Origin of the sequence: Komagataeibacter sp. FNDCR2, assembly GCF_021295395.1 — a bacterium.
GTDB lineage: Bacteria > Pseudomonadota > Alphaproteobacteria > Acetobacterales > Acetobacteraceae > Komagataeibacter.
Genome location: NZ_JAIWOU010000002.1, coordinates 57,672 through 112,647, shown reverse-complemented (window position 1 = coordinate 112,647; position 54,976 = coordinate 57,672). Strand labels below are relative to the sequence as shown.

Sequence of the window (54,976 nt, the reverse complement as noted above, 5' to 3'; positions counted from 1 at the left end):
ACACGGCGGTAATGTTGCCGTGCCGTTCGGGGCTGCACCAGACCTGGCCTTCCGACCAGATCGACAGTTCCCGCAGATCCTGCACTTTCGGATGGGTTGCGGGTACGGAATCCGCTATCGGCAAGCCGGTCGGATCGAACACCCTTGTCTCGGCCCCCAGCACCTTCAGGATGCGTTCCGCCTCAAGCACCAGCAACCGGCTGAAAGATCGGGGGCGTAAAGAGCCATAGAGCAGCAGGATACGCGGCGGATGGTCCACATGCGGTTGCGGTTCGAGCCGCGCGAGATCGACCCGTTCAAGATATTCGGGGTGGAGGGCCGGCAAGTCAGGTTCGGTCATTGTGATAGTGGTCCATTCGTGCATTACGGGTGGCTGATCCAGGGCAGCCACAGGGACAGCGCCGCGAGTGTTGCCAGCAGGACGGGCGGGGTGATCGCCAGTCCAACTTTCATATACTGCCCCCATGTGACCCGATGGTTCTTGGATGCCAGCACATGCAGCCACAGCAGTGTTGCGAGACTACCAATCGGCGTGAATTTTGGCCCGAGGTCGCAACCGATGACGTTGGCATAGATCATCAGGTCGCGTGTCAGCGGCGTGATGTCGTGAGCCTGCTGGATCGCCAGCGCCCCGACCAGCACACTCGGCATATTGTTCATGATGGACGACAGAACCGCCGCCAGAAAGCCGGTGCCGATGGTGGCCGTGAACGTCCCTTGATGACCGAGCCAGACCTGTGCGGTCGCAAGATAGTCAGTCAGCCCGGCATTGCGCAGCCCATAGACCACCAGATACATGCACAGGGAGAAGATCACGATCTGCCACGGGGCGCCCCGCAGCACCTTGCGAACAGGGATCTCCCGGCCATACCCGGCGACGAGCAACAGGGTTCCGGCGGCCAGGCAAGCTACGACACAGACCGGGATATGAAACGGCGCTGTCAGGAAATAGGCCGCCAGAACGAGGGCCAGTAGCGGAAATGCCGCCCGGAATACATGATGGTCACGAATGGCCGTGGCAGGTGCGGGCAGTTCGGCGACGGGATAGGTCGCAGGCACCTGCCGCCGGTACCACAGCCACAAGACGGCCAGCGTTGCACCAAGTGCTACCAGATCGACAGGGACCATGACCGCAGCATAGCGATCGAACGCAATGCCAAAGAAATTGGCGCTGACGATGTTCACCAGGTTGGAGATGACGAGCGGCAGGCTGGTGGTATCCGCGACGAAGCCAGTGGCGATAATAAAGGCCAGCGCCGCAGCAGGACTGAGGCGAAGCTGCGTGAGGATGGCGATGACGATGGGCGTCAGCAGCAGGGCCGCGCCGTCATTGGCGAACACAGCCGCAATGGCCGCTCCCAAGACCACGATCAGCGGGAAGAGCGTCCGGCCTCGCCCTTTGCCCCAGCGCACCACGTGCAGGGCGGCCCAATGGAAGAACCCGGCCTCGTCCAGCAACAGCGAGATGACGATCAGCGCGATAAAGGTGAAGGTCGCGTCCCAGACGATGTGCCAGACGACAGGAATGTCGTGCCAGTGGATCACACCTGCCGCCAGAGCCACGGCGGCACCTGCCATTGCGCTCCAACCGATACCCAGCCCCCGAGGCTGCCAGATGACAAAAACGAGCGTGACAACGAAAATCAGAAGCGCCAGCATCAGGAGATCCGCTTGCCGGATTCATCGACGATCTTCTCGCCGTCCTCTTTGACGAAAGCGCCTCTCTGCGGGTTGGGCAGGATGTCCAGAACCGCCTCGGACGGACGGCAGAGCGCAACACCCAGCGGGGTGACGACGATCGGCCGGTTGATCAGGATCGGGTGTGCGATCATGGCGTCGATCAGCGCATCATCGCTCAGGGCCGGATTATCGAGGCCGAGTTCGTGAAAGGGCGTACCCTTTTCCCGCAGGACCGAGCGCACCGGAACACCCATACGGGCGATCAGATCGACCAGTCCCGCACGGCTGGGAGGCGTTTTCAGATACTCGATAATGCGAGGCTCCTCGCCGCTGTTGCGAATCAGCGCCAGCACATTGCGCGACGTACCGCAGGCCGGGTTGTGGTAGATCGTGATGGTCATGAGTAGGCTTGCGGGGACGGGCAGCACGAGGACAGGGTTGCGATCAGGGGTGCACAGAGTTCGGGACTGCCCGCGCAGCAATCCTTGACGAGGAAAAGCATCAACTCACGCAGGCGAGAAAGACTGGCGCGATAGACGATCAGCCGACTATGGCGTTGCGAGGTCAGCAGGCCGGCACGGGCCAGGGTGGCGAGGTGGGCCGAGATCGTGTTCTGCGGCATAGCGAGATGGCGTGCGACGTCCCCGGCGGGCAGCCCGTCCGGTTCATGGCGCACCAGCAGGCGAAAGATCTCCAGCCGCGTGGACTGCGACAGGGCGCTAAGCGCGGCAAGGGTAGATTCTATATCCATATATCCTTGTTTATGGATATATTGTCGTAAGTCAAGCTATGCTATCTGAGTAAACGGAGATCACGACCGTCGGCTTCCTCAATTTTTCTGCTCAGACCAGACATTCAGTTTCCCGCACAAGGCAGTCATTTTATCCATCCTTGCAATCCAGCCCACGCCTCGCTCAGGATCGCGCCCGTAACGGCACGATCCGAGACCGTCGCGCCCAGATCAGGGTAATCCAGAAGAACACGATAGAGTTCCCGCATGTCGTCCAGACCAGCGCCCGGGGTCTGCTCGACCATCATGCGGGCCTCGCCCAGAACCCAGTCATTCAGGGCTTTCTGGCACTCCCTGAACTGAAGGTAGGCCTCATGGGTTTCTATGGTCTCGGCCTGACGTTCCGCCAGCACCAGAGGTTTTAATACCGCAACAAACCCGGCTATGGCTTCCTGTCCAAAGATCATTTCAACTCCTCGGTGGGTGACGGCCGGAACGGCCCGCATTCTACCGCGACATGCACGATATCATAAACTCAGGGATTACATGCCACGGCTGGCCGCCTGCGTGGGGCGCCGATCGCGCTCACGCACCTGTTCTTCCCTACGCCGTTTTTCCGCCTGGTCCTCCTGGCGGCGCCTTTCCTTGACCACGCGTTCCAGCTTCTCGGCCATATCCTGCGTCTGGTAGGCCATACGCCTCAGCCTTCGGTCGATATCATCCCATTTCTGCTGCGGCACCGATGCGACTTCCTTCGCCGCCATACGGTTTCTGAACCCGGCTCCCGGCGTCTTCCCCTGCTGCCTGGCCGCCTCGTTCTCATGGTTCTGGCGTACCCACCGTGTCGTGTTCTTCTCGTAGCGAAGACGTACCCGCTCAAGGTCGATGCCAAGGGCCTTGTAATCATGTCGCCCCATATCACTGGCAATCCGGTTAAGCAGATCCTCCCGCGTTACCGGTGCCGTATCCCCCAGCGGCCGGGAAAATACTTCCGCTTCCCGTACCGGCGCTTCGGCTACCCGTGTCCAGCAGGTATGGACATGGCGGCTCTCCGCCACGTAGGCGGTAAATCCGGTGACAGATGAACTGCCACGCGGCATGGCATTGATGTGCTCGTCCGACGTGATGCCCTGCGCGGAGTCAATTGTCATCGCATAGCCGGGACCCAGCCTGATCCGGCCGGTGGACCGGTCAGCCAGACGCTCCCACGGCACCATCCCGGTCACACCCCGACTGTTCCTGAGGACAAGACCCTTTTCATCCCAACCCTGTACATCCACAAAATCGCCATTCGACCCGAAGTCCCGCCAGCGCCATCCCCTGCCGTCCGCCCGTGTCACCTGGCACTGTACCCGGGAGAAAAGCCGCAGACGGTCACCCTTCGAGATGGGGAGATCATAGGTCTCTCCACGTTGGTCGACGGCCGCGCGTATGATCTCTTCCATCCCGATTTCGTTGCGGGCACGCAGCCTCTCACGAACGGCCAGGCTTAACGCCATGACATCCTCGTTGGTCGGGGCGGACATGGTTATGCCACGCTTCGATCCACTCGCACGCAGCATGTCACGCCGCCTGAGATAGAAATCAGCCAGCTCGGCCACCACCTGGGCATGGTCGCCACCCACCAGGCTGAAGGTTCCGTCTGAACGCTTCATGTCGATCGCCTCACGCGCGCGTGCCGCATCTTTCTCCTTCTGCTCCGCCTCGCTCAGGTCAAGCTTTCTCCCTGGACTACGGAACAGGCCTGCAATCTCACGAGCGCGGGCCGATTTCTGACGGACGGTACTGAGGAGTTCCGGTCTCGCCTCCGGCGGCAGCACACGTTCAAGGATTGCCAGACTGTCACCCGCCTCGATCGCCTGCGCCTGCTGGCGATCCCCCAGAACACGGATGGAAAAGCCGACCTCCTTTTGCAGACGCAGGATTTCAAGGATCTGCCGGGGCGCAATCTGACTGGCTTCGTCAAGCACCAGAACAGTATTTCGATCAACGTCCAGATTACCCTTCGCAATCCGGTCGAGCAACGGGGTCAGGGCAAGGGTCCGGGTAATGCCGGCATCCTTGAGCGCATCCGCCTGCCGCCATGCCATGGCTGCGCCGATCAGGTTCCGACCATCCTCTTTCCATGCGGAAACCAGCGGCCTGAGCAACGTGGTCTTACCGGAGCCCGCGACCCCTGTCAGAAAACCAAGGCCTCCAGCCTGCCCGAATGCATGAATTGCCGCAATCTGGGCGCGCCCGTGATCAGGTTCGCTCTCAAAATCAAGGCCTGAGCCGGCGATTGCGCGGGAAATGGCGTCGTCAGACAGCGCACCCTCGCGTGTCCGGGCGGCAAGCCCCGCCAGATCGCCCATTTCCGTCTCGATCGCAATCTGTCTGCTGGTCGTGATCCGCACCTTTCGATCCTGCTCACGGACCACAAATCCGACCCGCTCGCCATCAATTTCGATGCCCCGTGCCTCAATCATGTCGGCCACGTGATTGATATCACGCCGACCGTTTATACCGGTCGCAATCAGTGCATGTGCCGCATGCATGCGAAAGACGTCCCGATCCAGAACGGCCGCTGTCCTGAACTCGTCGGCGATCAGCCGGGCAGCGATTTCATACGCCTTCTCGTACCGCTCGGAATCAGGCAGTTCCTGACTGACGTCGCCAGTCAGAACGGTGCTGTGCTTCCATCCCAGTTCCGCCGCCTCTTCACGCCAGATTTCCCGGTCGTTGGTGCCGGTATATTTCTTCGACCGATACGCCAGATTCGCCTGGTGCAGCACCTTGAACTTCTGTTCGGCTGACATGGTGTTCCAGTCGCCACCCTGCCGCTTCACAAATGCCTTGGCCTGTGTTTCGGCCTGACGGCTGCGCTTTGAGAACGCATCACACACGGATCTGGGGATGTTCTCAATGATGATGGCCTTTCCCCGTTCGTCAGGGCGGACCCTGACGCCAAGCCCGCGGAGCTGCTGCGCCAGTTCGGCCTGGAAATAGGCACCAAACAGGTGAGAAGTCGTCTTTGTAATCCGGGCGCTGTCGAGGGAGCCGAGATGCCCGCTTTCCGTCGCCACCGCATTGAACATCATGTTATGGATATGGGCCTGCGGATCGCCGGGCACCGGGAGTTCAACCGATCCCGTCGGTCCATCCGGTCCGTCCTGGATGACCATGGCCGGGCGCGCGGTGTAATGCCGGATCGAAACCCGAGCCACCTCTCCCGGCTCCATGTAGGCCTCGTCGCCAGATCCACGCCGCGCGACACCAACTTCCTCGGCAATCAGTGCCATCGCCCGGTCATTGGCGATATGGATCGCCTGCCATATCAGGGCCTGCTCGGCCTGCGTGGCGGCGAACTCGGCCGCAAGCGTCACGGATTTGTCGGGGGATGCGGTAAAATCGAAACTCGAGATTTCACGCTTGCGGCCGGTATTGGCCCATTCCTCACCGGTGTCCGCACGTTTTGCCTCGAACAGGCGTTCGAGACCCTTGTTTTCCGGTGGCCGGGACAGGTCAATTCCCAGGGCGTCGGCAATCCTTCCGCCCATATCAGTCGCCCATTCCCCTTGACCGTCGCGCCCGATGTAATAGCTGTTCAGGCGCGCCCCGCTCTCCACATCACGGGACCGGTCGCGATCCGAGCGGACATCCGTCTCCGGGTCGAGCTTATGCTCCCGGAGATAGGCGACAATGAGCTTGCCCGCCCCGTTCGCGCTCACCTTCCGATAGGTAATCATCACCCGGCCGTCCGCTCGGCCCCGACCGGGGCCAGAAGCCGCACGCTCTCGGTAAGCTGGTTCAGCGTATCGGTCTGTTCGCTAACGGCCGCGGACAGGCGGTCCAGTGCGTCCGCGACACGATTGCCATCTTCATCTTCGCTGGGGCTGACACACCGCAGGATGTCCTCGATCCCCTGAAGGGCCAGGCCCATCTGCGCGGTCAACTGCAGCAGGGACGCTGCGACACCGGTTCCCTCGCTGTTTGTGCTGTCGGACATATCCTGTTCTCCTGAACTGTCAGGAGGTCAGGATACGTCCGCCTTTTGTGGGTGCCGCCGCATGCGCGGTCGGATCGTTAGCCCGGCAGAATCTGGCGTATGCTATTGCCCAACGGATAGAGAACGCCGTTCATCACCCAGACGGGGCGACTGATCGACGCCAGAACGCCTTCCAGCCCGTCCACCTTCGGCGCTTCGTGGACATAGGCCGCAGCCAGCCCTGCAAAGACCATGAGTCCGATCAGGCTCCGACGGAATGGAACCGCCCGCATGCAGCACAATGACCCATAGTACAGGACCTTCCATGAATGGACGATCATGCCGAGGGTTGAAAACGCCAGCGCAAAGGCGACGGCGATCAGCAGTTCCGTCGCGGGCCGGGCATCATGCTGGAACGCCGTGTTGCCACTGCGCAGGGCCGGTTCATGAAACAGCGAGGAATATGCCTCTACCCGGGCGTCCAGCAGCGGACGCCAGACCCGATCCTCGAACTGGGCGGGTGGCATGTCAGCGGAAAGGACAAGATGTGCCGGGGCTTCAAGGGACTGGCGCCAGAGATCCTGCACCGCTGCCGTGGCGACAAAGGCTGCTTCATCCAGGTCGGGAGAGAGAGCTTCCCCAAAACCGTCTCGCGTGGCCGTCCGGAAATCCTTCAGCGCCAGCTCACGCACATGGGTCGCCACCGCGGCATCAAATGCCTGCCGGTCATCAGGGCGCCAGTTTGGGGCAACCGGAATATCGCGCTGCCGCACACGCCTTGCGACGACCGGCCAGAAAAACCGTGGAACGGATCCGGGCGTATAATGCCTGATCTGCAACTCGACGACATACTCGGACCACGCCTGGTCCTGCTGCGCGGGGATTGTGCGTAGTCCGTCCTGATAACGTGCGACCATCTGCCGGTAGCGATCATAAGCGGATATGACCCGCTCCCGGCTTTGCCAGTAGCCCCCATGATAGAACTGCTCGGGCGAGCCCATCCCACGCGCTAGCGCATTCCGGATGACGCCCCGATCGGGCATGTCCGGGCTGGCGTGGGGAAACCCACCCATCCATGCCACGACCGGGTAGGCGGCAAGCAGTCCGCGTTCAGCGTCCTGACTCCGCCCGGCGCCGAAACGGGCCATGTCATCAGGCAGCGGCGCACCGGCAGGCAGACCATGTGACAGGGTCTCGTATGCAAGGGCGGAGATGCGTTGCGCAGGGGCCGTCGCATCCACACATTTCCGGAACAGGAACGCCTCACCCATGTACACGTTCGCCACCGTCAATACACCGCTCATGGCCAGGATGATGACGGCTTCCCCGATAGAAACCCTCAGATACCGTCCGCAAATATAGAGCCGTGGCAAAAGCACGCTGCCCCACAGCCACAATGCCGCCGCCACTCCCGAGAGGTAGCGTCCCATCCGTTCTACGGAGTGAACCTCGTCAGGAGAAGGCGAGCCCAGCGCGAAGTCAAGCAACCGGGCATTGAACGCGATTTCCACAACCAGATAGATGACCGTCATGGCCAGCATGGCGGGCGCGTATATGACACGCCAGCTTCCGCACTCGTATTTCCGCCGGTTTGCCTCGTCGGAATCACTGAACCAGAGCTGTTTCAGGGCGCCGCGCCACCGCCAGAACATGACTCTCATGGATTAAAATCTCCCATCACGGAACAGAGTATCCGCGCACCTGTTGTGGGCGCGGATATCCCATCCGGAAATCAACCCGCCCCTACCACCAGCGCGATCTGGCGGCGGACCAGGGCAAGCTGTTCAGGGCGGATGCCGCGATCGGTGCGCGTCAGGTGCCGCTTCGGCGTCGTGGCCACCATCGCACTGGCTGCCCAGCAGACCGACGCAAGACCGTTCATGGCGGTCGGTTCGATACGGACCGAGAGGTCCGGCACAACCAGATTTTCGTTATCGGTCAGCGGCACCAGGATCACGTTGGGCCATTCGGGCGGGAACAGGTCATCCTCCACCACGACCGCCGGTTTATCCCCGCCCCGCCCCGCCAGCACGATTTCCCCGGCCCGATAGGGCGCGGAAGCCGATCCCTTACTCCCCATGGCCCTGTCCGCCACTGGCCCCATCGAACAGGGCGCGTGCCTCGGGAGCCGCAGCGGCATAGGCGGCGACACGGGCGCCGTCCGCACGGATACGCTCCCGCCGGGCGAGGCTGACACCTTCTTCCAGAAGTTCGCGGACCAGGCGGCTCAGTGGAACCCCGCGCGCACTTGCTTCCCGCTCCAGGTCATCACGCAGGCGATCGTCAAGACGGATCGACAGAGGGCTCGTCATGCTTCTTCTCCATACAGAGACAGTCCGCATTGTGTAGTACGTTTATGTAATACACTCAAGCCGTGACCCGGCACCGCATGAGAACATGACCCCGATCCCCTGATGACTACAGGCCATCGGCCTGTAGGCGGATGTAATCCGCGCGAAGCGCAAACCGAAAGGTTTGCATTTGTATATGGACTTAAGAATTTTCTGTAGTCGTTCTGTAGTCCTTCTGTAGTCGTGGCGTAGCCGAAACGTGGTCTTGTTGTAATCGTGGTGTGGTCGTGATATGCCTCTGGCAGCGCCATAAGGCGCGCTCCAGTGCGGTCGGGAGGTCAGGATGTCTGCGGCAACCATCGGTGTTGAAGGTGCATTGGCGGTGCTTGAGGAAGCATCCGGGGCGCTATCGCTGCGGACGTGGATGGAGCGTCACCGCGCGGAAATCCTGCGTCATCGTGATGGTCGTCGCATTGACTGGGTGGCCCTGTGCCGCTGGTTTTCGGACGTCGGACTGGTCAATGCGCGGGGGCTCGCACCTACCGTCAGGTGCGCCAAGATGACGTGGTACCGTGTCGGGAAATGGATGGAGGCACGTAAGGAACGGGCCAGTGTCCGTGCCGAGGAAAAGGCGCGGGATGCCATCAGGAAAGAGGCTGAATTGCAGGCGCTCCGGGAAAAGATGGCCGAAGCTGCCGAGGGCGTGGCGGAACGTCAGCTCGAAGCCCGCCGTGCCCGTGCTGCATCGGTGTTGTTCCCCGACGATCCACTACCGTCCCAGCCCGCTCCACCAGGCACGTCTGGAGTGGTTTCCCCGCCCGAAACTCCCGTCAATCAGGATCTGGCGCTCCAGTCGCGGCTCGGGCAGGTAAAGCCGACAGTGACAATGCTCCGGCAGGCTCCCCGATACGGGAAGGATAAGGAAATCCCGCTACCTCCCCCTTACGTTGGTCCACGCCCTCCCGGCATGCCCGACAATCTGCCGCTTGAGGCACTGATGCCCCTTGATGCGTCGGGGTTGCTGCCTAATGGCGGCTTCGATCTGGAACAGCTTCCGGGCCTGCCACGCCGCTCATTTTTTGAGACCGACGAAGCGTGGTACCGCAGTGTCTATCCGATGCTGGACGCTATCCCTCGCCAGAACAGATCGGTTCCGGCCAAGCTGCTTTATACAGTCTGTGCCAGTGTCGGCAGACGCGCCCAATAGACGGCAACTGCTCGCACCCACAAACGCCCGGGGCACATTGGGGATCGGCGCTACTGCCTCCCTCAAATGTACCCGGATAGGTCATGAGCAAAGAGACGACACAAACTATAAAAAAAGCATCGGTTCCCCTGATCGTGAAAGCAGGAAGAGGGAATCTCGGCGGCTCGACATTCCTTACGGCCGTCTGCGAAATCGCTGCCAGCGCATCGCGCAATTTTCTTATGGCAGATGGCGACATGCGGAACCCTGGCATATCTGCGTCGCCGCTTTACGCGCGCTACGGCCTGCCCCGTCCAGCAACAGAAGACGAACACGAAATTTCAGAATGGTTTTCGATGGTCTTCAGTACAGCCACGGAGAAACGGCTTCCTCTGGTACTCGATATCGGCGGCGGGGACAGAACAATGGAGCAGTGGGCTGCCGAGATTGATCTGGTCGCTTTTGCGGAGAGCGCCGGTCTTGAAGTCTGTGGCCTGTTCTTTTGCGGTGGAGACGCAGATGATCTCGCCTACATCACCCGGCTGTGGGAGACAGGAAAGTTCCGCCCGACGAAAGGTGCAGTGGTTTTTAATGCAATGACCGTTCCCTCGGGACATGCTGGTCGGCACATTCTAAAAAGTCGCACCGCAGACCCATCATTGAAGCCCTTGTTCACGGCGGGCATTGAAACGCTGGAATTTCCGAAACTTGGCTGCATGGCCGCAGTCAAGGAAACCGGTCTGAGCTATCACGACGCGGCGGCCGGTAAGATCGGCAGTGGCGGCAAGCCGATAGATCCCGTCAAACGGTTCATGGTGACACGCTGGCTCAGCACCATCCGGCAGAATATTGAGGTGGCGGGCCTGCAGGAAATGTTGCCATGACCAATGATTCGAACGCAGACGCCCTCCATCAAACCCTTGAACGGATGGAAGTCGCGGCGCGCCGCGAAGGCATAGAGCCGGGATCGGCGCTGTGGGAATGGTTTGGTCTCCTGCGTCGCCTCGCGGAACTGCAATGGGCCGGGAATGTCCATGCTTCTGCTTCCATGGAGCGCGCACTGGACAGCGCGCGCCAGCAGCTGGATGAGATACAGACTGCCAGCACCCGGACATTGGCGCGTGTGCAGGAACAGACTGCGACTGAAATAACGAAACTCAATGCCACGACCGAAGCGGCGCATGCCCGCATCGCGCAATACGAAGCCATAGCGCAAAAGCAGCAGACGATCACAATCAGCCGGATGGTTGACGCCATCGTCAAAGACCTGCGAACGCAGGTGTTCCACAGGATACGCGAGCAACTCCCGACACAGGAGGTCAAGTTCTACCGGGAAGCGCGATGGCACGCCTATACGCGGCTTGTCATGGGCGGGGTCATTCTGGTGGTTCTCGGCTCGGCCCTGACGATGGCTGCGACATGGCCGCAGTTCAGGCGGGGCGGATACTGCACCAGCCACACCTACATCGACCCGAATACCAATCGGACATGGTGTGAGCTGAATGTGGATACGCCCCGGTCCTGATGCTACTTCCTCACGGCCCTCCCGCGCCATGCGGGAGGGGCCTTCCTGCCACCTTCGGGCGCGAGTGCGGAGCGGGCTTTTTGTGTCCATTCCGGCACGGGAGGGATGCCGGGCCGAATGGCCGGGCCGGAGAGAGGGTCTGATGCCGTAAAGCGTCCAGGCGGCTCATGCCGCCGGACCATGTTGAGCGGTGTCAGAAGGGCACTTCGTCGTCCAGATTGTCTCCCCCCGCAGGCGCATCCCATCCACCCGCCGCCGCTCCAGCGGTGCGGGCCCCTCCCTGCGACGGCTGGCGGGCTGGCGTATCGTAGCCACCGCCCATATCCTCGCCGCCATGGTTGCTGTCCAGCAGCACCAGCTCGCCACGGAAGCGGTCCACCACCACTTCGGTCGTGTAGCGGTCCTGCCCCCCCTGGTCGGTCCATTTGCGGGTCTGGAGCGCACCTTCCAGATAGACCTTGCGGCCCTTGCGCAGGAAGCGCTCGGCCACGTCACCGATGCGTTCGTTGAAGATAACCACCCGGTGCCATTCGGTCCGCTCGCGGCGTTCGCCCGATGCGCGGTCATTCCATGTGTCGCTGGTCGCCAGCGTGAGCGAGACGATCTTCGCTCCGCTCTGGGTATTGCGGACTTCGGGGTCCTTGCCGAGGTTTCCGACCAGAATGACCTTGTTAACGCTGCCTGCCATGTGTCTGTTCCTTCATGAATATTAAGGAGAGTCTTTGTGATCTCAGGAATTACTCAGGCAGCTTCCAGCCTGACCCGCTCCAACTGAACGTAGTGCTCCGCCCGTTCATTGAGCAGGGAGGCAATATCCGCTGGCGATCCATTCCGGCCGTCCCAGTCCCCGAGCAGTTCCCTGCCGGCATACAAGGCGATATACCGGCGCCTTTCCGGGTCTTCGGAATAATTGGCCAGCAGATACCGCGCGCCATCGGGTATCACCATCCCGTCATGGGCAAGGCCGTCAAACAGACGTTCAACACCGTTTTGTGGCTGCTTCGCATCCCGATAGCGCCACCCATGGCATTTAACCAGGGCGGCAAGCGTCTGATCGGAATAATGTGCGTCTTCCGGTTCCGCCGCCCCGCCTTGCGCGAGGTGAGGAATATTGCCTATCGTCTTTCCCACGTCGGACATGAACTTGACCTTCATTTCTGGCGCAGTCCCGGCGTGGTGTTCGCTGCACCCGCCGGGGCGCTTGAGCCGGAAGGGCCAATCCCTCCCGACAAGAAAAACTTAGTACGGACACCAAAGCAACTCAAGCATAAAACGGCAGAAAACCGCCAATAAAGGCCGTTTTTTATTTGCGTTATTGTATGTTTTTTCGGTTGAAATGAAAGTCAAACTGTCGGTTTTACTAGACCATATCCTGCCGGGGTTCCGGGGCGGCGAGCGCCCGGAGACGGTGACGGGAGTGAAGGGGATGGAGGCGTTTTTCTGAGCCACATCCTGCCCCCGGGCATGACGGTGGCGCGGACAGGGGGTCAGGACCGGAGCGGCCCGAACAAGCCGGTCGGCCTGCGGGTGGCGCGGGGCAACGCCCTGCGACACACGCAGGACGGCCAAGGCGCAGGGAGGGTCGCGGAGCCGCGCAGCGGGGCCGAAGGCCGTCTTGGCGCCCTGGCCGGGACACTGTCACACTGAAGCTGGATGCGCGGCCGTAATCCCCGTAACGGGCCTCCCTGGCGCGCCGCAGGCGTGACAGGGAGGTTGAGGAGCCGTCACGCTCCCCGATCCATTTTTCGACTTCATGCCGATCATGGACAAGGATGTGGGGGAGCATTAGCGCGAACGCGGACAGACCCCGCAGGGGGCTGGACTTCTCCTGGCGGCGCAGCCGTCTGGAGAAGCTTGGCGACCGAACCCGAAGGGCCACCCGCGCCTTCTTTCGTGTCCGGCCATCCGAGGGGATGATGCCCATGGTGCTGCGAACCGGACCCACAACGGCTTTGGCTAGAACGTCCCTGTCAGGGAAATCCTTTCCCAGGATGAAGGCAACGGTCCCCGGCGGACCGACCAGACAGAGACAGGGGAGCCAGCGACAGATGCGGGTGAAGTGGATACAGGAACAGCCGGAACAGATTGGGGACATGCATGACGGGCCGCACCCCGACCCGGCGATGGCGAGCTCTCTGGCGTGGCTGAAGCCAGCGCCAGCGTCAAGCATGGCGACGCAGCGTCTGGCGCTGCGTTTCCGTGAGGAAGTTCCGGTTTCCGGGCGGATCGAGATGACCTGGGCGGGCTGGCGTTATAGTGCGGCGCGCGAAGAATGGAGCGTGGTTGTGACGGCAGAGACCGATCGGCTACGGCATGCGGAATGGGCGCGGTTCAAGGCGGCATGGAATGGACGAGCACCGGACCCGCCAACCCTGCCGGGCAGTCTCCGGGACTGAATGTATCCGTATTTTTCTTCCTGATGCCTTTATGGCGTCGCCCGCGCGGTCAGGTCCGTAGCATCCTGAACAAGCCAGGCCGTCATGCGTATGGGGCGAGGCGATGCCTTGCGCCATACGCATGACGGCCTGAGCGTGGAGAGGGATGCGAAGCCGCGCGAGCGGGGCCGGAGGCCGACTTGACGGCGCGGGCGACGTTTCCGACGCTGGACCATGGCGTACGCGCGGCACAAACAGAAAAGGCGACCTGTGGGCCGCCTCTGGTGTGGTATATAGTATCAAAGGGATTTGCGCAGTCGGGCCAGCCGGTTCGCAATGGGACCAAGTACGGCGGCAAACAGGCAGGTCAGCGCCAGAAACGGCACCACAATGCCAATCATGTTAATGGTGAAATTATCCATTGTTGCCGTTCTCAGCCCCTTCGGAAGATGAAACTTAAACCGGAGACGTCAGAGCGACTGCCGCCATTTTGCAAGCCGGTTTGCAATCGGCCCCAGAGCCAGACCGAAAAGAAGCGTAAAGACGGCGAAAGGCACCACGATGCCGAGGGTGCTGAGCGTGAAATTATCCATTGTTGTCTCCTTTCGACGAGACAGCATCATTCCCGGAATCATATGGGATATACGCCAGAAGAGTCAAAGAAATGCCCTCAAAGATCAGGGACAGGAGACAGGCCGCCAACACATGAGAACGGTTTAACGCGGTGTAATCCGTAATCATGGGCGTGAGGAAACCCACGCCCACCGCCCCGAGGGCCAATGTCTGGAAAGCTCCGGCAAGGGCCTTGAGTCTGTCTTTCCTGTGTTTCGGGGTCTGGGGCGGGGGGAGAAGCGCGCGCAGGATGCGGCGGGCGGTGGCGTGGGTATCTGGCATTTTGTGTCCATTTTGGCACGGAAGGGGTGCCGGGCCATATGGCCCGGCTGGCTGGATCAGAAGCCGAGGGCGTCATTCCTGAGCGCCGCCGCCTGTTCCGACACGCTGCGGCTGTTATTTGCCACGTAGGGCTGCCATGCCTGCCCCATCAGTTCCTCGTATGCGGCACATGCCCCGGCGGCCACGCAGGCGAGAGAGTAGGATTTTGCGGCGTGCTGCGCCGCGATTTCGCGCAGGCCGTCCACCCGGTTCGCGCCGCCGTCAATACCCATGCGGTCTTCGTCGCGGTGTTCGTTAGTAAAGGCGTTCACGGCGTCCCGCGCGATCTGGCGGCGCTTTTCGTAGAACTCCGCCGCGCCATAAGCGGAGCGCACAAGGCCGTCAACCACCCGGTCAAGATGGATTTTAAGCCCCTGATAATTCGGCTCCCCGCGATACATGGTAACAAGAATCGGCTCCAGTGTGGTGTACTGATCGCGGATCATATTGCTACCCAGACCGGTGAGTTCGTCGGCGTCCCCGGCCTCAATGCCGAAAGAGCTGGTGATCTTCGCCATCTGGTCGTCATTGGGCGCAAGGTTCTGTACGTCCGCCAGAGACGGGGCGGCATAGCCCTTTGCGCGGGCGCGGGCTTCGTTCGCACGGCGGGCCTCGGCGGGGGACGCCTTGCCAGCGGAAGCGTTGTGAGCGATGGTGTTTGCAACGTCGGACATGAAATTGACCTTCATTTCTGGCGCAGTCCCGGCGGGTGTTACCGCACCTGCCGGGGCGCTTGGGCCGGGAGGGCCAATCCCTCCCGACAAGAAAAACTTAGTACGGATACCCAAGTAATGCAAGCATAAAACGGCAGAAAACCGCCAATAAGGGCCGCTTTTATTTGCGTTATTGTGTGTTTTTTCGGTTGAAATGAAAGTCAAACTGACGGTTTTACTAGACCATATCCTGCCGGGGTTCCGGGGCGGCGAGCGCCCGGAGACGGTGACGGTAGTGGAGGGGATGGAGGCGTTTTTCTGAGCCACATCCTGCCCCCGGGCAAGACGGTGGCGCGGACAGGGGGTCAGGACCGGAGCGGCCCGAGCAAGCCGGTCGGCCTGCGGGGGGCGCGGGGCAACGCCCTGCGACACACGCAGGACGGCCAAGGCGCAGGGAGGGTCGCGGAGCCGCGCAGCGGGGCCGAAGGCCGTCTTGGCGCCCTGGCCGGGACACTGTCACACTGAAGCTGGATGCGCGGCCGTAATCCCCGTAACGGGCCTCCCTGGCGCGCCGCAGGCGTGACAGGGAGGTTGAGGAGCCGTCCCGCTCCCCGAGCCATTTTTCGACTTCATGCCGATCGTGAACAAGGATGTGGGGGAGCATTAGCGCGAACGCGGACAGACCCCGCAGGGGGCTGGACTTCTCCTGGCGGCGCAGCCGTCTGGAGAAGCTTGGCGACCGAACCCGAAGGGCCACCCGTAATTACTGCTTTCACGATCGGAAAACAGGCAGCCCTTGTGACGCATAGCCAGTCGGACACGGATTATCACCCACGCAGTCCATATGCCGCGCGGTCAACATCATACTGGGCAATCATCAAGCAACTCAGATAGACCGTTGCCAGGGAGGACGCATGGAATCCCCAGCATGAAGCTTCACGTGCGATTTCATAAAACATGGGCGCGGAGCTGGAAACGGTTGGAAACGTGAACACCGCATCTGGCCAGGGAAAAGAGCGGTAGCGAATATTGAGAGAAGCAGCAGGGTAAACGCGATGCCAAGCGATACACTGACGATGCGAAGCATGAGATATTCACCGCGGCTGCACCCACGATATTTCCGGTCGCCCCTAATGAAACACCGGTACTCGACCGGAAGTCGGTCGACTCTCTCTTTAACCATACTCTCAAGCCATGCATTGGTACAGTGCACGATTTTCTCCTTAACGTGTGAGGGAGGGGCGGCATGACCTTCCCTCTGAGCGTCAGGATAAGCGTGCAGGTTGTGGGTGCGGACGAGCGGTCCGCGTCGACGGGTGACGATGCAGCCGCGTGTTTCAACAGGCGGAGCCATGTACTTTTGAGAAAACGGGGCTTAGTATGAGGAACCCCTCCCCCTGTTTTCCGGAGCACGCAATGCCGGTCCCTTCCTCCACCCGTCGCCCTATTTTCCGCGCGCTCTACCATGTTCTTGGGGCGCTATGGCGGGGTGTCGCCGCGTATCTTGCATGCCTGGTGGTGCTGTTCGGACTGTGCGGGGTAGCGGCTGATTTCGTGATACGGGGCGTCGCCCTGCGCGCGGATATTCTGCTACCGATGACCTACTGGCTTCAGAGCCATACGGGCCTTGCGCTTTTCGAGGCGGCCGAGGGCAAGCTGATCCGCCTCGATACGATCATCCATGCGCTGGCGCTGGGCACGGCGTTCGCCGTGGCCACCTACCAGCTTCTTCGGCGCGATCAGGCCGCGACAGGCATATCCGGCTGAACGCAACCAGCGTCCTCGTTTGCCCGTGCCCGGTTGAGCAGGAAGTCAACGGCAGCACTGGCATGGCGCGCTGCGTTGAATATTGCATGCCGGTCTTCGCGAAGAAGCGAAAGCCAGTGCTGGACATATGCGGCGTGGCGCAGGACGGGCGGCACGCCCATGACAGCGGAGAGCTGGGCTGCGGCGATCTCGGCCACCAGTTCCTCCCGCATGTAGGCGGTATCCCCGAAACGTGCGCCGAACTCGCGGTTCAGTCGATGGGCCGCGCCTGCCCAGTGGGCCAGTTCATGCGCCTGGACGGTAAACAGGTCCTGAGCCGAGCCGAACGCCTCTGGCGGGGGCATCTGGATATAATCCCCCGAACGCGAATAGTAGGCTTCACTCCCACCAAAGCGCATATCCGCCCCGGTAGCGGCGACAAAGCGGTCGAGGTCACCGTTCCGCGCGATGCCGGGCGCGTCAGCGACCTGCTCCCCGTGTCGCATACGGTCGGAAAGCCCGTCGATCTGATCGACATTGAATACCACGAAACGCTTCAGGAACGGTATGCTACGCGGCTCCTCTCCGCTTTCATTACTCCTTTCGACTTCATCGCGTGGCGTGTAGGTCGCGGCATACACGACCATGGTGCCCCGCTCGCCGCGCCGCACCTGCCCGCCAACTTCGGCGGCCTGCCGGTAGGTCAGCCAGCGGGATGTGGAGTAGCCATGCCCGGAAGCCGACATCCAGAGCAGAAGCAGGTTGATGCCCGAGTAGCGCCGACCTGATGCGGCGTTGACCGGCAGGCCATCCTGCCCGACACCATCTTTCCATGGACGCACCCAGGGGATCACGCCGCCCTCCACTTCACGGATGATCCGTTCCGTTACTTCGGTGTAGATGTCCTGCCTGTCTTCGCCAGCCTTTCTGGATGTGCGCGCCATTTTCCTTTTTCCTCCTGAAGCGCTGCCGCCACGGGGCGGCCGATGCGCAGATGGAGGGAGGCGATAGAGGCGATCGTTGCATGCGCAGCACCGGAGCAACGCGAAGGACCAGGCGCAGCCTGGTTGCTGCGATCGACGGCGCCTCCAGACAGGCGTGTCGGCTGCTCCGTGACGGCTCCTTTCCGTTCTTTCATGAATTTTCTTCTACGCCTGTGATGTATTCCTGCGCATGACAGGCCCCGCTCTCCGACAGTTTGATGCCGAGACGGAGACGGGATTACGCATCTTCGGAGTGGCGGTTCGTGGTATCGTCGGCGCCTATCTGGCAACCCGGTGGACTGCTGCTTGACCCAACAAGAGGCCCGTCAGTTGTGGCCACTAAAAACCTTGATTTCTCATTGCGCGGCATATACAATTAGGGATATACATGGAGGAGCCAGCCGTGCCAATCCCTGAAATCAATCCGCGCCCACGGGAGGTAAAACTCTTCCGGAATAATCGCAGTCAGGCAGTGCGCATTCCGGTGGAATTTGAGCTACCTGGAGACCGAGTGCTGATCCGTCGCGACGGTGAAAAGCTGGTTCTTGAGCCCGTCAAGGCACCTTCTACACTGAACGAACTCCTTGCTGCTTGGCGCGAAGAGGCGCCGTTAGCTCCTGACGACGATTTTCCCGACATCCATGATGTAGCCGCCAGACCGGAAGATATCCTGTGAGCGCCTACCTTCTTGATACCAACATCATCAGCGATCTGGTCCGCAATCCATCCGGATCTGCGGCACGACGCATCGAACATCTCGATCCGGGTGACCTGTGCACCAGCATTATCGTAGCGGCGGAACTACGATATGGATGCGCAAAAAAAGGCTCTGCAAAACTCTTAGCTCGCGTTGAAAGCGTGCTGGCTTTTGTACCGATATTGCCACTCGATATTCCGGTCGATGGCGAATACGGCGGCATCCGCGCCGAACTCGAAGCAGCAGGGCAAACAATCGGCATGAATGATTTGCTGATCGCGGCCCACGCTTACACTCTCAAAGTCACATTGGTAACGAACAACGTACGCGAATTTAGCCGAATCAGAGGGCTTAAGATCGAAAACTGGCTGGAGGATTTGGTATGACGAAAGGCCAAACTCTTACCTAAGCGTCCGGGAAGATGGCAACTGCCGTCTGTCTACTTAGGTTTTCTCGTCGATAGCAGCCACATCGGCTTCCAACAGGCTGTTTTAGGCAGCTCCATCAAATCATGACATGGGCCACGAGACACCCCAACGCAGCGGTCCCAAAGACCCCAAAGCGCAGGAAATGCCGCGCTGATCCCAGAAGGGGCATATCTGAAGATATGCCCCGCAGTTCCCGTGCAGCCCATCCTCCCGTCGCAAGGGAAATCACGACGGTCAGCAACAGCAGTGGCCATGTCATGGCGACAAACGAAGCATGGACGCTCGGGAGAATGCCCTCTCCCAGCTGATCGACAACGGAAAAGCCATCGAATGCGTCGCTAGCCAGCAGGCAACACAGGGCCGCCACCTGCATGCCGCGCCTGTCCGGCAGTGCCGGACTGACGCGGGAGGCGCTGTCTTCAAAGCGGTGAAACCGGACGGCTATCCGCAGGTGCGTATCGCACTTCATCGCGCATAACGCCTGCTGGTCAGCGAAACCCCGAGGGCCCGGCATAGCCATTTTTTCATCAGAGCCGTTCCTCACATGCCAAGCGCCCGACGGTAAATGTCGAGAAGCGATTCCAGCTCTTCGACCGCTGCTGGATCCTGCCTGCGGATCCGAATGATGTGGCGAATGGTCCTGACGTCGAAGCCAGCGGACTTCGCTTCGGTGAAAATGTCCTTTATGTCGGCAGCCAGAGCCTTGCGCTCTTCCTCCAGGCGTTCCACGCGCTCGATGATACTGCGCAGCCGGTCGGCGGCAATTCCGCCAACGGTTGCGGCTGACGTATCAGTGCCTGCATCACCCTCATCAAACATCGGAAAAACCTCCCATTCGCATTGCACAATTTCGATATTCCGGCCGGGGATAGGTCTCATGCCCGGTTTCAAGCTGTTCAAGCCAGCGCGACGACCGCGGCTCAAGAGCACCACCCCGATCAAGGTGACGCAGGAGCGCGGTGCGGTGTTCTCCCATCCCCTGAGCCAGAAAGCGGAAAGACCAGCCGATAATCGTAATCGCCCGGAAAACTTCATGCCTGCGGTACGGCGGGCGATTGCCCGCCACCACGATCGACCGGGCCAGCGGCGAAGGAAACCGCTTGTGGACGGCACGCAACGCACACAGCCATTCGACGAACTCTGGATTGACGGGTTCGCCCGCCGCAAACTCCCCGACACGGTTCCGGCTGAATCCCGACCGGCGCGCGGCCTGGCGAAGCGGCCAGCCGATATCGTCCAGACATGCGCGGATCAGGGCGCCCGCCCTGATCCGGCCATCCGACCGGATGACCAACCCGGCTCCGGGTGAGGAGACATCCGGCAGGAACGGCCGTATGCAGGCAATACCTGCCCCCTGCATCTCAGGCATGGGACAGCACGTCAGCAAATACGCGCCCTGCGGCGCCACGCCGCACATGGGAGGCCATCCGGCGGCTCACGGGGCGGTACCGGCCCGGTATGCGGCTCTCGTGAATCATCCCCTCGCCTTCCAGGTCCACGAGCGCGCGCTGGACAGTCTTGAGGGGCAGGACCAGATTTTCAGCCAGTTCCTCAGGCAGGCTGCCTTCACGGGCCAGCTCCGACAGGGCGGCGAACACCATGTCCTTGACCGGGGAGGCCACAACCTTCCGCGTGGCGGGCATCCAGGGCACACGGGCATACACGCTGTGTCCCATGGATGCGATTTCCCCGGCCTCCACCATCTCGTCGAGAACGATCGGGAAGGCACCCAGAGCCTCGACCGGCAATCCTTTCCTCAGTTCAAGGACCGCATGGGGTCCCGCGACCAGGGCGTTACGGACATGGGCGAGTATCATCCCTCGCGCCAGCTCCCGGTCTTTCTCGTTCATGCGTGCATAAGGCACCGGCACCGGCCGGCGCAGCGAACGTCGCGCCATTCTTTCCTCCAGATCTGTCTGCCGAAAGTATGACGCGCCCGGTTGTGGGTCCGGACAGCACCCGCCAGAACGGGCGTGCGGTCCCTGCCTTCATGATGAAGCCGGACGCGCCGCCGGATCTATGCGGCTGGTGGGAACGGGGGAATGGCCCGGGGTGCGGCTACCGCGTTCCAGCACCACCAGTGATCCCGCCCATAAACCGCATTGTAATAGCGGGCCTTCTCTTCGCGTCGGGCCGCGTAGGCTTCGTCATCGCGGCCAAAGACTTCCATGGGCGCTCCCCGCCTGTCCGCCGTGTCGGTAAGCACAAAATCGGGATGGACCACATCGCGGTGCGCGTCATAGCGCAGAGGCTTTATGAATGCCCGGCGTCCGCGAACCAGCGCCGTGGCGATGGTCAGTTCAGGATGGCTCGCCACCGGCACAAGCGTGTCCGGTTCGACCTCCATCAGCGCCATGTCATCTGCCCAGGCCGCGATCCTCACGTGTTCACCATCACGCCCGATCCGTACACTCGCCGTGACAAGCCCAACCACCCGGATCGGGCGCTCCCCGCGCGGACAGCTCAGTGCCGCCATGGCCATCGGGAAACGACGCGCCAGGCGCGCGCTCCAGTCGCGAGGCATGGAGACACGCAGGTCGTACCCCGCGGCGCCATCAAAACCGACCGAGACAAAATCGGTATCCTGCCGCCCCCTGCGCAGGCTTACGGAATCAACCACACCCAGCAACAGGATGCGCCATGTATCCGCACATTCTCGTGCTGTCCGGCGCAAAAGCGCCACGCCATCATGGTCTCCGTAGCCAACCATGGCGAGGCGGTCTCCCAGATGCTGGCCGCGCCCGGTGAGGACGCCATTGGCTGCACCAGCCAGCGCCTGTCTTACGCCTGTCCACCATCTGCGACGTCGGCCGATATCCGGACGCCACGTGTTGAGACCCGCCCGTTCCCACAGCAGGTGCAAGAGTCCCAACTCCGTCATGCGTGCCTGTCGTGGTGGGCCACCTGCGCCATGCCGGGGATCCCCGGCCGCCCAAGCCGTTGCCGGGGGCGCAACCGCCCCGTCGCGGATCCGCAGGCCACGGCGCAACGCGACCCGCAGGTCCCCATTTGCCATTTCCCGGACAACACCTTCCTCGTAGCCGCCGCGTCCGTTACGGCGGGCGTCCGTCTCGTGGAACGGGCAGGTGACCTGATGCAGGGCGCCCTGCCCCGGAAAGCGTGCAACATGATAGGCTTCCACCACCCTGTCGCCCTGGAGCCGTTCGCCGCGCCGTACCACGAGTTCAAGGTGGCGACCATCATGGACGCAATCGCAATGCGGCCGTGTATCGGCGCCATGCGCTTCCGCCAGAAGGCGCTGCCAGTGCTGGACCTTTTCCTGATCCGTATCCCAGCTTCGGCGTCCCTTTCGTCCATTTCCAAACGTGATCCAGTCAGACATGGGGCACCTCCATGCCTGGACCGGGAACAGGAACCGGGACAGCGGCCATCATGCCAAGCCATGCTGCAACAATCCTGTCGTAATGGCGGAGCGCCCTGTCGGTCAGGTAGGGATCGAACATCCTGCCGCGCTCGCGCAGGAGGATCGAACGCACGACCTCCATGGGCACGGGAGGCTTGTAGCTGCGCTGTGAGGCCAGCGCGTCGATAAAATCGGCAATGGCGACGATACGCGCCATGACGGGGATGGCCGGGCCGGACAGGCCTCTGGGATAACCGGTACCATCCCACCGCTCATGGTGGAGGAGCACGCAATCGCGGATGATACGGGGAATATATGTGACGTGTTCGCGCATGACCGCGATCCCCAGTTCGGGATGCCGGGTCATGATGGCCCATTCGGCCACCGTCAGCCGCCGTGGCGCATACAGGATGGCCGGCGGTATCAGCCGTTTGCCAATGTCGTGAATCCGTGCGCCGGTCAGGAGCAGATCCCGGAAGCGACCGGGCAACCCGGCCGCATCGAATACGATCGGCGCGATGGCGGCCACCCGATCGCCATGCCCCTCGAGTTCCCGCCCCGCGACCAACGCGAGACCTCGAAGCTTTGCGTAGGCATATGTCGGCGATCCGCCCACATATGCTTCATGCGTATCGTGAGAATATCTTTCCATAGCAGCAGTATCCGCCGCCCGTTTGTGGGTCCGGGCGAGCGGCCGCGATTTCTGCCGTAATCCTGAGGCCGTGTATCATCCGTTCCGGACGCGGCGCTCGCCTTCCTCGCGATGCTGCGAACAGAACCAGTGCAGGACAGCGTGGCGGTCGGTGCAGCCAAAAGGTGCGCCTTCACCACAGGTCTCGCACTGGTGGGCCCAGGCATGTCCGGGCGTACGCAGGACCTTCACGCTGGACTGCGTTTTTCGGGTGTCGGTTGCAGACATGGTCTGATCCTCCTTCATCTTATATACGGCGCCGGATGGCCGGTTCGGGTGGCGGATGATCCTTTCCGGTGTTTCCGAAGCCAGCCGTGACACAGCGCGGCGGGCGGGATTTCGGAGAGGAATACCGATGGGTCCGCACAGCGGCCACCGCGCCATGCACACCAGGTGATCGCCACACGTCGCCGCCCGCGGGTGAGTGCGACATAAGCCAGCCTGCGTTCCTCATCAGCATCCGGGTTGGACGCCGATGGAAACAGCCGGTCTTCCCAACCCATCAGGAACACATGGCCATATTCCAGCCCCTTGGCGGCATGGATCGTCATGAGCCTGACCCGGCCTTCACCGGATGCCGCCCCAGACACAGAGCCAAGGGCGGCATGGTCGAACAGATCCCCGAGCGTGCTGAACTCAGTTGCAAGACCAACCAGTTCCTCAAGGTTTTCCAATGCCGCGCGCCCATCCTCTCCCGCCGCGCGGTACATGTCCGCGTAACCTGTCCTGTCGAGAAGCTCACGGATGCGCTCCGCCAGCGGCGCGTTGTCCACGGCGCTGATCTCGCGGATGGTAGCCACGAACGCCCGCACCCGTCCGGAGGACTTCCCGGTGGCGGATGCAAACATCCGCTCCGCCGCGTCAAACAGGGAAATATACTCCTGTTCTGCCACCGCCTCGATCTTCGCCAGCGTTTTCGCACCAACACCCCGGGCAGGCTGGTTGATCACGCGCCTGAATGCTTCATCACTCTGCAGGTCATCCGGACATGAGGCCAGCCTGAGCAGGGCCAGCGCATCCCTGATGACCCCACGCTGCCAGAAGGCCGTGTCATTGACCAGCTCGTAGGGAATTCTCGCCTTCAGAAGCTGTTCTTCGAGCAGGCGCGACATGAAATTGAACCGGTAGAGGATTGCGATGTCGTCGGGCGCCACGCCTTCGAGCAGGCGACGACCGATTTCAGATGCGATACCCTGCGCCTCCTCAAGGCCCCCACTGAATTCCACGACCTCGATCGGCTCACCTGGACCGCTCGCCGTAAACAGGGTCTTTTCGAGGCGACCGGAATCAAGGGCGATCACGGCATTCGCAGCCGAAAGGATATGTCCCGTGGAACGGAAATTCTGTTCCAGCGCGATCATCGCGCCACCGGGAAAATCGTTCAGGAAATTGCGAATATACGCCACATTGGCCCCACGCCAGCCATAAATCGACTGTGCATCATCGCCTACCGAAAAGATTTCGCCATGATCCTGGCTGAGCAACCTGAGCCACTGATACTGGAGGCGGTTCACGTCCTGGAACTCGTCAGCGAGAATGGCGTCGAAACGGCGTCCCCAGTCCCGCCGATAGGCCTCGTCGCGTTGCATCGTAACCGTCGGCCACAGCAGGAGATCACCGAAATCAGCCATATTCGCTTCGCGCAGGGCTGCCTGATAGGCCGGATAGAGGGCCGCCGCCAGATGCCATGCCATGACGTCCTCAGGCGTATCGCCCGCGTAGCGCCGCACCAGCTACTCAACAACACCAGCCGCCTGTTGCGGCAGGACCAGATCATCCTTGAACAGGGCGATGCGCGTGGTGACGGATTTCACACGCTGCCTGAATATCTCGCCATTTTCCTCCTCGAACGCACCATCCGCCATCGCGGCCTGCAGGAGCCTGCGCACGATACGCCGGCTATCTTCGGCATCCGCTATGCCGAACCCCTCGCGCAGCAGGGCGATATCCGGGTCCGTCCGCAACTGGCGACGCCCGTGGGCATGAAAGGTGCCGATCCATCCGGGAGCCCGGTCCGCGCCAACGGCATCCGCGATGCGGCTACGCATTTCCTCTGCAGCGCGGTTCGTAAAGGTGACGGCAAGGATCCGGGAGGGTGGAATACCCCGCCGCGCGATACGGTCGACAACACCCGCGACCAGCGTGCGTGTCTTGCCGGTTCCCGCGCCCGCAAGCACGACAACCGCACCTTCCTGCCTGGCAGCCTGTCGCTGTGGTGGCGTCAGCCCAGCCAGCATGCCTTCACCGGGAAAGGTCTGCATGCCCGCCATCGACCAGCTCCTCCACCATATCCGCCTGCGCCGCGTCCAGGTCCACCGTGGCGCCACCAGGCAGGAGGAGTGTCACCACCCCGTCATAATCCCAGCGGTCATTGCGATCCCTGTCACCCGCGATGACGAGCCCCCGGTAACAGTCCGGCCCAAAGCGCATTTCGACAAATGTCTGGGGAAAGGAACCGTCTCCCCTGACGCTGGCGCCTGCCGCCCATTCCCGGACAAGCCCGGCCCTGCGCGCCCAATGGAATGTTGCCTCGGCAAGCTCACCCTGAAGCGCGATCAGGTCCGGACGCAGGGGGCCGGCGCCCGGCACGGTCCCCAGACGGCGTATCCGTCCAGCCCATCCGGCTACCTCCAGAAACTCGCCCCTGGCTTCGCCACCACAGGTGAACAGGGTGAAGCCGCCGTCGAGATCCCAGCCCTTCCCGTCCCATGTCCCGGCGACAACCAGCCCGGTCGCGTTTGAAACGTCGCCATCGCAGGCGACAAGCACCCAGGGAATGTCATTGCCGAGGCGCGGGGTCCGCGCAAGATAACGCGGCGCGTCCGGATGTCGGAAGAACGCCTCAAGGAGGGTATCGACTTCTTCACCCAGATTGGTCAGCAGGGAGAGTTCGTAGGCCACACGGTCCTTGTCGGAACTGGTCATGTCTATATCCTTCAGGCCGCCCTTGCGGCCATGTTCTGGAGTGTGCTGTTGAAATCCTTGGAACGGTCGGGCGGCAGGCGGCGGTCAAACGCCACATCAGCGTCTTCCGCCAGTCCGTAGAGTGTATCGGCGAAGTCATCGCCAGCGTCATCATCGTCGGTGCCGACAATCAGGACCGCGTCGGGAACCTGCCGCATGTCGGCCAGATGCGCCCGGAGCGCCGCCACGGTTTCCGGCCCCATGGCGCCCCCGGTGGAGCAGTACATGGTGTCGGGGGTCCGCACCGGGTCAAGGGCCGCAAAGGAGAGCGCATCTATGGCGGCCTCGCAGACCACCAGCCGACGGACCTGCGCCGCGCTGCCGGGCTGGAAACGGAACAGGGTTTTCACTGAGCCGCCCAGACACATATGCGTCTCGGGACCACGCAACTCGACCCCGCAGACATTTCCGTCCGCGTCGGTATGGGCGAACCAGGCGGCATGATAGCCATCACGGATGCAACCCTTCATGGCCGCACGCCGGACAACATCTTCGGGGAGGCAACGCTCGCGGACAAGGTAGTTCCAGACCTTCCCACCGCGACGAAGGAGCTTTTTCTGCGCCCAACGCTCCGCGGGCCGGCGGGTATCCGTGGCGGCGGGGCGGGAGCGGACATAGACGGCCCCTTCCGGCTCCACGCCGATGAGACGCCCCAGTTCAAGACAGACATCGCGCCACGCCATTTCAGGGTGGAGGTGACGCATGAGTGCGAACACGTCGCCTTTCTCATCCCCGTTCGCATGCCACCAGCCCCGGCCCTCATGGTTGACGATGATATTGTTCGCGCCATCGCGATACTTGAGGCATTTACGTGTGCTCTTTGCCTTGTCGAGACGATAGCCGCCGCGTTCGAGAAGGGTCGCACATGAAACACCGGAGATGATCTTGCTACGGTCCTCATCGGAGAGCCGGAAACGCTGGTATTTCATGAGAGCCAATCCTTTTTACCGGAGACAACGGGAGCAGGACACATATCGCATCCCCTTTACATGACTATTACTACATCAATACCTGAACCAGTGCAACAGTAAATGCCCGACAGAGCGAAATAAAGTCAGAATAAATATATGGACACCACGCACAAATACATTGCGTATGCCGCATGAACGTGACGTTTTACTAGACCATATCCTGCCGGGGTTCCGGGGCGGCGAGCGCCCGGAGACGGTGACGGTAGTGGAGGGGATGGAGGCGTTTTTCTGAGCCACATCCTGCCCCCGGGCAAGACGGTGGCGCGGACAGGGGGTCAGGACCGGAGCGGCCCGAGCAAGCCGGTCGGCCTGCGGGGGGCGCGGGGCAACGCCCTGCGACACACGCAGGACGGCCAAGGCGCAGGGAGGGTCGCGGAGCCGCGCAGCGGGGCCGAAGGCCGTCTTGGCGCCCTGGCCGGGACACTGTCACACTGAAGCTGGATGCGCGGCCGTAATCCCCGTAACGGGCCTCCCTGGCGCGCCGCAGGCGTGACAGGGAGGTTGAGGAGCCGTCCCGCTCCCCGAGCCATTTTTCGACTTCATGCCGATCATGAACAAGGATGTGGGGGAGCATTAGCGCGAACGTGGCGGGAAAAGCTGCCAGATTGCCTCATCTTTTACCTGCCCCTTCTGCTTGCACATAACGCCCGAGATTTGCCGGACCGGACCCACAACGGATGGATGCACTCTGTTTTTGCAAGAGCGGGCATCACGCCACGCTCCGGGAGAACAGACATGAAGAAATATGGACATCGGGTCGTGGTGATGGCGGCACTTTTTCTTGGGGCGACCGGCCCGGGCGCCTTTGCGGAATCGACAGGTACGCCAGACGGCGTAGCGCGTGCGGTCACAACATCCGGCCATGCCAGGTCGCAATCACTTGCGGCACAATATCATGAAATCGCGGAAGCCGGGCAGAAGCGGGTTCATTCCGAGAACGATGCGAAAGCGCGTTCTTCTCTTCCCGCCTATCCGGTGATGAAGATAAGTTATTCAGTGTTGGCGACGCGACCGCAGGGCTACCGGTTGCGCTCATTTTCGGTAACGGCGCAGAGCGATGCCGACAATCGACACCAGGGCTTCATTTTAACGGATGACGATGATGCAGGCATAGCCTCACATGACCCCGCGAAACCCGTGTACACGGGCGAGGCGCATATGGGCGATAGCACTGGCCGTCTGGTGATCGAGGCGTTATGGCGCAATGGGAAGCATGGCGAACTCCGCTGCACGATCGTTCAGCATTACACGAACACGATCGGCAGCCATGCCATCACGATGGAACCCGGATGCGGGGAACTGACCAGCACGGTGACGGGTCTATGGGGCCAGGACCGGAATTCGGTTCCGGATGAGAAAACCCCGGACACCAATATTCCCCAGCATGCCTGAAGAATTACGATATGATGTGTGCGACAATCGTCGCACCATCAATATTCATGATATACTGCCTGATCCATGAAGTTTCCGCCCACCAGGAGACAAGTCCTTCCATGGCGTCACCAGTCCAGATGTCGCTGTTCCCGCTCTGCACCTATATGCGGCGCATCCACCCTGAAAAGAACGAATGGCGCTACTATGCGATGACGGTCCAGCCTGATCTTTTTGGGGGAGCGGCCCTGCTACGACGATGGGGGCGTATTGGCTCGGAAGGCACGACCCGGCTCGATCTCTACACCAACGAAGGCGAGGCCGCGAATGCGCTGGCGGCACTTGTCCGCCACCGGAAGAAACGTGGGTATCAGGTCATATCCTGTGGCTGAACTGTCAGTACAGGCATGCCTGACCATGGCCCATGTGACGCCTGGCGCCGTTCCTGCCGACAGTGGCAGTCATGCCGGCATAGAACTGTTCGACGGAATATCCTTCACATCCGCTGAAATCTATCCGTCGATAGCTGGGGCGTTGACCGCCGCCGCCCTCAAACTGCCCGACATGCCTGGACGCCTGAAACGTCTTCACGCCGGACAGCCCGGTTGAGACTGTGCGGCATGCAGGCATTACCGTGCGTCAGCCAAACGGATTCTTCATGGGGTGCGTATTCAGGCCTGTCACGACCTTTTCCGGAAGATGAGGCAGGCTTTCCAGTCCGCGGACAATGGCGTCCAGCAGATCCCTGAGCGCCCGGGCGTTTTCCAGCCCGGCCTGATCCCGGGTAATGGACAGACGGCCATAAACCGCAATCCGGTCACTCCCGTTTTCGACGGTCATCCCGTCAATCGTGCAGCTTTCACCCTGATCGTCAAACGGCTGAAATGACATTAGGCGCTCCTTCCTGTTGCATCGGATCGTCCGGAAACCGTATCCACCCTGCGACAACGGTCAATGTGACCGGGGAGTGTAAGGGCTGGCTTCCGGTTCAGGCAGGGCCATGGCGTTGACCTTCACATCGTCCGGCAGGGCCGGGAACGGGTCCACGCCAACAACCCGGATCAGCGTCGCGACACTCACGAACGCGCAGGTGGGCTGTTCGTTGTTCTTGCAGACATAGACCCCCGCACCATTGGCAACCGGGTCATACACTGCCTTCCATGTGGATGTCGGGACAGATACATCACGTCCGATACCCTGCGTGCTGCCGTGAAAGGCAGGACCGGTGACCACGTAAAGCTCACCTTCACGCATCGCGAGTGTCCTGACCGCCATTTCCACACCTGTCCAGATCCCTTCGTTAAGCTCCGGGGTCTGCGGCACGACATTCGCAAGCGAAAATGTCTGCTCCTGGGCCACCGCGTCCGGCGCTTCACCGGAAGGGGTCATGTGGCCGCGATCGTAACCCGAACGCCGATAGTCGGAAAGCTCCGCCCCGTCCCCCGATGGCAGGCGGGGATCGGCATGAAAACGCTCGGTAATCCGCCCAAGGTCGCGGGCCTGTTCGATGTCCGCCCGTGTCAGGTGCTCGGCGGACCACAAGGGTTCATGCACGAGGCCCGAATTGAGGGAGGCATACACCTCGTTGCACAGGAGCGTCGTGCGGGGCGCGAGCTTCGGATCAACCAGTGCCGGGAGCTGTCCCCCGACGCCAAACTGCGGACAGGAGGCGGGTTCCGCCCGCACGGAAGATGACAGGGGAAGCAGAAGCCCCATCGCCAGCACACAGACAAACGCGATACAACGCAACATACTGTTTTTTATTTTCTTTTTTGGCACCGTGAGGTATGTAACCTGCATTTCCGGGAGACTGTCATGGGCTATACCGAAGATAACGGCACGCTTCGTCGCTTTCCGGTCGAACGGCGCAAAAAACCAACGCTTGCACATATGCAGGCCATCATGCCCGAAGCGGACGTGATGTACAAGCGCCTGCGGGACTGGGACATTCCGGCCCTGCCCGACGCTGACGCGGTGCGCGAAGAAGGGCGCAGGCGGGGACGGCGCATCCTCCTGCGTCACGGCCTGCCGGAGACCCGCGAGGAAGCGGAGATCATCCTGCCACGGCTTTTCCAGCCTGCCATTGGCCGGGCCATCGACAGGCTTGCCACTGCCCGTGAAACCATCTGGCATGCGGAAAACCTCGAAGAAGAAACCGGTGAGGCGGGGCTTCTGGGTGATCCGGCCATCCGTGCAAGGGTGGACGCCGCACTGGAACAGGCATTCATCGCCGAGCGGGACGCATGGCGGCTGGCCCAGCGCACCCTTGGCGCCTGGGCGGCGGTCGAGGATATCCTCGCCGAGCTGTCCGGGCCGCCTCATCGGCCGACATCGAGCAGCAGTGTCCTCGCCTTCCGTCCGGCCTGAGACGCCCGGCGACGCAACCCTGCCTGGATCGCGGCTGGCAACGTGCCTGTCCGCGCTTCCGCCTCCAGACAGGATTTCTCCCGAAACAGCCCGCGCGCGGCACTCATCCGCGCGGCGGTCGCGGCGCGATGGACCACGGGGGCGCTCCACCCGCCTGCGCAGGTCGTCGATACAATATTGAAATTCACGTTCTTTCTCCTGATGCGACGCCGCCCCGGGCGGCGTCCCGGGACGTCACGCCCGCGACGGCGCCGCGTTATGGTGAAGGGACTGCTGCAACCGGGGCGCTGTTGCGGAAGTAGGCGTGAAAGCGGCATACATCGGGCAATGCCGGACGTTTCGTGTCGCCCGCCTCATCATCGAGATGGAGCAGGCGGAGAACGGCGATTTCGCGGCGCGTGCCATCGGCAAGGCGGCGGATGAGCGCCCTGTCGGAACGTCCCGATATCACGCGGTCTTCCCACCGGCCCGTGGCGGGGTTACGCACGGCCGCCGCCATCACGCCATTGAGGAAGGCTTCGACCATCCACCGTTCCATGCGGCTACCGCCGCGGGGTGCCGGGAGCTGATAAATGCTTCCGACTGCAACCGGCCCCACCCGTAACGGGTTGTCGCCGGGCGCGAACCAGCGCCCGGCATGATATTGTCTGAACATGGGATGTTTCTTTCGCGCTGGAGGGTCAGTGCACCGCCACGACATAGTGGTGGGACGCCATGACGGGTCCATCTTCGAGGATTCCGGCAAGGAAATGAGGTCCGGCGCACAGGATCCACATGACGAGCGCAAGGCTCAGGGTGCCAAGCACAAGGCCCACGGCTTCGGCGGTATCCCGCAGGATCTGGCGGTATCGGGTCGGTTTCATGCTCATGCCCCCTGCTTCGCGGTCTGTTTGCGGGGTCGGCCGGGGACGCGCGGCGAGAGCGCATGCGCGTCGTCATCATCGGGCACGGGAACAACCAGTGCGTCCGGAGATATCCGGTAGAGGACGTCATGGCCCGCGATGGAATAGTAGCGACGCGCCTCCTTGCGGTAGGTCTCGCTCGACATCGGCGCATCGAACCGGAAGTGCTCACGAAGGGGAAGTTTACGGAACGGGATGGCGGTATCGTGCGACCGGACACGGGTGTTCGGGGTAATTTTTCCTGCCATTTCTGCCTCCTCAGGTTTTTTCTGACCTGATCGCCGCCTCATGGGGCGGCGGACGTGGCAAGGGCGGCGTCAGCCGGGAGCGCAGCGACGCACCCTTGCTGCGGCCGACGCCCCATGAGAGCGCCCCTTTTCTTTTTCCCCTTCTTTCTTCTTTTCCTTTTTCTATTTTCCTCACCACGTCCGGGCCGCCCGGGCCTGTCGGACGGGGACGTATCAGGCGATTTCGCGCTCCCGCAGTCTGGCGGACAGGTGGCGGCAGACCGCGTGGCACTCGGGATGATCTGTGTCCAAAACGGCACGGAGCGGCATCGCAGGAGGTTGATCAGGCCTCCACAAGTTCGAAAGGCGTCAGTTCGGACGCGCCGGTCCACGGGCTGCGGCGCTGGATCACTTCCACTCCCCGCACTATCCCGTAATAACCGTGATTCCTGTACTGCCGCAGGCGCTCCGGCGTAATGCGCGGTCGTGCAACGCGCGTCCGGAAATCGACCAATGCGGCAACCTCATCTGCGTACGGGCCATGCCATTCGCGTGCATTGACAGGAAAGATGCCAGGTGTGCGGATCAGGACGCCGTCACGGACAGTGGCAATCTCAAGGCGATAACCCGCGATCATTTCAACGCGGCTGGTACCAGACATGGACTTCTCCCAGAAAGGAAACGGCCCCGCCTGGCGGGGCCGGAGCGGCAGATACAGGGCACCGGGCGTATCTGCATTGGGCGGGGATCAGGCGGCGGCGTGGCGTGCGACCTGATCCGCGGCAGCGGCCTCGGCCGCGACATCGAACGGGTGGCGCTGCTGCCCATAGGCGGCGCGCAGCGCCCCCTCGGCGCGTACATCCATGGGATTGCGCGCCTCGCCCACGAGCTGCGCCAGCCGGAACGCCACCGCCCGCAACCATCCGTAAAAGCCGAGAGAACGCTGCGCGGCGCATGCCAGCGCGTCCGGCCCGGCATCGGGCCAGACCGGATCATGGCCATCCAGACAGAACGGTGTGAATCTGCCTCCCCATGAAACCACGCCCGGCCCATCGGCATGGGCAACGGGATGCGCCAGCGTCACATGCAGCCAGGCCTCACAGTTGAGTTCTTCCGCCCGTAATGCCGCATCGAAACCACGCGGTTTGCGCTGTCCCCGTGCGGGGCGGGCGAGAACCATGAAGGAACGCCGGGGACACATCATGGCGACATGCCGGCCGAAGGCGAGAACCCTGGTGGCGACATCCTGCACGGATGTTGCCGTGATCTGCCGGGGCGAGACCATATCGGTCATGATTTCACACGTGGTGGAAGCGCCCCTTTTTCCAATAATGCAGGTAGCGGGCGTTGCACGCAGGATCAGAACGGTCATTGCCTTCTTCTCTCTATTATATTGCTGTTTCGGATGTTCCGCGCGCGGCATGGCGTACCGGCCGGGGCCAGAGCGGCGCCATGCGTCGGCACTGCACCCACGCGCAGCGCAGCGAGCATGGGGAAGCGCCACCTCTGGCGGCGACCGGTACGCCATGGCAGCGCCTTTCCCCTTCTTTCATTTTTCATGGCCCGGTTTTTTTCCGCTCCGGACAACGGCAGGGGCGCGGCACCCGAAGGTGTCGCGCCCCTTGAAAATCGTAGCCGGAATGTCCTAATCTGACCCCGAGGCCGGGGGGCATCCCCTCAAAGAATACCCCCCGGCCCTGTGGTGGAAGTGGATTAATCCGCTAGGCCCTTCAGGACGGTGGCCACCGCCTGGAGGGCCTTCTTCGCTGTGCGAAGCAGCTTCTTAACCCACTTCCGGTCCACCACAATCAAGACGATCATGGTTTCCCCTCAGTTCAGGACATGACATCACGGCCCCCGGGATGTCATGTCCGGCTACGATGAATGGGGGCCGCGACATCACACGCCGTAGCCCGCGCGGATGTTTCGTCCGTCCTCATCAGGCGGCCCCCGGTCCCTTATGCCGCCGAAACCCGTGGCGGACAATGGCGGGACGGCCCCAGCCAGCCCTCGCCTTCAAGACGCCGGCGCATGAGGGTCTGCGCATCGACCACGAGCGCCAGCCAGTCACTGGCGGGCCGCTCCATGCGGATCCATTGCCGGTGCCGCTCCGCGCACCGCCAGGCGGTTTCATGATCGGGAAGAAGCCCGAGCACCTGACCGCAGAAGGAGAGTTCCGCCCATGGTTCCGGCCTGCCACAGAAGCAGGTCGCAACGCCATAGCGCCGGTCCCGCCGAGCCAACGCATGCGGAATCTTCCGCCTTTTCATCATGCAGCCTGCGCCATTTCGGGTGCGGCTGCATTGGGCAACGCTGTCTCCACCACCCCGTCCCCTTCCCCGGCTACCGCGTCAGCGTTTGCGTTGGCGTCAGCCTCGGAACCGATGTCCGTCTCTTCCGTCTCCTCCCCACCATCGGCATGGTCATTCATCCAGCCGATGATTCCACGCCGCCGGTCCAGCTTTTGCGTCCATTGTTCCAGCGCCGTGGCAAAGCCCGCCGCATCGGGCACCCAGTGCCCGCCTTCGCCCACATGGTTCATGAGCGCCGCACGCATGAGCTTGCCCGTCTGAAGTTCGGCCAGTCCCTCGACCTTGAGTGCTTTGGTGATGCCCGGCTTACTGTAGGTCTTCAGGAACTCCTCGTTCGCCATGTTCGGCATGTAGCTGTCCGCGCCGAACAGGACGCCCAGCAGGAGCGCCTGCGGGCCGCTGCCGTCGTATGGGCTGACGTCGCAGTTCGCGATGCTCCGCACTACCGTCATCGCATGATGGCGCAGCAGCGCCGGGTCGCGCACCAGGTGCCCCTCGGGAAACAGCGCGGCCAGCGCATTATCGCGGGCGGTGGGCTGGTGATAGCTGGTATGGCTGGTGTCATTCTTCACCGTCACGTTGCCGCAACCCAACGCCAGAAGGAGTGCGCCTACAAGATCCCATGGATCAACGGCACCAGCCGCCCCGTCCAGCGCCTGGTGCAGGGCCTGCGTACGGATCTCGCCGATCATTTTCAGGCCCGTTCCTGATATATCGGCCCGCTCACGCGGCTTTTCCACGATCGGGGTGGAAAGACCATTTCCCGATGCGGCATCCTGAACTGGCGCGCGGAGCCGAAATGCTTTCTCGCAAACCTTCAGCGTCACGGGATGGAGATACACCGCAACGCGATCACCATCCTGCGGGTCCTGCCAGGACTGCACGGGAAAGCCGTTCTCGGGCAGGGTCGGATATCCATAATCGTCGGCAGGCACGATGTCGCCATTGGGTGGCAGGTCCGCCTCCATCACTTCACGCTGGGCGGACGCGTAGGCGCGGGCATCGCGGGTATAGCGGTTATCCTGCCCACCTTCCCCGAAAAGGTCTTCCTCCCAGATGATGCCATGCTTCCTGGCCATGGCGTCGTCGAACCGCGCATCACGGGCGTAGAATTCGTCAGTCGAAAGCGCCCGGGCCATATCATCCCAGGCCATGTACTGTCCGTCATCCACCATCATCCGGTATTCGGCGGGATCGGTGCCCTCGCCCGCGCTCTCCGCCCATATTTCCGCCCAGACACGGGCCTGTTCCTCGGGTGGCGCTTTCGCGATCGCCTTGCGGTCCACACCATCGGGGCCAATGCCCAGTTCAATGGCATCAAGGATCGGGGGATGCAGGTGCGCCAGCAGGTCCAGGCGCTTCAGGTAGGCCGGCGTCACCATCAGCGCCCTGCAGATGGCGTTATCCTTCATGTCCTGCTCGCTGCGCATCCGGCTCACCGCGCGCCACTGGTCCGGCTCGCTCATACCCTGGCGGACCATGTTCTCCGACGCCGCGACCAGCGCATCCAGCGCCTCATCGGCCGATGTCACGAAAACCGGGATGGCTTTCTGCTTCGCCATGATGGCGCACCGCACGCGGCGATGCCCCGCGATGATCGTCAGCGTCCCGTCTTCCGCTTCACGCACGAGCGGGGGATGGATCAGGCCAACGGATTTGATGTTGAGCGCCAGCCTGCGGTCTTCCTCAACCGGTACGGCCGCCTTGCGAGGGTTATCCGGGTTCACATGCAGGGTTTTCGGGTCAACGGCTTCGCGCAGTTCCATGGTCATGTCCTTTTTTCCTGAATTCCGTCTTTCGACATCATTCCGGCGGCCAGGGGCCGCGTCGGCGCGCAAGGCCGCGCGCAGCGCGCCCGGCCTGAGCCTTGCGCGCCGACGCGGCTGCTGGCAGCCCCCACGCCTTTCCTTCGCTTTTTCCAATCCGGCCGTCAGGCCGCCTGTGCCTCGTCCTCTCCGGCTTGAGCCGTGTCATCATTCGCTGCTTCTCCCTCGACCACGGTCGCGGCCAGATCCGCTTCCAGCGCCTCGAGTTCCTCGCGCTTTTCCTCCAGCAGGGCCTGTTCGGCAAAAGGCGCCCCAAGACGCGCTTCGTAGCCCGGCAGGCGGCGGATCGTCCCGTCACGTTCGCGGATGGTATTTTCCAGCGCGGCTTCGAACGTCAGCAACAGATGCTCGATGCGCGAGACCAGACCCAAAGGCGTCACCTCGTCGTCGAGCCGGATGGCCGCATCTCCCTGTTCAAGGGCCATGTAGAGAGACACGTCGGCCTTTGGTTTCTTTGCCTGCACGCTGTGTATCTCGCGCGCCTCGCACATCACGTCAAAGCCGCCGATCCGGCCCAGTTTCCATTCCCCTTCCTCACCATTACGCTCGGCCATACGCACCTGCGACAGGAGATATGCCCCGGCCTTCTCCCGTGCACCGACAGCCGCGCGTGCGGTTTCCAGAACAAACGCCTCCCCCCTTGTCGACCGACGCCGTGCGATATCCGCCTCGATCTTCGGAATCATCGCATCCGCGGCTACAATCTGCCGCCGGGCCGTCTGGATTGCGCGCTTCACGTTGAACTGGTCATCGTAATGGGCTGCATGCAGGCGTTCGAGGCGGGCCAGTTCCGCCTCCAGACCTGCTTTCTTCAGGAGGCGCTCATCGCCCGATGCCAATGCCTTCGCCATTGCGAACTGGTTGGCCTCGGCACCAATGTCCTCAAGGCGGCGGATGGTGCGGTCGCCGGACATCGCGAGGCAGATGAAGCGTTGCTTGCGCTCCAGCATCTGCCAGTTCGTGGCATCAACCGAGCCTTTCTGGGCATAGGCGTAAATCTCGATCTCGTGGTTCTGGTTTCCCTGCCTCTCGATCCGGCCCTCGCGCTGGATGATGTCAGCGACCAGCCAGGGCACATCGAGATGGTGCAGTGCCTTCAGGCGCTGCTGGGCGTTGACGCCCGTTCCCATTGTCGCGGTCGAGCCGATCAGGATGCGCTTGCGGCCGGAATTCATGTCCGCGAAAAGGCGCTGCTTGGCCGCCGATTTTTTATAGTGCTGCATGAACGCGATCTGCTCGGCCGGAACACCCAGCCGGATCAGTTCGTCGCGTATCCAGGTGTAGGCGGAAAACCCGCGTTTTGCGAGCGCGCTTTCCGTGCCCAGGTCGGAAAAGATCATCTGCGCCGCACCCGGCAGGTCATAGGGCGCCCCGGTTTCCGGATCGACATACCGGGTGTCCGAGGTGGCCTGCCAGATTTCAAAGACCTTCCCGATCATGATGTTGAGCTTGCTGAGCGGGTCACTCTCCATTCCCGGCGTCACGAAACGCAGGTCGATCCCGGCGTGCCGCGCATCGGTAATCACCGACAGAAGGATGTCGTCGCCTTTCTTCGGTCGGCCGGTCCGGTTCTCGATGGCGCTGATCCGCTGCGCCAGCGTCTGCTGGTAAGCCTTGAAATTGTCATTCGAGGGGGCGACCACGATCTCGCGGCGACCGCCCCGGATCAGGGGCAGTTTCACATACTGGCGCAGGTCATCAGGCAGCACCACGTCGGCGAAGCTGCGATACATCGACATGAGATCGGCGACATTGACGAACTCGGAAAACCGCGTGACCGGCTTGTAAAGGCCGCTGGGCTGCAGTTCGAGTTCCGTGCGGGTCTCCCCGAAATTCGCCGCCCATGCATCGAATTCATGCAGGCCGCGTTCCTCAAGACCGACAGGCTGCATGAACCGCTGCACGGTATACATCTCGCCCAGTGTATTCGTGATGGGGGAACCCGATGCCAGGACGAGGGCGCGCTCGGGGTTGTCCTGCGCGATGAAACGCGACTTCACGAACAGGTCCCAGGCCCGCTGCGAACCGTTCGGGTCGACGCCCTTGAGGTCGGACTGGTTGGTGGCGAACGACAGCTTGCGGAACAGTTGCGCCTCATCGACAAGGATCTGGTCAATGCCGATCTCACCGATATGCAGAAGATTGTCCTTGCGCGCGGCCAGTCCTTCCAGCCGGGCCTCCATCTTTTCCTTCATCTGCTCGATACGCTTGCGCGACAGCGCATCATCACGATCCACTGATTCCAGAAGATCCTCGTACGAAGCGATCTGCCCCGCGATGAGGTCGCGCTCGAATTCGGCGGGCGTGGGAATGAACTTGAACGCATCATGGGTGATGATGATCGCGTCCCAGGCTCCCGTTGCCGCCCTGGCAAGGAAACGCTGGCGCTTCGCCTTTTCGAAGTTGGTCTCATCCGCAACCAGGATACGCGCGGTCGGGTAAAGCATCAGGAACTCACGGGCCATCTGGGCGAGGCAGTGCCCCGGCACGGTGATCAGGGGCTTGCTGACCAGCCCCAACCGGCGCTGTTCCATGACTGCGGCGACCATGGAGAAGGTTTTCCCCGAACCTACGGCATGGGCCATGTAGGTGCTGCCCGCCGCGATAATGCGCCAGATGACCCGCTTCTGGTGCGCGCGCAGCGATATGACGGAACTGGCGCCGGGCAGGGTCAGGTGCGCGCCATCGAACCGGCGCGGCACGAGATTGTTGTAGACGTCGTTGTAATGGCGCACGAGGCGTTCACTGCGGTCGGGATCATTCCAGACCCAGTTGTGGAAAGCCTGCCTGATCGCGGCCAGCTTTTCCTTGGCCGCTTCCGTCTCCTTCGTGTTCAGCTCGCGATGCTCGCCATTTTCATCACGCCACACATCCCATATCTTCGGGATCGACTGGTTGAGCGCGTCATTCAGCAGTTCGCCCGCATGGCGTCGCTCGGTTCCCCATAGCGACGTCGCCTCGGCCTTGCCCCGGAACGGTGCGGTATCCAGGCTCCATGCGGCAACCTCGACGGTATGACGCACCGTCGTCTCGACCCCGATCACCTCGGAAATGAAGGCGCTCACATCGGCAGCCGGGAGCCATGGCGCGCCCAGTCGTGCCGTAATGTCGGACGGGCGCAGGTCCTCGGGCTGGACCCCCTCAAGCGCCGTCACGTTGCGAGCGTAGCGGACGTCGGTCCGGGCCGCCTCCCGCGCCTCGCGAAGCTTGGTGCGGACGGGGCCGGAAAGCGCCTCGTCCGCCGTCACCCATACATCCCGCCCGTTTGTGCTTCGTGCGGGGTCAAGGTAGATCGCATCCCCCAGTTCGCTGATCGCCTGCGCCTCGGAGCGACCAAGGAGTTCCGCCACGCGGGGGATCTCCACCCCACCCGTCTCATGCAGGCACACGGCGAGGGCATCGAGGGCGGTATGGACTTCCGGCTCGACAGGGGCATGGACAACCCGCTCCGAGAAAATCGGCCCCATGGCGCCGACCTGCTTCTCGGCGTCGTAATTCTCGATCGACGCCACCAGCCACACGTCCGGGTCATCAAGAAATGGCTGGAGGTTCGGGCGGCGCTGGGTCTCGGTCTCCACGCCGGTCTTCTCGCTGATACGGGTCGTCGTGTTCGTCAGGTTGATCGGGCCGAACTGGCGGACAAAACTGGTATAGGCACGCCTGAGGTCGGACTGTGGCCTCCCGTAGGGCCGGTTCTCCATCTGTGCGCGCAGCACCGCCCGTGTGGCGTCACGCACGGGAACCAGCGCCTCCATGATCCGGGCATGCTTCTGGAAAATGCCCTCGGTGCTGCCTTTCCGGCGGATCGGGACCACGACCCCCACGCCGCCCACGATCTGGTGCAGCACGCGGTTCTCAATGTAGTAGCTGCCCTCCTTGAGGGTCGCGCCATCCGCTGCCGTGCCGATACGCGGTCGCGATACGGGAGTTGAGAAATCGCAGCTTTCCGGCGCGGGGAAGCGGATGTCGGGGGCTATGCGCGCCAGGGCGTCCGGCAACGCGCAATCCAGGACAATCCCGGCGATCGGCGCGCAGGTGTAATCGGGGCCGAACTGGGTGGTGGTCCAGTCATGACGGCCCAGCACCTGCTCACCGTGTTCGAGGAAATAGCGGTTGATGAACAGCGGCCCGTCACCATGGTTGCTGTCGGCCACCTCGCCCGTCTCCAGCCAGCTTTCATCCCCCGGCATGTCCCCCACCATGCGACGGCGCAGGACAAGGATATCCACGACCACCTCGGTGCCGGCTTCATCCTTCATCGCTCCCTGCGGCAGGCGCACCGCCCCCAGAAGGTCAGCAATGGAAGCGATATGCGCGCGCGCCGTCATGTCGCGCTTGTCCATCGTATGGCGTGATGTCACGAACACTGCGATACCCCCGGGCCGCAGGGCCTCCACGGAGCGTGCGATGAAATAGTCATGCAGCGACAGGCGCAGCCGCCCGATCGTGTCGCCCCCCCGCACGGTGCGGTTGGAAAATGGCGGGTTGCCGATCACCAGCTCGTAACGCTCGCCCGGAACGGTTTTCGTGAAATCCTCCTGCCGGATCCACTGGTTCGGATAAAGCGCACGCGCGATACGCGCCGTCAGGGAATCATTTTCGATGCCGGTAAAGGCCATCTTCCCCTCCAGCTTTTCAGGACGGGTAGCGATGAACAGGCCAGTGCCGCAGCCTGGCTCCAGCACGCGTCCTCCCGAGAATCCCATCTTCGTGACCATGTCCCACAGTGAACGGACCATGAGTTCCGGGGTGTAGTGGGCGTACTGGGTGGCGCGCATGAGGCCGGCCCGTTCGGCATCGCTCGTGCTGTCATGGAGAGCACGGCCAATGTCCTCCCACCCGGCGCGGAACCCATCATCCCCATGGGGGAAGAGCGAGTTGGCCAGTTCGCCCGCGCCGAAGCCGGTAAACCGGATCAGGACATCCTGTTCGGCCGTCGTGGCGGCGCGGTCTTCCTTCTCCAGTTCCGCCAGCAGGCGGATCGCCGCGATGTTGTCACGCGCACGCTCCTTCCACGTCGCCCCCAGGTGGCGGGTGCCGACCAGACGGTAATCGGTGCGCGGGATAATGAGGGGAGTGGACGCGGATACGGGGGCCGCGCCCTCCTCGCCTGCAAGCTCACCCCAGAACAGGTCTGCGGTGCCCCCGCTGCTCAGGGCGGATGTATCGAACAGGCTGAGCTGGTCGTGATATCTGTCACTCATGGCTGGACTCCGGGTAGGCGCGAACGACCGTCCCTGCCGGTGCAGGACGATTGCCGCGATGTCTGTGATCTTGTGGAAGGGGCGGAATCCAGCGGGTCAGTGCCGCGTGCCGGGTTTCCTTTTCTTCACTCCTCTCCCGCGACCGGGACGGGGGGACGGGCGCAAGGGCGGCGCTTCGCGCCGGGATCGGGGCGACCCGCAGGCCTGCGCTGCGAAGCAGTCGGGGCGAGGACACGAACCGACCAACCCCTTGCGCCTGGCCCGCCGGTCTGGTGCGTCCTTTTTTCTTGTGTTCCCGTTTCTGCTTTTTTCTGCTTCCCGCAGCCACGCCGCGGGCTAACCCGGTCCGGCGCTCTCGCCGAAAGCCCCTGCGGGCAAGCACCAATGCCCGGTCAGCACCGGGCCTGCCCAGTCGGGCGAGAGGGCCTGCCGGACCAGGCCGGGATGCTGCAGGGCAGCAGGGAACGGGCGCCCCCGATCGGCAAGGGCATTCAGGTTGATGTCGCGCCGTATCGTGCAGCCGAAGGCATGTTCGTATGCGGCGAAGCGCGCAAAACGATCGGGCGCGATGAGGCGGAAGGTCGCAGCCTGGTCGGCTGACATGAAAATGCAGCCAAGGCAGGACAGCCGGCCAAAGCCGATCCGGTATGGCAGGGCTGGCACGATGCGGTGCCGCCTGAGACTGTCCCACACCATCGCCTCGGTCCATCCGTGAACCGGACGCCAGTGATCGACATGGCGGGGTCGACGCCGGCTGGTACGGGTATCCGTGCGATGTGGCTCGAAGATGGCGTAGCGCGCGCGACCGGGGCTTTCTTCCGCGCGCTCCCCGGTGATGAACAGCGTCTGGCGACCGAGGAACCGGTCCTGCCTGCGTAGCGCCATGGCGGCGACGTCGATCTTGGCGACACTGCTGCACCAGCGCACGGCGAGGTTCCCGCTGATCTGGGGAAAGCGCAGGCGTCGGCCCGGTTTCCCCTCCCCACCCCTGCGCATGCTCCCGTCCGGGGTCTCGAAACTGACCGGGGCAGTTGGCGTGCCGTCGCGCAGCATCTCCCGCAGGATGCCGCCGTCACGCCAGGACATGTAGCATGGCAGACGGAAGGCGCGGGCGATCTGGCGGACATAGCCCGGGGTGGAGGGCCAGTCCATGAACCCCTCCCCTCCCCCGTCCACGTCATGGTGCCACAGCTCGATGGTTTCGGGCCGCGCCCCCAGTTCCAGTGCCGCGATCAGCGACGCGATGCTGTCCTTGCCACCGCTGAGGGCCACGATGATATGGTCATAGCCCCGTGGGTCCGGGATCACGCGGCAAACCGCGCCACCGGGGACCCCGTACGGACTGCATTCGGAGCAGTGCCGCCCACCGAGCTTGCCCAGAGCCGTAGCGGCTTGCTGTGCCGCCCGTCCCAGGTCAGCGCCTCGCATTCCTTCAGCAGCCCGGCATGACGGGCATCGCGATCACGTTGGGCACAGACATTCTCATTGCCACCAGCCCAGCGCCGGCATGGCTGCCCCGGCTCCGCGTCACAACCGCGACAGGGAAGGGTGATGGCCGGATCACCCGCCATCCAGGTAACGCCGCAGCGGGTGCAGGTCAGGGGGGCTGTGACATTGGCCCAGCGCATCGGGGCAGGCGGGCGAGGGGAGGCTGTGGCGGGAATATGATGTGGACGCATGATGCCTTTCTCCATTTCTGGTTTTGACATCATCCGCGCGACCGGGCCGCGACGGCCGGGGCAAGGGCGCCGCTTGCGGCGGGATCGGCGCGGCTACGCGGCGACCCACCCCTTGCGCCGGGTGGCGGGGGCTGGTGCGAGTTTTCCCATACCGTTTTTTCTTAATGGGGCATGCGCTTCGCCTTACGCGACGATGAATGGCATAACGGGTAGTCGGTATCGGGTATCTTGTAGATAACAGAAACCCAGGTGGTACCCGGTACCCGAGCGATACGTGACAACATAGGCAGCGATAAGGCCGCGCGCCAAAACAATATTTCAGAGGCAATTATCACGAGGGTTAAGCAGTTGGCTCGCAATCGGCAAGCCGATGTTAATTTAACGTAAGAGGTTGTTCTAGCTTTTCCTTTACCGGAAAAGGTCTCGGTTTTGCTGCACATAAAATACGTATCAACGATGATTAAATACCCGGTTTCATCTAGATACCCGATTCCGTCTGGATACCGGATATCCTAATGGCACCTTTCCAGCGAGAAATAGATCCTAAAGGCGTTTCACATAGACACGTGGTGCAAGCGGTTATCCTTTTAACCGACGTGGACATGGAACAAATTATTCCCGGCCTCATCGCAAATGCCCCCATCGTCAGGAATGATATGGCCATAGAGGCGGCTACGGTTGGTATCGGGTATCGGGTATCGGGTATCGGGTATCGGGTATCGGGTATCGGGTATCGGGTATCGGGTATCAGGTATCAGGTATCAGGTATCAGGTATCAGGTATCAGGTATCAGGTATCAGGTATCAGGTATCAGGTATCAGGTATCAGGTATCAGGTATCAGGTATCAGGTATCAGGTATCAGGTATCAGGTATCAGGTATCAGGTATCAGGTATCAGGTATCAGGTATCAGGTATCAGGTATCAGGTATCAGGTATCAGGTATCAGGTATCAGGTATCAGGTATCAGGTATCAGGTATCAGGTATCAGGTATCAGGTATCAGGTATCAGGTATCAGGTATCGTGAGCAACCAGGCGCACCTGTCAAGGTTCTCTCTTGCCAAGATTCTACGCACTTTCCTCTCGCAATCGAGCACCATCTCTCTTGGCCGGCCGATGGGGAGCATGTGCTACTGCTAAATCATCCACACGCCCGCCCCGCCTTTATTATAGACAACAGAGTACAGAGTGATTTTTTGGTACCGGGTATCTAGTAGATACCTGTTTGCATGGTACCAGATACCCTAATGATACCCAGCGTCTACTGGCTACCCGGTATCCTTCCGGTATCTTATTTATTTTAGGTACTGGGTATCTTCCCGATACCGGGTATCTATGATATCACAACGACGTTGCTTTTATCCATGAACTGGAGATTCTCTTTATGCCGGTCATAGTTTTCGCCAGCAGTAAAGGTGGGGTAGGGAAGACCACATCGGCTTTCACTTTGGCATCAGTGTTGGTAGCTAATAACGCTCCCACCACCCTTGTTGATGCCGACCCGAACCTACCCATCCAGAAATGGGCCGAGCGCTTCCCTACCAATCGCCCCTCAACCCTCTCGGTTGTTCCGGCACTTGGAAGCGACGTAGCTGACGCCGTAGACACCGCCAAGGACCCTTTCGTCATCGTAGATCTGGAAGGTAGTCGCAATGTCGAAGTAAGCGTTGGTCTGGGACGCGCAGACCTAGCTCTGATTCCGATGAAGGGCAGCCAGCTTGATGCCGACGAAGCGACAAACATTATCAAGTTGATTAAACGGCAAGAGACAGTCTTCCGCAGGCGCATTCCTTTCAGGGTATTCTTTGCGCAGACTTCACCGGTTATCGCAGACAAGGGCATGCGCGATATTCAGGCTCAGCTCGAAGATGCAGGGATACCTATGCTCAAATCATCTATAGTGGAACGTGCAGCCTTTAAGGCGCCGTTTCGCCTTGGCGGCACAATTTATGACTTGTCTCCGAAGGAGGTTCGGAACCCGGCCAGTGCAATAGAAAATGCGGAGCATTTCGCAACCGAGGTGCGTGATGTTTTGCGCGAAGAGATGGGAAAGCACTAATATGTCCCAAGAACCCAGGCCGTCGGCCAAGTTAGACTTTTCTGATTTCACGGACGTACCGATAAAACGGCCACCGGTGGATAAAGCCATAACTCATCAAGCTATCAATGAGGCAGCTAAAGCGGGTTTCACGGCGAGAACTGACACCGTAAAAATAGATGGCAGAAGCTTACGTCGTACAGGAAGGACTGCCCAGATGAATATGAAAGTCCTTCCCGAGACAAAAGCTCGTTTTCAAAAACATCTCGTAAAATTCGGAAGCTCAGATGAGTTCCTGAAATTTCTGCTAGATTTATATGACCAGGGAATGCGGTCTCCCTAATTGGGGAGACTTATCCCTTGGCTGCTACAAAAGTGCACGCCTGCCGAGTAGCTTACCGAGATGACACTGCAATTAAGCTTCCATGGCTCCTCGAGCCGCGGAAGGTGGGCGAGTGATCTATCTTACCTTTTGATTGAATATCCAATATTTCGTCCACAAACAGCGAAAGATATGAGAATGACAGATGACATTTGTAAGAGTGAGAAGGGGAGGCAGACAGCTTATCTACGGATCGGCGCGTGGTACGATCCGAAACAAGATTCCATACATCTGACGCTACCTCGCTCTGGATGGTTTCATACTACTGTACGCCGAGATCCAACGAGCAAACGTGGCCATCCAAATCTGTTTGAGAAGCTTGCCCGTGCGATGCAAATTGCAGGTGTCCCAGCCCCGGTAATTGGCAAGGATGGCGAGACGCCTCCCTCTTGACGCTTGATGTATCTTTATAACCATACCTGCTACAAGAGTGCACGCAGACGCGATGATACCACGTTAGCTTTCGTTGTTTTGATCTGCACTGAGGTGCTTTGTGGCGTGAAGCCAGGTTCCATGAGGCGCTACAAAAGTGCACACCTCGCGCTGCAATATTATCTTTTCCTGACCGGCGGGGGGGTTGGATGCAGGACTAACCCCTTGCGCTGGTCCATCTCGGTGATACGAGCCCGGGGATAGACCGCAAGTGCTAAGTTTAAGTTTGGGATAAAACGACTACGGAAATTGTTGAGTTGACTATAGGATGCCCCAAACTGAATTTTAAGCGCTGTCCATGATATGGGCGTTGGCGAGGTCAGGGAGTGCAGTCTATAGGCTAACCAACAATATATATCTAATGCCATACTGTTGTTACTAAGAGCTTTTATGGCGGCTTCTTCTAATGGCACAGGATGCTTCTTAAGCCCCTCAAAAAAACCTTCGGATAACCGGGCTTTCTGCATGAATTGCTGATTGCTGTTACCGTCTGCGTCCGCTTCTAAAAATATGGCGGAGTCCACGATACTTTGATTCGATAGCCCCCGAGCTGCTCCACGCACGACCTCAAAGGAAAGTCTGCAGCGAGATAAACGCTCGGCCTGTTCTCTTACGATTTGTAAGTTTTTTCCCCCAATCGGAATTCCCATGCGGTTCATCCAGGAACGAAGACTCTTCCCTAGTTCGATATCTCGTGAATTCGTCCGAATAGCCTCAGACTGCATGTAGATTAGGATCAGTCGCGCTCGGCTACCATAAGGGACTCCAACAGGAACAGGCTCACCTTCGCTCCCTCGTTTCATTCCAGGCTGAATAATAAGACACACTTGGTCACTAGATAACTGCCAGCCCTTGTCGTCAGGGAGCCGTCGATGAGGTAGAGCAGCTTGGCACCAACCAGAATAAAGAAACCCGATACCGCTATCTTCATCAGCCATATACATAGCGGCGGCCTCGATCTCGGGTCGCTCAAAATCGAAATCAAGAGCGCGTTGACGCCCATAAGACTCCAGTATTTGGTGCAGCTCGCTCATAGGCTCTCCTTCACGCTCAGCCTATCAAAACGATTGGCGTACGTCGCCGTGCACTTTTGTAGCGGGGATACGAGTTAAAATATATTAGATATATATTAGTATGCACTACAAAAGTGCACGGGGTAATTCCACTTTGTCGCTGTTTCCTCCATCTGGCTTGCTGAGGCTAGCTTCAACAGTGCACATGTCCCGCTACAAAAGTGCACGGGCTTTCTATGGGAGCGCGCGAGGAGGGCGATATTCTGGCATGCTATTCCTTGAATGGTCCCCAACACACGCGATAATTACGGTTATCGCGTGTGGGGGAATTGATAGCGGTTGAGTCGCCTGCCCGGGGCTGTCATCCTGCTTTCATGACCACCAGAACCCTGAGACCCGATCTTCTGCCCGGATACCCCCGCTGGGAAGATAGGGTTATGATGGCCGGAAATGGTTGGCTTCGCTCTTGTGTTGGCCATCGGAATGTCCACTTTTCCTTTCCGATACCGAACACCGTGACAATCAGGCAATTGAGCCTCGGGGTCAGAGAATAGAAGACTGGTGTTGCGATCCAAACTTCACTATCTTACGAAAAGTAAGATAGGAGGGCGCCATGGAAACGGTCACTTTGCGCAAGCAGGGCAATTCGGTCGGGCTCACGCTGCCGGCGGAGACCCGTATTCGACTGGGACTGGAAATCGGGCAAGAACTCACGCTGGTCGAGTTGGCTGACGGCATTAAGCTGGTGAAGCGCAACCTCAAGCTCGAACGCCAGATGGACCTTGCCCGCGAAGTGCTGCGCGAACAGGCTGACGCACTTCAGGAGCTGGCGAAACGGTGAACCAACCGGAGTTTCTTGAGCTTGATGCCGTGCTGTTCCTGCACGATTGCGCTTTGCGCGAATATGGCGGCGCGCAGGGAATCAAAAGTATGGATTTGCTGCATAGCGCGCTAGACCGGCCGTTGAACCGCTATCACTACGCTGATCCGGCCCTTGTGGATCTGGTTGACATCGCCGCCGCCTATGCCTTTGGCATTGCGGGCAACCACCCATTCAATGATGCCAACAAGCGGACTGGCTGGGCGTGCTGTGTACTGTTTCTTAAAGCGAACGGCCAGAACGTCGCCATTGCTGCGCCGGACGTGGTGGCGTGCATGGTCGCTCTGGTCGAAAGAAAAATCGATGAGACAGAATTCGCCATTTGGCTACGGAAACATCAGCTTCCATAGGATTATCGCCGACACGGATATGTCCGCTTCCGCTTCATATCAGACACCCAAGCAGTTATGACGGTTGCCCGAAAGCCGACATTGTCAGGCGAGTCGCGATAGACCGCGTTTGGGACTTTTCTGCCGTTCCCAATGGACTTTGCGAGCGGCAGGTCCTGTCAGGAGCTGACACCCAGCGCTTTCCCGACCGGCGAAATCACGCTGGGTCAAATCCTCCGTCCCGCAACGATTTACTTTTTTAGATCATAGCCTGGAGCTAGACGCATCAGATGAAGATTTTCTGGTCTTGGCAAAGCGACACTCATCAGCCGAGTAATCGCTATTTCGTCCGCGATGTCCTTGGCAATTTGGCCAAAACGCTGAACGGGGTCGACGATGCCGCTGAAGAGTCCGACCGCCCTGTTGACACAGAGGAAGACGGAGAGGACGAGGGTGCCGAGACAGGTGATGATTTCGTCTCGGTGGATCATGATACAAAAGGGCTTGGTGGATCACCCCGAATCGCGGAACGGATTCTTGAGAAGATAGCGGCCGCCGCAGTCTTCGTCGCGGACGTGACACCCATTGCCGAGGTTCCGGGTGGCAAGCACGTTCCCAATCCCAACGTCATGATCGAGCTGGGATATGCGCTGCATGTCTTGGGCGAGGAAAGAATCGTGCTAGTCGGGAACAAGGCTTTTAAGGCCAAGCTGTCGCGGCTTCCCTTCGATCTACGTCACCGCTCGGCGCCGGCTTTCTACACTCTGCGGCCTGATGCGACTGAGGAACGAAAGGCCGAGGTCGCCGCCGAATTGATGTACGACCTGCGAGACCGGATTGCGCCAGGTCTGAAGCTGGCGTTGAAACAGCTGCGCGAAGACACTCGCCGGACGAGGCGGATGCCGGAACTCTCTGTTATCCTCGAACGAGAAACTGACGGCCCATTTCTCATCTCGCAGACACCGCAGCGCAACGACGTGAAGACGCTGGACGAGATCAGGGCGGAGAATCCGCCCCTTCGGTTCCCGACGTCACCGATTGACGGGAGGTTACACGGTATCATCGCTTCGCAGCGCGGACTGTTAAGCCGTGGCATGGGAAGGCCGGGGCGCCAACCGGACCAATGGACGTCCGAGGAAACCGAAACATACAATCGGTTGGTCCAGCAATATTATCGCCGCTACGACGCCTTTCTCGACGAACATGATGAGCACAGCAAGCTTCTCCAGCGCACTTTTCAGGTCCAGCTGGCTGTCAAGAATTCGGGCACGTCCCCCGCGACGGGGATTGATGTGGACATCTATTTCCCCGATTGCATCATACTCCGGGACCACGACGAAGCGCCGGCGTCCGCACCCGAAGCACCTGAGCCTCCGGCCAAGGTCATCGTCGATAACGATGGAAATTACGGGCACATCGTTTCAGTTCAGCCGCTATGGAACGACTCCATCACGAAGGGTACCTATATCCGCCACACGACACTGATCTATCCGGAACATCGGCATGTTCACTTCTCTGTGAACGCGCTCAAGCACCACACTACTGCGAGTTTCGAACCGATCTTCGTGACATTGGCCACCGAACAGGACGTCACTTCATTCGATGCGAAGTATGTCATCAAGGCAAACGAGCCGATCGATCCAATAAAAGGCGAGGTGCATTTTGACGTTCGCCTAATGGTCGGCAAAACTACTTGATCTGCTGAATTGATTGTTTTCGTAGATGCGTTCGGGCCGTGCCCCGCCGGGAAGCGGCGGAGCACGGCGTGGATCGCCGCGATTGACGAGCGTAACTGCCTAGCCGCTGTTGAAACCTTGAATGACTAGTTGCGGCGTGAGCCGACCTTCCTAAAGCCGCATCGGAACGGCGTAAGTTGGTCGGTAGCTGTCATGAACGTGAATACCTCGAATGGCTGCTTTCGGTCACCCCTACCCACGGTCACAGACGACATGGATCGGTGGGGACGGCAGATCGTCGAGCAGGGCATACCGGTGCCACTGCCCTGCTGGACAGTCTTCCTGCAGCACAATGGATGCTGGGACATCGCGGGTATGACACCGACTGGTTCAGGGACGCCCTGGAAGCGAAAGGTATAAGGTCCTGCATTCCAAGACGGAAATCTCCCGAAAAACCGGTCAGATACGACAAGAGAAAATATAAACGCCGCAATCGCATCGAGATCATGTTCGGAAGGCTCAAGGACTGGCGGCGGCTTGCAACCCGCTACGACAGATGCCCGCCCGTCATCTTCTCGGCCCTCTGCCTTGCCGCAACCGTCATGTTCTGGCTATGAGTCCTGAACCTACGGTGAATGCAGACGCTGCCTAAAACTGAGATTAGATTGTAGATTTTTTATTTTTTCTAATTAACATGGAATTAGTGTTTTGTTTTTTAGGGAAATATAATGCAGACCGATATGGAATCAATACACAATGCCTTTTTGGAAATAGACCAGCGGGCGGAGAGAGCAACAGATGATATACTTAAAGATACATTCGTTGATACAAAGCCACTATTCAATATGCTTTCATCTAGGAATAACCAAATTATTTATGGACGGAGGGGAACCGGAAAAACACATGCATTAAAATATCTGCAAAATGTCATAATAAATAAAGATGAGTTTCCAGTTTATATTGATTTAAGAAATGTAGGATCTAATGGTTCAATTTACACAGATCCGGCACGGCCTCTAAGCGATCGTGCCGCAACACTTATATCTGACGTGCTACTTTCCATTTATGATATATTAAATAGGAGAGCAAGCCAATCAATAAAAGAATTTATCCATCCTCATATTATATTAGAAGCATTGGAAGAGTTAAGAAACTCTATTGGAGAAATGAGGATCTCTGGTTCTGTGGATATAGAAGAAAAAACACAAGAGAGTTCAGAGAGAAAAAATAACTTATCTATAAAAAAAGACGAAAAATTTGGGATTTCATTTAATACAGAACGTTCGGGATCTTCTCATGAGAGTGCATCCATAAAGCAATCAGGAAAAAATCTATTGCATATTAATTTTGGACGGATTTCAACGTCCTTAAGCGCAATAATAGATATACTAAATATTAAAAGGTTGTGGGTTCTTCTTGATGAGTGGAGTGAAGTCCCTATGGACTTACAGCCATATCTCTCTGACCTAATAAGAAGAACCATTCTTCCCGAAAGAAAAATCTCAATAAAAATTGCAGCTATTGAACATCGATCGAATTTCTCAATCTCAATCAACAGGGGAGAGTATATTGGATTAGAATTGGGAGCGGATATTTCAGCAAACCTAAACTTAGACGATTTCTTGGTATTTGATAATGATAAAAAAAGATCTATTGATTTCTTTAAGACGTTATTATTCAAGCATATAATAACGTCAGGATCGATACCAGATTCAGTAAAGACCCCAGATGACCTTGTTCGTGTTTTATTCACGCAAACAGCTACATTTGAAGAATTCGTTCAAGCAGTTGAAGGTGTTCCGCGCGACGCTTTAAATTTAATGACTAAGATTGTAAGTAAAGCGTGGGGAAAAAAAGCGGGGATGAAGGAAATTCGAGATGCTGCGAGAGATTGGTACAATACGGATAAAATAAGATCTATTCAAAATAATGAGTATTTAACTAGGTTTCTTAATTACATTGTTGACGAAATTATTGGCAATAGAAAGGCAAAAGCATTTTTAGTTAAATCCAACATGAAGTTGGATGAAATAGATGAGCTGTTTGATTTTAGAGTTTTGCATATACTAAAGAAAAATATTTCATCTCGGGATGAACCAGGAATTCGCTACGATGCTTACAAAATAGATTATGGATGCTATGTTGAATTGATTAATACGTCTCAGTCGCCACATGGTATGATCGAAACCGAGGATGGGGCTTATATTGATGTGCCGAAGGACGACTACAGAGCTATTCGTAGAGCAATTTTGAATATAGATACATTTCGTGCTCTTTCAAAATAATTTTATGTAGTTAGATATGTCTTTTCTGAAAAGAGCACGGATATCAACAAGGTTATGTTCAGGATCTATTGATTTTTTGAATTGAACTATGTTCCGTGACTCACGTGCATTCGGGGAGAACGGACCTGTCAGTGATGTGTTTTCCGCCGTCCGAAAGCCAGATGAAGAGAATTACATCATATCTTCCTCTGGCTCACGGAGTATTGTACGTGGATGATCCGCGGATTCCGAGGCTGCATGCAGCTCCTGTACGAAGCGTCTTGAACGTAAGGCATGCACGCCTTACTATCGACCTGTTGATAGGAGGGGTCCATGGCATCCTTAACCGTTACCGCCAAGGGGCAGGTCACGCTCAAGCGCGAACTGCTCGAACATCTCGGTATCCAGCCGGGTCAGCGGGTCGATTTTGAAAAACTGCCCGGTGGTGAAGTGCGTGTGCGCGCCGCTCGGCCATCTGGCAGCATTGATAATTTCCTGCATTGCCTCGATGGCCGGGTGAAACTGAAAAAGCCGCTCACGATTGACGAGATGAACACGATTGCTGCGGCTGGCTGGGCTGGCGAACTGGCTGACAAGTGAAGATCATCGCCGATACGAATGTGCTTGCGCGTGCCATCCTTCAGGATGATGCGGCCCAGTGCCGGGCCGCGCGAAAGGTACTGACTGACGCGTCCCTGATTGCCGTATCACTGCCTTCCCTGTGCGAGCTGGTATGGATACTCCGTCAGGGCGCAAAACTGCCAAAGGGTGACGTCGCCACGGCCGTTCGCGCATTACTCGGCACGAGCAATGTGGTGATGAACCGTCCCGCCGTCGAAGCCGGTCTGGCGTTTCTGGAAGCTGGCGGTGATTTCGCCGATGGCGTTATCGCTCACGAAGGCGCCTGGCTGGGTGGAGAAACATTCGTCTCATTCGACAAAAAGGCCGTTTCCCTACTGAAGAAGCAGGGGAAGAAGACGCGGTTACTGTAACCAGGAGCAGATCATGTCCCCCACAGCGCCCCTGCATCTGGTCGCCTGCGTCAAGAAAAAGGCGTCAGGGCCAATGCGGGCGGCAGACCTCTACCAGTCGCCGTGGTTTCGGAAAGCACGCGCCTACGTCGAAGCACAGGGAGCACCGTGGTATGTCCTTTCGGCGTTACACGGCCTTGTCGCGCCTGATGATGTAATCGCGCCATACGAACAGACCTTGATGACCATGCTGGCTGCAGATCGCCGGGCCTGGGGCGAGCGGGTTGTCAGCCAGCTTGTCGAGCGTGGACATTCCCAGTCCTCCCCGATCATTCTTCTCGCTGGCGCACGTTACCGCCAGCCCCTTGCTTCGTGGCTGGGCCCCCGCGCCATTGTGCCAATGGCCGGGCTGGGGATTGGCAAACAGTTGGCATGGCTATCTGATCCCGCCAGGCTCACCGCACCTTATGATCTTCCCAACGTCATCCGGATGGGGCCAGATAAGAAGGGCGTCATCCCGACCTGATCATGAGCGAAACACCTGCCCATCCATGTCCGGTTGTGCCCGGGAACGCGCTCGGGCACATTACTGGATATCTGACAGATATGCGGTGGCAGGAGGATATTTCATTGGATCACTCGGATGGCGAAAGCCAGACGGTCATCACGGCTACGGCCAGTATCGTGTCGGCCTATCTTGCCAATGCACATACGGTGGTCACGCCCGAGGCCATTCCCGCCCTGATCCGCGATGTCATGTCGACCATTACGGAATATGCGCCCGCCAGAACCCCGGTCGGTGCCGGGACCACCGCCACGCTTTCGGATGCGCGCATATCCGCAACGCTCTTCCCTGACCATATCGTGTGCCTTGAGGACGGGAAGAGGCTGAAGATGCTCAAGCGCCATCTCCATCTGGCGCACCGGATGACGCCCGAGCAATATCGCGAGAAATGGGGCCTGCCGGCGGATTATCCCATGACCGCCCCGAGCCACGCGGAGCGACGCTCGACAATAGCTCTGGAAACAGGTCTGGGGCATGGCCGGACGACCGAAGAACCAGGCCCGCTTCTGGAGGAGAAACTCGCCGGACCGCCGCGTCCCCCGGAACCGCCATCTCAAGAAGCCGATGCGGGGAATCCGGCCCTGGATGAGAAGGGTAGTCCGAAGCAACCTCGACGGTCCGCCGTGGAAAGGGTGCTGGCCAGGCGGGCCAGGTCACGCGCAAGGAGCGCAGAGGCCTACAAAGCCGCAAAAAAGGCCGGGAAACGAGGCGGGACGCGCAAGGCGCCGCCGGAGAAGTAACCCACCCCACCATTTAATGCTTTACAGGCTGGTTTTATGTTCTCTACATGTTCCATATGGAGGGGAACATGGCAGGAACACAGACCAATGACGCCATCGCCATGCTCCGGGCGCGGATCCTGCGGATGGAGCGGCAGTCCGGCGCATTGCTTCATGAAACAGAGCGGTTATCCTGCGGATGCCCTGAGATTGATACCCACCTGTCCGGCGGGCTGGAACAGGGCACGACCCACGAAATCCTTGGGCGCGGCGTCGATACGGCCCTTGGCTGTTACGCTACGCGCTGGATCGCCTTCATCCTGTCCCATACGACCGGGACGGTCGCATGGGTCCATACCGGTCCGCTCGATCTGCACGCCCCCGGGCTGGCCCAGGCGGGGCTTCAGCCCGACCGCCTGATCTGCCTGCACACCACACCTGGCAATGTCCTCGGCCTGACCGAGGATCTGCTACGTGAGACCGGTCTGGTCGCGGTCGTGACCGATCTCGATCGTCCGATGACCCTGACAGCTTCACGTCGGCTGAGACTGGCGGCGGAAGGGACAGGCCAGACCGCATTCCTGCTCCGCCGCGCCGCCCGGTCGAATGATCCTGCCCTGCTGCAACCTTCGGCCT

The 54,976-nt window shown here is 60.2% G+C and carries 64 protein-coding genes and 1 pseudogene (2 of these 65 only partly in view); 24 read left to right on the top strand and 41 right to left on the bottom strand.

The genetic code is table 11. From position 1 onward, the window contains the following. From arsH to LDL28_RS14705, 10 genes are all read right to left on the bottom strand, one after another. On the bottom strand, positions 1-340 hold the start of the coding sequence (gene arsH / locus LDL28_RS14750) for an arsenical resistance protein ArsH (RefSeq protein WP_233059432.1). Its footprint begins 359 nt before the window's first position; only the first 340 of its 699 coding nucleotides appear in the window; its start codon is at positions 338-340; its stop codon lies beyond the left edge, outside the window. Between the two features lie 23 nt (positions 341-363). Next, positions 364-1,659 (bottom strand): arsenic transporter, encoded by a 1,296-nt coding sequence (locus LDL28_RS14745; RefSeq protein ID WP_305069312.1) that lies wholly within the window; start codon positions 1,657-1,659, stop codon positions 364-366. Continuing rightward, on the bottom strand, positions 1,659-2,081 hold the full coding sequence (gene arsC, locus LDL28_RS14740) for an arsenate reductase (glutaredoxin) (protein ID WP_233059431.1): 423 nt from the start codon (positions 2,079-2,081) through the stop codon (positions 1,659-1,661). Before arsC ends, LDL28_RS14745 begins: the two co-directional genes overlap by 1 nt. Continuing rightward, positions 2,078-2,431 (bottom strand): helix-turn-helix transcriptional regulator, encoded by a 354-nt coding sequence (locus LDL28_RS14735; protein ID WP_233059430.1) that lies wholly within the window; start codon positions 2,429-2,431, stop codon positions 2,078-2,080. The genes arsC and LDL28_RS14735 overlap by 4 nt, the downstream gene beginning before the upstream one ends. Before the next feature lie 125 nt (positions 2,432-2,556). Then, positions 2,557-2,877 (bottom strand): hypothetical protein, encoded by a 321-nt coding sequence (locus tag LDL28_RS14730; RefSeq protein ID WP_233059429.1) that lies wholly within the window; start codon positions 2,875-2,877, stop codon positions 2,557-2,559. A gap of 75 nt (positions 2,878-2,952) precedes the next feature. Then, on the bottom strand, positions 2,953-6,138 hold the full coding sequence (gene mobF, locus LDL28_RS14725) for a MobF family relaxase (protein ID WP_233059428.1): 3,186 nt from the start codon (positions 6,136-6,138) through the stop codon (positions 2,953-2,955). Continuing rightward, the gene (locus tag LDL28_RS14720) at positions 6,138-6,398 is read right to left on the bottom strand and encodes a hypothetical protein (protein ID WP_233059427.1); all 261 of its coding nucleotides are present in this window, start codon (positions 6,396-6,398) and stop codon (positions 6,138-6,140) included. The genes mobF and LDL28_RS14720 overlap by 1 nt, the downstream gene beginning before the upstream one ends. 77 nt (positions 6,399-6,475) lie before the next feature. Continuing rightward, on the bottom strand, positions 6,476-8,038 hold the full coding sequence (locus tag LDL28_RS14715; RefSeq protein ID WP_233059426.1) for a hypothetical protein: 1,563 nt from the start codon (positions 8,036-8,038) through the stop codon (positions 6,476-6,478). Positions 8,039-8,109: 71 nt separating this feature from the next. Then, the gene (locus LDL28_RS14710; protein ID WP_233059425.1) at positions 8,110-8,457 is read right to left on the bottom strand and encodes a type II toxin-antitoxin system PemK/MazF family toxin; all 348 of its coding nucleotides are present in this window, start codon (positions 8,455-8,457) and stop codon (positions 8,110-8,112) included. Further along, the gene (locus LDL28_RS14705; RefSeq protein WP_233059424.1) at positions 8,447-8,689 is read right to left on the bottom strand and encodes a hypothetical protein; all 243 of its coding nucleotides are present in this window, start codon (positions 8,687-8,689) and stop codon (positions 8,447-8,449) included. Before LDL28_RS14705 ends, LDL28_RS14710 begins: the two co-directional genes overlap by 11 nt. Positions 8,690-9,011: 322 nt before the next feature. Between LDL28_RS14705 and LDL28_RS14700 the strand changes: the two genes are divergently transcribed. The 3 genes from LDL28_RS14700 to LDL28_RS14690 all read left to right on the top strand — a co-directional run bounded on the left by LDL28_RS14700 (position 9,012) and on the right by LDL28_RS14690 (position 11,379). Next, on the top strand, positions 9,012-9,875 hold the full coding sequence (locus LDL28_RS14700; protein WP_233059423.1) for a hypothetical protein: 864 nt from the start codon (positions 9,012-9,014) through the stop codon (positions 9,873-9,875). An 83-nt stretch (positions 9,876-9,958) separates the two neighbouring features. Beyond that, positions 9,959-10,738, top strand: coding sequence for a hypothetical protein (locus tag LDL28_RS14695; RefSeq protein WP_233059422.1), 780 nt, complete (start codon positions 9,959-9,961; stop codon positions 10,736-10,738). Continuing rightward, on the top strand, positions 10,735-11,379 hold the full coding sequence (locus LDL28_RS14690) for a hypothetical protein (RefSeq protein ID WP_233059421.1): 645 nt from the start codon (positions 10,735-10,737) through the stop codon (positions 11,377-11,379). The genes LDL28_RS14695 and LDL28_RS14690 overlap by 4 nt, the downstream gene beginning before the upstream one ends. Positions 11,380-11,572: 193 nt before the next feature. On the opposite strand, the gene ssb is transcribed toward LDL28_RS14690, so the two are convergent. Continuing rightward, a complete protein-coding gene (gene ssb, locus LDL28_RS14685) occupies positions 11,573-12,067 on the bottom strand; it encodes a single-stranded DNA-binding protein (RefSeq protein WP_233059420.1) in 495 nt (164 codons plus the stop codon). A 53-nt stretch (positions 12,068-12,120) separates the two neighbouring features. Continuing rightward, positions 12,121-12,534 carry a hypothetical protein gene (locus tag LDL28_RS14680; RefSeq protein WP_233059419.1) on the bottom strand — a complete coding sequence of 138 codons (414 nt, stop codon included), beginning with the start codon at positions 12,532-12,534 and terminating at the stop codon, positions 12,121-12,123. A gap of 836 nt (positions 12,535-13,370) precedes the next feature. Between LDL28_RS14680 and LDL28_RS14675 the strand changes: the two genes are divergently transcribed. Next, entirely contained in the window at positions 13,371-13,775 is a 405-nt protein-coding gene (locus tag LDL28_RS14675) for a hypothetical protein (protein WP_148707838.1), read from the top strand. Positions 13,776-14,053: 278 nt separating this feature from the next. Here LDL28_RS14675 and LDL28_RS15640 read toward each other — a convergent pair whose 3' ends face one another. Genes LDL28_RS15640 through LDL28_RS14665 form a run of 4 tightly spaced genes read right to left on the bottom strand, consistent with a single transcriptional unit; the run spans position 14,054 to position 15,361 of the window. Then, positions 14,054-14,176: a hypothetical protein gene (locus tag LDL28_RS15640; RefSeq protein WP_255663285.1), complete on the bottom strand. Its 123-nt coding sequence runs from the start codon at positions 14,174-14,176 to the stop codon at positions 14,054-14,056. 48 nt (positions 14,177-14,224) lie between these two features. Then, positions 14,225-14,347 (bottom strand): hypothetical protein, encoded by a 123-nt coding sequence (locus tag LDL28_RS15635; RefSeq protein WP_255663284.1) that lies wholly within the window; start codon positions 14,345-14,347, stop codon positions 14,225-14,227. Next, positions 14,340-14,648, bottom strand: a complete 309-nt coding sequence (locus LDL28_RS14670; RefSeq protein WP_233059418.1) for a hypothetical protein — start codon at positions 14,646-14,648, stop codon at positions 14,340-14,342. The genes LDL28_RS15635 and LDL28_RS14670 overlap by 8 nt, the downstream gene beginning before the upstream one ends. 56 nt (positions 14,649-14,704) lie before the next feature. Then, entirely contained in the window at positions 14,705-15,361 is a 657-nt protein-coding gene (locus LDL28_RS14665; protein WP_233059417.1) for a hypothetical protein, read from the bottom strand. Between the two features lie 1,395 nt (positions 15,362-16,756). Between LDL28_RS14665 and LDL28_RS14660 the strand changes: the two genes are divergently transcribed. Continuing rightward, a complete protein-coding gene (locus LDL28_RS14660; protein WP_233059416.1) occupies positions 16,757-17,107 on the top strand; it encodes a hypothetical protein in 351 nt (116 codons plus the stop codon). On the opposite strand, the gene LDL28_RS14655 is transcribed toward LDL28_RS14660, so the two are convergent. Further along, entirely contained in the window at positions 17,080-18,030 is a 951-nt protein-coding gene (locus LDL28_RS14655; protein ID WP_233059415.1) for an ArdC family protein, read from the bottom strand. The two genes, LDL28_RS14660 and LDL28_RS14655, sit on opposite strands and share 28 nt — an antisense overlap. 442 nt (positions 18,031-18,472) lie before the next feature. Between LDL28_RS14655 and LDL28_RS14650 the strand changes: the two genes are divergently transcribed. Together LDL28_RS14650 and LDL28_RS14645 are read left to right on the top strand one after the other, a co-directional pair. Then, on the top strand, positions 18,473-18,745 hold the full coding sequence (locus LDL28_RS14650) for an antitoxin (protein ID WP_233059439.1): 273 nt from the start codon (positions 18,473-18,475) through the stop codon (positions 18,743-18,745). Continuing rightward, on the top strand, positions 18,742-19,152 hold the full coding sequence (locus LDL28_RS14645) for a type II toxin-antitoxin system VapC family toxin (protein WP_233059414.1): 411 nt from the start codon (positions 18,742-18,744) through the stop codon (positions 19,150-19,152). The genes LDL28_RS14650 and LDL28_RS14645 overlap by 4 nt, the downstream gene beginning before the upstream one ends. Positions 19,153-19,270: 118 nt before the next feature. Here the strand turns inward: LDL28_RS14645 and LDL28_RS14640 are convergent, their stop codons facing one another. The 11 genes and pseudogenes from LDL28_RS14640 to LDL28_RS14590 all read right to left on the bottom strand — a co-directional run bounded on the left by LDL28_RS14640 (position 19,271) and on the right by LDL28_RS14590 (position 27,142). Further along, a complete protein-coding gene (locus LDL28_RS14640; protein ID WP_233059413.1) occupies positions 19,271-19,708 on the bottom strand; it encodes a hypothetical protein in 438 nt (145 codons plus the stop codon). Positions 19,709-19,734: 26 nt separating this feature from the next. Next, complete coding sequence (locus tag LDL28_RS14635) at positions 19,735-20,013, bottom strand: GapR family DNA-binding domain-containing protein (protein ID WP_233059412.1); 279 nt, start codon at positions 20,011-20,013, stop codon at positions 19,735-19,737. Next, a complete protein-coding gene (locus LDL28_RS14630; protein ID WP_233059411.1) occupies positions 20,006-20,563 on the bottom strand; it encodes a transcriptional regulator in 558 nt (185 codons plus the stop codon). Before LDL28_RS14630 ends, LDL28_RS14635 begins: the two co-directional genes overlap by 8 nt. Beyond that, complete coding sequence (locus LDL28_RS14625) at positions 20,556-21,092, bottom strand: hypothetical protein (protein ID WP_233059410.1); 537 nt, start codon at positions 21,090-21,092, stop codon at positions 20,556-20,558. Before LDL28_RS14625 ends, LDL28_RS14630 begins: the two co-directional genes overlap by 8 nt. 119 nt (positions 21,093-21,211) lie before the next feature. Continuing rightward, the gene (locus LDL28_RS14620) at positions 21,212-22,537 is read right to left on the bottom strand and encodes a DUF1173 family protein (protein ID WP_233059409.1); all 1,326 of its coding nucleotides are present in this window, start codon (positions 22,535-22,537) and stop codon (positions 21,212-21,214) included. Further along, positions 22,530-23,210, bottom strand: coding sequence for an HD-GYP domain-containing protein (locus tag LDL28_RS14615; protein ID WP_233059408.1), 681 nt, complete (start codon positions 23,208-23,210; stop codon positions 22,530-22,532). The genes LDL28_RS14620 and LDL28_RS14615 overlap by 8 nt, the downstream gene beginning before the upstream one ends. Before the next feature lie 75 nt (positions 23,211-23,285). Beyond that, complete coding sequence (locus tag LDL28_RS14610) at positions 23,286-23,477, bottom strand: hypothetical protein (protein WP_233059407.1); 192 nt, start codon at positions 23,475-23,477, stop codon at positions 23,286-23,288. A 14-nt stretch (positions 23,478-23,491) separates the two neighbouring features. Next, on the bottom strand, positions 23,492-24,610 hold the full coding sequence (locus LDL28_RS14605) for an ATP-dependent helicase (RefSeq protein ID WP_370636408.1): 1,119 nt from the start codon (positions 24,608-24,610) through the stop codon (positions 23,492-23,494). A 21-nt stretch (positions 24,611-24,631) separates the two neighbouring features. Then, positions 24,632-25,486: pseudogene (locus LDL28_RS15750) on the bottom strand (ATP-dependent helicase); the annotation flags it as partial. Positions 25,487-25,490: 4 nt separating this feature from the next. After that, positions 25,491-26,174 carry a hypothetical protein gene (locus tag LDL28_RS14595; protein ID WP_233059404.1) on the bottom strand — a complete coding sequence of 228 codons (684 nt, stop codon included), beginning with the start codon at positions 26,172-26,174 and terminating at the stop codon, positions 25,491-25,493. An 11-nt stretch (positions 26,175-26,185) separates the two neighbouring features. Next, entirely contained in the window at positions 26,186-27,142 is a 957-nt protein-coding gene (locus tag LDL28_RS14590; RefSeq protein WP_233059403.1) for a DUF3991 domain-containing protein, read from the bottom strand. 777 nt (positions 27,143-27,919) lie between these two features. Between LDL28_RS14590 and LDL28_RS14585 the strand changes: the two genes are divergently transcribed. The 3 genes from LDL28_RS14585 to LDL28_RS14575 all read left to right on the top strand — a co-directional run bounded on the left by LDL28_RS14585 (position 27,920) and on the right by LDL28_RS14575 (position 29,164). Then, positions 27,920-28,576: a hypothetical protein gene (locus LDL28_RS14585; RefSeq protein ID WP_233059402.1), complete on the top strand. Its 657-nt coding sequence runs from the start codon at positions 27,920-27,922 to the stop codon at positions 28,574-28,576. Positions 28,577-28,677: 101 nt separating this feature from the next. Then, entirely contained in the window at positions 28,678-28,947 is a 270-nt protein-coding gene (locus LDL28_RS14580; RefSeq protein ID WP_233059401.1) for a WGR domain-containing protein, read from the top strand. A 25-nt stretch (positions 28,948-28,972) separates the two neighbouring features. After that, complete coding sequence (locus tag LDL28_RS14575; RefSeq protein WP_233059400.1) at positions 28,973-29,164, top strand: hypothetical protein; 192 nt, start codon at positions 28,973-28,975, stop codon at positions 29,162-29,164. A gap of 30 nt (positions 29,165-29,194) precedes the next feature. Here LDL28_RS14575 and LDL28_RS14570 read toward each other — a convergent pair whose 3' ends face one another. Beyond that, positions 29,195-29,446 carry a hypothetical protein gene (locus LDL28_RS14570; RefSeq protein ID WP_233059399.1) on the bottom strand — a complete coding sequence of 84 codons (252 nt, stop codon included), beginning with the start codon at positions 29,444-29,446 and terminating at the stop codon, positions 29,195-29,197. A gap of 60 nt (positions 29,447-29,506) precedes the next feature. Further along, a complete protein-coding gene (locus LDL28_RS14565) occupies positions 29,507-30,307 on the bottom strand; it encodes a DNA/RNA non-specific endonuclease (RefSeq protein WP_233059398.1) in 801 nt (266 codons plus the stop codon). A gap of 63 nt (positions 30,308-30,370) precedes the next feature. Here LDL28_RS14565 and LDL28_RS14560 point away from each other — a divergent pair, with 63 nt between their 5' ends. Next, the gene (locus LDL28_RS14560) at positions 30,371-30,922 is read left to right on the top strand and encodes a hypothetical protein (RefSeq protein ID WP_233059397.1); all 552 of its coding nucleotides are present in this window, start codon (positions 30,371-30,373) and stop codon (positions 30,920-30,922) included. A gap of 256 nt (positions 30,923-31,178) precedes the next feature. Here LDL28_RS14560 and LDL28_RS14555 read toward each other — a convergent pair whose 3' ends face one another. The 10 genes from LDL28_RS14555 to LDL28_RS14510 all read right to left on the bottom strand — a co-directional run bounded on the left by LDL28_RS14555 (position 31,179) and on the right by LDL28_RS14510 (position 43,072). Beyond that, positions 31,179-31,577 (bottom strand): hypothetical protein, encoded by a 399-nt coding sequence (locus LDL28_RS14555; RefSeq protein WP_233059396.1) that lies wholly within the window; start codon positions 31,575-31,577, stop codon positions 31,179-31,181. Positions 31,578-31,602: 25 nt separating this feature from the next. Continuing rightward, positions 31,603-31,785, bottom strand: coding sequence for a hypothetical protein (locus tag LDL28_RS14550; protein WP_233059395.1), 183 nt, complete (start codon positions 31,783-31,785; stop codon positions 31,603-31,605). Between the two features lie 2 nt (positions 31,786-31,787). After that, positions 31,788-32,072: a hypothetical protein gene (locus tag LDL28_RS14545; RefSeq protein WP_233059394.1), complete on the bottom strand. Its 285-nt coding sequence runs from the start codon at positions 32,070-32,072 to the stop codon at positions 31,788-31,790. Between the two features lie 322 nt (positions 32,073-32,394). Continuing rightward, positions 32,395-32,712 (bottom strand): hypothetical protein, encoded by a 318-nt coding sequence (locus LDL28_RS14540; protein ID WP_233059393.1) that lies wholly within the window; start codon positions 32,710-32,712, stop codon positions 32,395-32,397. An 87-nt stretch (positions 32,713-32,799) separates the two neighbouring features. Beyond that, positions 32,800-33,345, bottom strand: a complete 546-nt coding sequence (locus LDL28_RS14535; protein WP_233059392.1) for a hypothetical protein — start codon at positions 33,343-33,345, stop codon at positions 32,800-32,802. A gap of 664 nt (positions 33,346-34,009) precedes the next feature. Beyond that, entirely contained in the window at positions 34,010-34,294 is a 285-nt protein-coding gene (locus tag LDL28_RS14530) for a hypothetical protein (protein ID WP_233059391.1), read from the bottom strand. A 26-nt stretch (positions 34,295-34,320) separates the two neighbouring features. Further along, entirely contained in the window at positions 34,321-36,135 is a 1,815-nt protein-coding gene (locus tag LDL28_RS14525) for a ParB/RepB/Spo0J family partition protein (RefSeq protein ID WP_233059390.1), read from the bottom strand. Between the two features lie 158 nt (positions 36,136-36,293). Then, positions 36,294-41,393, bottom strand: a complete 5,100-nt coding sequence (locus tag LDL28_RS14520; RefSeq protein WP_233059389.1) for a methyltransferase — start codon at positions 41,391-41,393, stop codon at positions 36,294-36,296. A 336-nt stretch (positions 41,394-41,729) separates the two neighbouring features. Then, positions 41,730-42,701: a phosphoadenosine phosphosulfate reductase family protein gene (locus LDL28_RS14515; protein WP_233059388.1), complete on the bottom strand. Its 972-nt coding sequence runs from the start codon at positions 42,699-42,701 to the stop codon at positions 41,730-41,732. Then, positions 42,698-43,072 (bottom strand): hypothetical protein, encoded by a 375-nt coding sequence (locus tag LDL28_RS14510; protein ID WP_233059387.1) that lies wholly within the window; start codon positions 43,070-43,072, stop codon positions 42,698-42,700. The genes LDL28_RS14515 and LDL28_RS14510 overlap by 4 nt, the downstream gene beginning before the upstream one ends. A gap of 515 nt (positions 43,073-43,587) precedes the next feature. On the opposite strand from LDL28_RS14510, the gene LDL28_RS14505 reads away from it, so the two are divergent. The 3 genes from LDL28_RS14505 (at position 43,588) to LDL28_RS14495 (ending at position 45,452) form a co-directional block, all read left to right on the top strand. Then, positions 43,588-44,211: a hypothetical protein gene (locus tag LDL28_RS14505; protein ID WP_233059386.1), complete on the top strand. Its 624-nt coding sequence runs from the start codon at positions 43,588-43,590 to the stop codon at positions 44,209-44,211. A gap of 244 nt (positions 44,212-44,455) precedes the next feature. Beyond that, entirely contained in the window at positions 44,456-45,130 is a 675-nt protein-coding gene (locus LDL28_RS14500) for a ParA family protein (protein WP_116704254.1), read from the top strand. Between the two features lies 1 nt (position 45,131). Further along, a complete protein-coding gene (locus tag LDL28_RS14495) occupies positions 45,132-45,452 on the top strand; it encodes a hypothetical protein (protein ID WP_233059385.1) in 321 nt (106 codons plus the stop codon). Between the two features lie 590 nt (positions 45,453-46,042). On the opposite strand, the gene LDL28_RS14490 is transcribed toward LDL28_RS14495, so the two are convergent. Beyond that, a complete protein-coding gene (locus LDL28_RS14490; protein WP_233059384.1) occupies positions 46,043-46,957 on the bottom strand; it encodes a replication protein RepA in 915 nt (304 codons plus the stop codon). 592 nt (positions 46,958-47,549) lie between these two features. On the opposite strand from LDL28_RS14490, the gene LDL28_RS14485 reads away from it, so the two are divergent. From LDL28_RS14485 to LDL28_RS14440, 10 genes are all read left to right on the top strand, one after another. Continuing rightward, entirely contained in the window at positions 47,550-47,777 is a 228-nt protein-coding gene (locus LDL28_RS14485; RefSeq protein WP_007396477.1) for an AbrB/MazE/SpoVT family DNA-binding domain-containing protein, read from the top strand. Continuing rightward, on the top strand, positions 47,774-48,166 hold the full coding sequence (locus LDL28_RS14480; protein ID WP_233059383.1) for a type II toxin-antitoxin system death-on-curing family toxin: 393 nt from the start codon (positions 47,774-47,776) through the stop codon (positions 48,164-48,166). The genes LDL28_RS14485 and LDL28_RS14480 overlap by 4 nt, the downstream gene beginning before the upstream one ends. A gap of 269 nt (positions 48,167-48,435) precedes the next feature. Next, positions 48,436-49,842 (top strand): hypothetical protein, encoded by a 1,407-nt coding sequence (locus tag LDL28_RS14475; RefSeq protein ID WP_233059382.1) that lies wholly within the window; start codon positions 48,436-48,438, stop codon positions 49,840-49,842. A 260-nt stretch (positions 49,843-50,102) separates the two neighbouring features. Continuing rightward, positions 50,103-50,438 (top strand): transposase, encoded by a 336-nt coding sequence (locus LDL28_RS14470; protein ID WP_370636407.1) that lies wholly within the window; start codon positions 50,103-50,105, stop codon positions 50,436-50,438. A 111-nt stretch (positions 50,439-50,549) separates the two neighbouring features. After that, positions 50,550-52,106: an ATP-binding protein gene (locus LDL28_RS14465; RefSeq protein WP_233059381.1), complete on the top strand. Its 1,557-nt coding sequence runs from the start codon at positions 50,550-50,552 to the stop codon at positions 52,104-52,106. Between the two features lie 312 nt (positions 52,107-52,418). Continuing rightward, a complete protein-coding gene (locus LDL28_RS14460) occupies positions 52,419-52,685 on the top strand; it encodes an AbrB/MazE/SpoVT family DNA-binding domain-containing protein (RefSeq protein ID WP_116703792.1) in 267 nt (88 codons plus the stop codon). Beyond that, positions 52,682-53,077 (top strand): type II toxin-antitoxin system VapC family toxin, encoded by a 396-nt coding sequence (locus LDL28_RS14455; protein ID WP_116703793.1) that lies wholly within the window; start codon positions 52,682-52,684, stop codon positions 53,075-53,077. Before LDL28_RS14460 ends, LDL28_RS14455 begins: the two co-directional genes overlap by 4 nt. 13 nt (positions 53,078-53,090) lie before the next feature. Further along, complete coding sequence (locus tag LDL28_RS14450; protein ID WP_233059380.1) at positions 53,091-53,582, top strand: DUF6884 domain-containing protein; 492 nt, start codon at positions 53,091-53,093, stop codon at positions 53,580-53,582. Between the two features lie 104 nt (positions 53,583-53,686). Beyond that, positions 53,687-54,361: a MucR family transcriptional regulator gene (locus LDL28_RS14445; protein ID WP_233059379.1), complete on the top strand. Its 675-nt coding sequence runs from the start codon at positions 53,687-53,689 to the stop codon at positions 54,359-54,361. A gap of 68 nt (positions 54,362-54,429) precedes the next feature. Next, positions 54,430-54,976: the 5' portion of an ImuA family protein gene (locus LDL28_RS14440; RefSeq protein WP_233059378.1), read on the top strand. 254 nt of this gene lie beyond the right edge of the window; the window shows 547 of its 801 coding nt (coding positions 1-547); it begins with the start codon at positions 54,430-54,432; its stop codon lies off the right edge, out of view.

Excerpts from the sequence above, each read along its gene's own strand:
- LDL28_RS14745 (WP_305069312.1), bottom strand. The coding sequence starts at position 1,659 with ATGCTGGCGCTTCTGATTTTCGTTGTCACGCTCGTTTTTGTCATCTGG.
- arsC (WP_233059431.1), bottom strand. The coding sequence starts at position 2,081 with ATGACCATCACGATCTACCACAACCCGGCCTGCGGTACGTCGCGCAAT.
- LDL28_RS14735 (WP_233059430.1), bottom strand. The coding sequence starts at position 2,431 with ATGGATATAGAATCTACCCTTGCCGCGCTTAGCGCCCTGTCGCAGTCC.
- LDL28_RS14730 (WP_233059429.1), bottom strand. The coding sequence starts at position 2,877 with ATGATCTTTGGACAGGAAGCCATAGCCGGGTTTGTTGCGGTATTAAAA.
- mobF (WP_233059428.1), bottom strand. The coding sequence starts at position 6,138 with ATGATTACCTATCGGAAGGTGAGCGCGAACGGGGCGGGCAAGCTCATT.
- LDL28_RS14720 (WP_233059427.1), bottom strand. The coding sequence starts at position 6,398 with ATGTCCGACAGCACAAACAGCGAGGGAACCGGTGTCGCAGCGTCCCTG.
- LDL28_RS14715 (WP_233059426.1), bottom strand. The coding sequence starts at position 8,038 with ATGAGAGTCATGTTCTGGCGGTGGCGCGGCGCCCTGAAACAGCTCTGG.
- LDL28_RS14710 (WP_233059425.1), bottom strand. The coding sequence starts at position 8,457 with ATGGGGAGTAAGGGATCGGCTTCCGCGCCCTATCGGGCCGGGGAAATC.
- LDL28_RS14705 (WP_233059424.1), bottom strand. The coding sequence starts at position 8,689 with ATGACGAGCCCTCTGTCGATCCGTCTTGACGATCGCCTGCGTGATGAC.
- LDL28_RS14700 (WP_233059423.1), top strand. The coding sequence starts at position 9,012 with ATGTCTGCGGCAACCATCGGTGTTGAAGGTGCATTGGCGGTGCTTGAG.
- LDL28_RS14695 (WP_233059422.1), top strand. The coding sequence starts at position 9,959 with ATGAGCAAAGAGACGACACAAACTATAAAAAAAGCATCGGTTCCCCTG.
- LDL28_RS14690 (WP_233059421.1), top strand. The coding sequence starts at position 10,735 with ATGACCAATGATTCGAACGCAGACGCCCTCCATCAAACCCTTGAACGG.
- ssb (WP_233059420.1), bottom strand. The coding sequence starts at position 12,067 with ATGGCAGGCAGCGTTAACAAGGTCATTCTGGTCGGAAACCTCGGCAAG.
- LDL28_RS14680 (WP_233059419.1), bottom strand. The coding sequence starts at position 12,534 with ATGAAGGTCAAGTTCATGTCCGACGTGGGAAAGACGATAGGCAATATT.
- LDL28_RS14675 (WP_148707838.1), top strand. The coding sequence starts at position 13,371 with ATGAAGGCAACGGTCCCCGGCGGACCGACCAGACAGAGACAGGGGAGC.
- LDL28_RS15640 (WP_255663285.1), bottom strand. The coding sequence starts at position 14,176 with ATGGATAATTTCACCATTAACATGATTGGCATTGTGGTGCCGTTTCTG.
- LDL28_RS15635 (WP_255663284.1), bottom strand. The coding sequence starts at position 14,347 with ATGGATAATTTCACGCTCAGCACCCTCGGCATCGTGGTGCCTTTCGCC.
- LDL28_RS14670 (WP_233059418.1), bottom strand. The coding sequence starts at position 14,648 with ATGCCAGATACCCACGCCACCGCCCGCCGCATCCTGCGCGCGCTTCTC.
- LDL28_RS14665 (WP_233059417.1), bottom strand. The coding sequence starts at position 15,361 with ATGTCCGACGTTGCAAACACCATCGCTCACAACGCTTCCGCTGGCAAG.
- LDL28_RS14660 (WP_233059416.1), top strand. The coding sequence starts at position 16,757 with ATGCCGGTCCCTTCCTCCACCCGTCGCCCTATTTTCCGCGCGCTCTAC.
- LDL28_RS14655 (WP_233059415.1), bottom strand. The coding sequence starts at position 18,030 with ATGGCGCGCACATCCAGAAAGGCTGGCGAAGACAGGCAGGACATCTAC.
- LDL28_RS14640 (WP_233059413.1), bottom strand. The coding sequence starts at position 19,708 with ATGCCGGGCCCTCGGGGTTTCGCTGACCAGCAGGCGTTATGCGCGATG.
- LDL28_RS14635 (WP_233059412.1), bottom strand. The coding sequence starts at position 20,013 with ATGTTTGATGAGGGTGATGCAGGCACTGATACGTCAGCCGCAACCGTT.
- LDL28_RS14630 (WP_233059411.1), bottom strand. The coding sequence starts at position 20,563 with ATGCCTGAGATGCAGGGGGCAGGTATTGCCTGCATACGGCCGTTCCTG.
- LDL28_RS14625 (WP_233059410.1), bottom strand. The coding sequence starts at position 21,092 with ATGGCGCGACGTTCGCTGCGCCGGCCGGTGCCGGTGCCTTATGCACGC.
- LDL28_RS14620 (WP_233059409.1), bottom strand. The coding sequence starts at position 22,537 with ATGTCTGACTGGATCACGTTTGGAAATGGACGAAAGGGACGCCGAAGC.
- LDL28_RS14615 (WP_233059408.1), bottom strand. The coding sequence starts at position 23,210 with ATGGAAAGATATTCTCACGATACGCATGAAGCATATGTGGGCGGATCG.
- LDL28_RS14610 (WP_233059407.1), bottom strand. The coding sequence starts at position 23,477 with ATGTCTGCAACCGACACCCGAAAAACGCAGTCCAGCGTGAAGGTCCTG.
- LDL28_RS14605 (WP_370636408.1), bottom strand. The coding sequence starts at position 24,610 with ATGATCGCGCTGGAACAGAATTTCCGTTCCACGGGACATATCCTTTCG.
- LDL28_RS14595 (WP_233059404.1), bottom strand. The coding sequence starts at position 26,174 with ATGACCAGTTCCGACAAGGACCGTGTGGCCTACGAACTCTCCCTGCTG.
- LDL28_RS14590 (WP_233059403.1), bottom strand. The coding sequence starts at position 27,142 with ATGAAATACCAGCGTTTCCGGCTCTCCGATGAGGACCGTAGCAAGATC.
- LDL28_RS14585 (WP_233059402.1), top strand. The coding sequence starts at position 27,920 with ATGAAGAAATATGGACATCGGGTCGTGGTGATGGCGGCACTTTTTCTT.
- LDL28_RS14580 (WP_233059401.1), top strand. The coding sequence starts at position 28,678 with ATGGCGTCACCAGTCCAGATGTCGCTGTTCCCGCTCTGCACCTATATG.
- LDL28_RS14575 (WP_233059400.1), top strand. The coding sequence starts at position 28,973 with ATGGCCCATGTGACGCCTGGCGCCGTTCCTGCCGACAGTGGCAGTCAT.
- LDL28_RS14570 (WP_233059399.1), bottom strand. The coding sequence starts at position 29,446 with ATGTCATTTCAGCCGTTTGACGATCAGGGTGAAAGCTGCACGATTGAC.
- LDL28_RS14565 (WP_233059398.1), bottom strand. The coding sequence starts at position 30,307 with ATGTTGCGTTGTATCGCGTTTGTCTGTGTGCTGGCGATGGGGCTTCTG.
- LDL28_RS14560 (WP_233059397.1), top strand. The coding sequence starts at position 30,371 with ATGGGCTATACCGAAGATAACGGCACGCTTCGTCGCTTTCCGGTCGAA.
- LDL28_RS14555 (WP_233059396.1), bottom strand. The coding sequence starts at position 31,577 with ATGTTCAGACAATATCATGCCGGGCGCTGGTTCGCGCCCGGCGACAAC.
- LDL28_RS14550 (WP_233059395.1), bottom strand. The coding sequence starts at position 31,785 with ATGAAACCGACCCGATACCGCCAGATCCTGCGGGATACCGCCGAAGCC.
- LDL28_RS14545 (WP_233059394.1), bottom strand. The coding sequence starts at position 32,072 with ATGGCAGGAAAAATTACCCCGAACACCCGTGTCCGGTCGCACGATACC.
- LDL28_RS14540 (WP_233059393.1), bottom strand. The coding sequence starts at position 32,712 with ATGTCTGGTACCAGCCGCGTTGAAATGATCGCGGGTTATCGCCTTGAG.
- LDL28_RS14535 (WP_233059392.1), bottom strand. The coding sequence starts at position 33,345 with ATGACCGATATGGTCTCGCCCCGGCAGATCACGGCAACATCCGTGCAG.
- LDL28_RS14525 (WP_233059390.1), bottom strand. The coding sequence starts at position 36,135 with ATGACCATGGAACTGCGCGAAGCCGTTGACCCGAAAACCCTGCATGTG.
- LDL28_RS14520 (WP_233059389.1), bottom strand. The coding sequence starts at position 41,393 with ATGAGTGACAGATATCACGACCAGCTCAGCCTGTTCGATACATCCGCC.
- LDL28_RS14510 (WP_233059387.1), bottom strand. The coding sequence starts at position 43,072 with ATGCGTCCACATCATATTCCCGCCACAGCCTCCCCTCGCCCGCCTGCC.
- LDL28_RS14505 (WP_233059386.1), top strand. The coding sequence starts at position 43,588 with ATGGCACCTTTCCAGCGAGAAATAGATCCTAAAGGCGTTTCACATAGA.
- LDL28_RS14500 (WP_116704254.1), top strand. The coding sequence starts at position 44,456 with ATGCCGGTCATAGTTTTCGCCAGCAGTAAAGGTGGGGTAGGGAAGACC.
- LDL28_RS14495 (WP_233059385.1), top strand. The coding sequence starts at position 45,132 with ATGTCCCAAGAACCCAGGCCGTCGGCCAAGTTAGACTTTTCTGATTTC.
- LDL28_RS14490 (WP_233059384.1), bottom strand. The coding sequence starts at position 46,957 with ATGAGCGAGCTGCACCAAATACTGGAGTCTTATGGGCGTCAACGCGCT.
- LDL28_RS14485 (WP_007396477.1), top strand. The coding sequence starts at position 47,550 with ATGGAAACGGTCACTTTGCGCAAGCAGGGCAATTCGGTCGGGCTCACG.
- LDL28_RS14475 (WP_233059382.1), top strand. The coding sequence starts at position 48,436 with ATGAAGATTTTCTGGTCTTGGCAAAGCGACACTCATCAGCCGAGTAAT.
- LDL28_RS14465 (WP_233059381.1), top strand. The coding sequence starts at position 50,550 with ATGCAGACCGATATGGAATCAATACACAATGCCTTTTTGGAAATAGAC.
- LDL28_RS14460 (WP_116703792.1), top strand. The coding sequence starts at position 52,419 with ATGGCATCCTTAACCGTTACCGCCAAGGGGCAGGTCACGCTCAAGCGC.
- LDL28_RS14450 (WP_233059380.1), top strand. The coding sequence starts at position 53,091 with ATGTCCCCCACAGCGCCCCTGCATCTGGTCGCCTGCGTCAAGAAAAAG.